The 55,984-nt window shown below is 63.3% G+C and carries 54 protein-coding genes and 1 tRNA gene (2 of these 55 only partly in view); 21 read left to right on the top strand and 34 right to left on the bottom strand.

Going from position 1 to position 55,984, the window contains the following annotated elements; genetic code table 11:
• Nucleotides 1-294 carry the 3' portion of a TspO/MBR family protein gene (locus MchiMG62_RS11260; RefSeq protein ID WP_221057036.1) on the top strand. The gene continues 192 nt to the left of window position 1, outside the view, so only the last 294 of its 486 coding nucleotides appear in the window; its start codon lies off the left edge, out of view; the stop codon is at nt 292-294.
• Nucleotides 295-410: 116 nt separating this feature from the next.
• Here the strand turns inward: MchiMG62_RS11260 and MchiMG62_RS11255 are convergent, their stop codons facing one another.
• From MchiMG62_RS11255 to MchiMG62_RS11225, 7 genes are all read right to left on the bottom strand, one after another.
• Nucleotides 411-1,013 (bottom strand): CDP-alcohol phosphatidyltransferase family protein, encoded by a 603-nt coding sequence (locus tag MchiMG62_RS11255; RefSeq protein WP_221057035.1) that lies wholly within the window; start codon nt 1,011-1,013, stop codon nt 411-413.
• Nucleotides 1,010-1,522, bottom strand: a complete 513-nt coding sequence (locus MchiMG62_RS11250) for an adenylate kinase family protein (RefSeq protein ID WP_221057034.1) — start codon at nt 1,520-1,522, stop codon at nt 1,010-1,012. The genes MchiMG62_RS11255 and MchiMG62_RS11250 overlap by 4 nt, the downstream gene beginning before the upstream one ends.
• Nucleotides 1,519-2,577, bottom strand: coding sequence for a histidinol-phosphate transaminase (hisC, locus tag MchiMG62_RS11245; protein ID WP_221057033.1), 1,059 nt, complete (start codon nt 2,575-2,577; stop codon nt 1,519-1,521). Before hisC ends, MchiMG62_RS11250 begins: the two co-directional genes overlap by 4 nt.
• A complete protein-coding gene (locus MchiMG62_RS11240; protein WP_221057032.1) occupies nt 2,561-3,685 on the bottom strand; it encodes an acetylornithine transaminase in 1,125 nt (374 codons plus the stop codon). The genes hisC and MchiMG62_RS11240 overlap by 17 nt, the downstream gene beginning before the upstream one ends.
• Before the next feature lie 4 nt (nt 3,686-3,689).
• The gene (gene guaA / locus MchiMG62_RS11235) at nt 3,690-4,607 is read right to left on the bottom strand and encodes a glutamine-hydrolyzing GMP synthase (protein ID WP_221057031.1); all 918 of its coding nucleotides are present in this window, start codon (nt 4,605-4,607) and stop codon (nt 3,690-3,692) included.
• A gap of 9 nt (nt 4,608-4,616) precedes the next feature.
• Entirely contained in the window at nt 4,617-6,203 is a 1,587-nt protein-coding gene (gene pyrG, locus MchiMG62_RS11230; RefSeq protein ID WP_221057030.1) for a CTP synthase, read from the bottom strand.
• 136 nt (nt 6,204-6,339) lie between these two features.
• The gene (locus tag MchiMG62_RS11225; protein ID WP_221057029.1) at nt 6,340-6,750 is read right to left on the bottom strand and encodes a PaaI family thioesterase; all 411 of its coding nucleotides are present in this window, start codon (nt 6,748-6,750) and stop codon (nt 6,340-6,342) included.
• Between the two features lie 279 nt (nt 6,751-7,029).
• Here MchiMG62_RS11225 and MchiMG62_RS11220 point away from each other — a divergent pair, with 279 nt between their 5' ends.
• Both MchiMG62_RS11220 and MchiMG62_RS11215 read left to right on the top strand, forming a co-directional pair.
• Nucleotides 7,030-8,205, top strand: coding sequence for a hypothetical protein (locus MchiMG62_RS11220; RefSeq protein ID WP_221057028.1), 1,176 nt, complete (start codon nt 7,030-7,032; stop codon nt 8,203-8,205).
• 239 nt (nt 8,206-8,444) lie between these two features.
• Nucleotides 8,445-9,704, top strand: coding sequence for a PAS domain S-box protein (locus MchiMG62_RS11215; protein WP_221057027.1), 1,260 nt, complete (start codon nt 8,445-8,447; stop codon nt 9,702-9,704).
• A 4-nt stretch (nt 9,705-9,708) separates the two neighbouring features.
• On the opposite strand, the gene MchiMG62_RS11210 is transcribed toward MchiMG62_RS11215, so the two are convergent.
• The 7 genes from MchiMG62_RS11210 to MchiMG62_RS11180 form a co-directional block, all read right to left on the bottom strand.
• Nucleotides 9,709-10,494 carry an MBL fold metallo-hydrolase gene (locus MchiMG62_RS11210; protein ID WP_221057026.1) on the bottom strand — a complete coding sequence of 262 codons (786 nt, stop codon included), beginning with the start codon at nt 10,492-10,494 and terminating at the stop codon, nt 9,709-9,711.
• Nucleotides 10,495-10,829: 335 nt separating this feature from the next.
• A complete protein-coding gene (locus MchiMG62_RS11205; RefSeq protein WP_221057025.1) occupies nt 10,830-14,264 on the bottom strand; it encodes an Eco57I restriction-modification methylase domain-containing protein in 3,435 nt (1,144 codons plus the stop codon).
• 453 nt (nt 14,265-14,717) lie between these two features.
• Nucleotides 14,718-15,791, bottom strand: a complete 1,074-nt coding sequence (locus tag MchiMG62_RS11200; protein ID WP_221057024.1) for an ABC transporter ATP-binding protein — start codon at nt 15,789-15,791, stop codon at nt 14,718-14,720.
• 4 nt (nt 15,792-15,795) lie between these two features.
• Nucleotides 15,796-16,497 (bottom strand): ABC transporter permease, encoded by a 702-nt coding sequence (locus MchiMG62_RS11195; RefSeq protein WP_221057023.1) that lies wholly within the window; start codon nt 16,495-16,497, stop codon nt 15,796-15,798.
• Between the two features lie 55 nt (nt 16,498-16,552).
• The gene (locus MchiMG62_RS11190; RefSeq protein WP_221057022.1) at nt 16,553-17,476 is read right to left on the bottom strand and encodes an ABC transporter substrate-binding protein; all 924 of its coding nucleotides are present in this window, start codon (nt 17,474-17,476) and stop codon (nt 16,553-16,555) included.
• 123 nt (nt 17,477-17,599) lie between these two features.
• Complete coding sequence (locus MchiMG62_RS11185) at nt 17,600-18,298, bottom strand: ABC transporter substrate-binding protein (protein ID WP_221057021.1); 699 nt, start codon at nt 18,296-18,298, stop codon at nt 17,600-17,602.
• Nucleotides 18,299-18,386: 88 nt separating this feature from the next.
• The gene (locus MchiMG62_RS11180; protein WP_221057020.1) at nt 18,387-19,193 is read right to left on the bottom strand and encodes an amino acid kinase family protein; all 807 of its coding nucleotides are present in this window, start codon (nt 19,191-19,193) and stop codon (nt 18,387-18,389) included.
• Nucleotides 19,194-19,286: 93 nt separating this feature from the next.
• Between MchiMG62_RS11180 and MchiMG62_RS11175 the strand changes: the two genes are divergently transcribed.
• Genes MchiMG62_RS11175 through MchiMG62_RS11160 form a run of 4 tightly spaced genes read left to right on the top strand, consistent with a single transcriptional unit; the run spans nt 19,287 to nt 21,792 of the window.
• The gene (locus MchiMG62_RS11175; protein WP_221057019.1) at nt 19,287-19,520 is read left to right on the top strand and encodes a hypothetical protein; all 234 of its coding nucleotides are present in this window, start codon (nt 19,287-19,289) and stop codon (nt 19,518-19,520) included.
• 49 nt (nt 19,521-19,569) lie between these two features.
• Nucleotides 19,570-19,923, top strand: coding sequence for a hypothetical protein (locus MchiMG62_RS11170; protein WP_221057018.1), 354 nt, complete (start codon nt 19,570-19,572; stop codon nt 19,921-19,923).
• 27 nt (nt 19,924-19,950) lie between these two features.
• Nucleotides 19,951-20,835: a mechanosensitive ion channel family protein gene (locus tag MchiMG62_RS11165; protein WP_221057017.1), complete on the top strand. Its 885-nt coding sequence runs from the start codon at nt 19,951-19,953 to the stop codon at nt 20,833-20,835.
• 39 nt (nt 20,836-20,874) lie between these two features.
• Entirely contained in the window at nt 20,875-21,792 is a 918-nt protein-coding gene (locus MchiMG62_RS11160) for a mechanosensitive ion channel family protein (protein WP_221057016.1), read from the top strand.
• Nucleotides 21,793-21,846: 54 nt separating this feature from the next.
• Here MchiMG62_RS11160 and tsaA read toward each other — a convergent pair whose 3' ends face one another.
• Nucleotides 21,847-22,353: a tRNA (N6-threonylcarbamoyladenosine(37)-N6)-methyltransferase TrmO gene (tsaA, locus tag MchiMG62_RS11155; protein ID WP_221057015.1), complete on the bottom strand. Its 507-nt coding sequence runs from the start codon at nt 22,351-22,353 to the stop codon at nt 21,847-21,849.
• A 351-nt stretch (nt 22,354-22,704) separates the two neighbouring features.
• On the opposite strand from tsaA, the gene MchiMG62_RS11150 reads away from it, so the two are divergent.
• Nucleotides 22,705-23,838, top strand: a complete 1,134-nt coding sequence (locus MchiMG62_RS11150) for a putative sulfate/molybdate transporter (protein WP_221057014.1) — start codon at nt 22,705-22,707, stop codon at nt 23,836-23,838.
• Nucleotides 23,839-23,880: 42 nt separating this feature from the next.
• Nucleotides 23,881-24,132 carry an SWEET family sugar transporter gene (locus tag MchiMG62_RS11145; RefSeq protein WP_221057013.1) on the top strand — a complete coding sequence of 84 codons (252 nt, stop codon included), beginning with the start codon at nt 23,881-23,883 and terminating at the stop codon, nt 24,130-24,132.
• Nucleotides 24,133-24,166: 34 nt separating this feature from the next.
• Here MchiMG62_RS11145 and wtpA read toward each other — a convergent pair whose 3' ends face one another.
• The 4 genes from wtpA to MchiMG62_RS11125 form a co-directional block, all read right to left on the bottom strand.
• Nucleotides 24,167-25,234, bottom strand: coding sequence for a tungstate ABC transporter substrate-binding protein WtpA (gene wtpA, locus MchiMG62_RS11140; RefSeq protein WP_221057012.1), 1,068 nt, complete (start codon nt 25,232-25,234; stop codon nt 24,167-24,169).
• 121 nt (nt 25,235-25,355) lie between these two features.
• Nucleotides 25,356-26,441, bottom strand: a complete 1,086-nt coding sequence (locus tag MchiMG62_RS11135; protein WP_221057011.1) for an ABC transporter ATP-binding protein — start codon at nt 26,439-26,441, stop codon at nt 25,356-25,358.
• A 4-nt stretch (nt 26,442-26,445) separates the two neighbouring features.
• On the bottom strand, nt 26,446-27,141 hold the full coding sequence (locus tag MchiMG62_RS11130; protein ID WP_221057010.1) for an ABC transporter permease: 696 nt from the start codon (nt 27,139-27,141) through the stop codon (nt 26,446-26,448).
• A 73-nt stretch (nt 27,142-27,214) separates the two neighbouring features.
• The gene (locus tag MchiMG62_RS11125) at nt 27,215-28,144 is read right to left on the bottom strand and encodes an ABC transporter substrate-binding protein (protein WP_244987702.1); all 930 of its coding nucleotides are present in this window, start codon (nt 28,142-28,144) and stop codon (nt 27,215-27,217) included.
• 188 nt (nt 28,145-28,332) lie between these two features.
• Between MchiMG62_RS11125 and hisD the strand changes: the two genes are divergently transcribed.
• On the top strand, nt 28,333-29,583 hold the full coding sequence (gene hisD, locus MchiMG62_RS11120) for a histidinol dehydrogenase (protein ID WP_221057009.1): 1,251 nt from the start codon (nt 28,333-28,335) through the stop codon (nt 29,581-29,583).
• A gap of 62 nt (nt 29,584-29,645) precedes the next feature.
• Here hisD and MchiMG62_RS11115 read toward each other — a convergent pair whose 3' ends face one another.
• Nucleotides 29,646-30,563, bottom strand: coding sequence for a HEAT repeat domain-containing protein (locus tag MchiMG62_RS11115; RefSeq protein ID WP_244987701.1), 918 nt, complete (start codon nt 30,561-30,563; stop codon nt 29,646-29,648).
• Nucleotides 30,564-31,375: 812 nt separating this feature from the next.
• Nucleotides 31,376-32,227: a HEAT repeat domain-containing protein gene (locus MchiMG62_RS11110; protein ID WP_221057008.1), complete on the bottom strand. Its 852-nt coding sequence runs from the start codon at nt 32,225-32,227 to the stop codon at nt 31,376-31,378.
• Nucleotides 32,228-32,393: 166 nt separating this feature from the next.
• Between MchiMG62_RS11110 and MchiMG62_RS11105 the strand changes: the two genes are divergently transcribed.
• Nucleotides 32,394-34,859 (top strand): heavy metal translocating P-type ATPase, encoded by a 2,466-nt coding sequence (locus MchiMG62_RS11105; RefSeq protein WP_221057007.1) that lies wholly within the window; start codon nt 32,394-32,396, stop codon nt 34,857-34,859.
• Nucleotides 34,849-34,998, top strand: coding sequence for a YHS domain-containing protein (locus MchiMG62_RS11100; RefSeq protein ID WP_221057006.1), 150 nt, complete (start codon nt 34,849-34,851; stop codon nt 34,996-34,998). Before MchiMG62_RS11105 ends, MchiMG62_RS11100 begins: the two co-directional genes overlap by 11 nt.
• A 146-nt stretch (nt 34,999-35,144) precedes the next feature.
• Here the strand turns inward: MchiMG62_RS11100 and MchiMG62_RS11095 are convergent, their stop codons facing one another.
• Together MchiMG62_RS11095 and MchiMG62_RS11090 are read right to left on the bottom strand one after the other, a co-directional pair.
• A complete protein-coding gene (locus MchiMG62_RS11095) occupies nt 35,145-36,098 on the bottom strand; it encodes an HD domain-containing protein (protein ID WP_221057005.1) in 954 nt (317 codons plus the stop codon).
• A gap of 165 nt (nt 36,099-36,263) precedes the next feature.
• Entirely contained in the window at nt 36,264-37,910 is a 1,647-nt protein-coding gene (locus MchiMG62_RS11090; protein WP_221057004.1) for an ATP-dependent DNA ligase, read from the bottom strand.
• An 88-nt stretch (nt 37,911-37,998) separates the two neighbouring features.
• Here MchiMG62_RS11090 and MchiMG62_RS11085 point away from each other — a divergent pair, with 88 nt between their 5' ends.
• Nucleotides 37,999-38,232, top strand: a complete 234-nt coding sequence (locus MchiMG62_RS11085) for a hypothetical protein (protein WP_221057003.1) — start codon at nt 37,999-38,001, stop codon at nt 38,230-38,232.
• A 16-nt stretch (nt 38,233-38,248) separates the two neighbouring features.
• Here MchiMG62_RS11085 and MchiMG62_RS11080 read toward each other — a convergent pair whose 3' ends face one another.
• Nucleotides 38,249-38,740, bottom strand: a complete 492-nt coding sequence (locus MchiMG62_RS11080; RefSeq protein WP_244987700.1) for an SdrD B-like domain-containing protein — start codon at nt 38,738-38,740, stop codon at nt 38,249-38,251.
• Nucleotides 38,741-39,094: 354 nt separating this feature from the next.
• A complete protein-coding gene (locus tag MchiMG62_RS11075) occupies nt 39,095-41,740 on the bottom strand; it encodes an SdrD B-like domain-containing protein (protein ID WP_244987699.1) in 2,646 nt (881 codons plus the stop codon).
• Nucleotides 41,741-41,999: 259 nt separating this feature from the next.
• On the opposite strand from MchiMG62_RS11075, the gene MchiMG62_RS11070 reads away from it, so the two are divergent.
• Both MchiMG62_RS11070 and MchiMG62_RS11065 read left to right on the top strand, forming a co-directional pair.
• Entirely contained in the window at nt 42,000-42,515 is a 516-nt protein-coding gene (locus MchiMG62_RS11070) for a DJ-1/PfpI/YhbO family deglycase/protease (RefSeq protein WP_221057002.1), read from the top strand.
• Entirely contained in the window at nt 42,509-43,222 is a 714-nt protein-coding gene (locus tag MchiMG62_RS11065) for a dolichyl-phosphate beta-glucosyltransferase (protein WP_221057001.1), read from the top strand. Before MchiMG62_RS11070 ends, MchiMG62_RS11065 begins: the two co-directional genes overlap by 7 nt.
• Before the next feature lie 226 nt (nt 43,223-43,448).
• On the opposite strand, the gene MchiMG62_RS11060 is transcribed toward MchiMG62_RS11065, so the two are convergent.
• The 3 genes from MchiMG62_RS11060 to MchiMG62_RS11050 form a co-directional block, all read right to left on the bottom strand.
• Nucleotides 43,449-44,597, bottom strand: coding sequence for an Nre C-terminal domain-containing protein (locus MchiMG62_RS11060; RefSeq protein WP_221057000.1), 1,149 nt, complete (start codon nt 44,595-44,597; stop codon nt 43,449-43,451).
• Between the two features lie 3 nt (nt 44,598-44,600).
• Complete coding sequence (locus MchiMG62_RS11055) at nt 44,601-45,635, bottom strand: DUF2117 domain-containing protein (protein ID WP_221056999.1); 1,035 nt, start codon at nt 45,633-45,635, stop codon at nt 44,601-44,603.
• A 97-nt stretch (nt 45,636-45,732) separates the two neighbouring features.
• Entirely contained in the window at nt 45,733-46,419 is a 687-nt protein-coding gene (locus MchiMG62_RS11050; RefSeq protein ID WP_221056998.1) for a TIGR00266 family protein, read from the bottom strand.
• 180 nt (nt 46,420-46,599) lie between these two features.
• On the opposite strand from MchiMG62_RS11050, the gene MchiMG62_RS11045 reads away from it, so the two are divergent.
• The 3 genes from MchiMG62_RS11045 (at nt 46,600) to MchiMG62_RS11035 (ending at nt 47,600) form a co-directional block, all read left to right on the top strand.
• Nucleotides 46,600-46,899, top strand: coding sequence for a hypothetical protein (locus MchiMG62_RS11045; RefSeq protein WP_221056997.1), 300 nt, complete (start codon nt 46,600-46,602; stop codon nt 46,897-46,899).
• Nucleotides 46,900-47,017: 118 nt separating this feature from the next.
• Nucleotides 47,018-47,302, top strand: coding sequence for an HNH endonuclease (locus MchiMG62_RS11040; RefSeq protein WP_244987698.1), 285 nt, complete (start codon nt 47,018-47,020; stop codon nt 47,300-47,302).
• Between the two features lie 25 nt (nt 47,303-47,327).
• Nucleotides 47,328-47,600, top strand: a complete 273-nt coding sequence (locus tag MchiMG62_RS11035) for a hypothetical protein (protein ID WP_221056996.1) — start codon at nt 47,328-47,330, stop codon at nt 47,598-47,600.
• Between the two features lie 5 nt (nt 47,601-47,605).
• On the opposite strand, the gene MchiMG62_RS11030 is transcribed toward MchiMG62_RS11035, so the two are convergent.
• The gene (locus MchiMG62_RS11030) at nt 47,606-49,405 is read right to left on the bottom strand and encodes a YgiQ family radical SAM protein (protein WP_221056995.1); all 1,800 of its coding nucleotides are present in this window, start codon (nt 49,403-49,405) and stop codon (nt 47,606-47,608) included.
• Nucleotides 49,402-49,851: a PPC domain-containing DNA-binding protein gene (locus MchiMG62_RS11025; protein ID WP_221056994.1), complete on the bottom strand. Its 450-nt coding sequence runs from the start codon at nt 49,849-49,851 to the stop codon at nt 49,402-49,404. The genes MchiMG62_RS11030 and MchiMG62_RS11025 overlap by 4 nt, the downstream gene beginning before the upstream one ends.
• A gap of 122 nt (nt 49,852-49,973) precedes the next feature.
• Here MchiMG62_RS11025 and MchiMG62_RS11020 point away from each other — a divergent pair, with 122 nt between their 5' ends.
• Together MchiMG62_RS11020 and MchiMG62_RS11015 are read left to right on the top strand one after the other, a co-directional pair.
• On the top strand, nt 49,974-51,101 hold the full coding sequence (locus MchiMG62_RS11020; protein WP_244987697.1) for an acyltransferase: 1,128 nt from the start codon (nt 49,974-49,976) through the stop codon (nt 51,099-51,101).
• Between the two features lie 126 nt (nt 51,102-51,227).
• The gene (locus tag MchiMG62_RS11015; protein ID WP_221056993.1) at nt 51,228-51,821 is read left to right on the top strand and encodes an SRPBCC family protein; all 594 of its coding nucleotides are present in this window, start codon (nt 51,228-51,230) and stop codon (nt 51,819-51,821) included.
• A 284-nt stretch (nt 51,822-52,105) separates the two neighbouring features.
• Here MchiMG62_RS11015 and MchiMG62_RS11010 read toward each other — a convergent pair whose 3' ends face one another.
• From MchiMG62_RS11010 to serA, 4 genes are all read right to left on the bottom strand, one after another.
• Nucleotides 52,106-53,182: a Yip1 family protein gene (locus MchiMG62_RS11010; RefSeq protein WP_221056992.1), complete on the bottom strand. Its 1,077-nt coding sequence runs from the start codon at nt 53,180-53,182 to the stop codon at nt 52,106-52,108.
• 79 nt (nt 53,183-53,261) lie between these two features.
• A complete protein-coding gene (locus MchiMG62_RS11005) occupies nt 53,262-53,657 on the bottom strand; it encodes a DUF3795 domain-containing protein (RefSeq protein ID WP_221056991.1) in 396 nt (131 codons plus the stop codon).
• 391 nt (nt 53,658-54,048) lie between these two features.
• A tRNA-Val gene (locus MchiMG62_RS11000) sits at nt 54,049-54,122 on the bottom strand.
• Between the two features lie 134 nt (nt 54,123-54,256).
• A complete protein-coding gene (gene serA, locus MchiMG62_RS10995) occupies nt 54,257-55,840 on the bottom strand; it encodes a phosphoglycerate dehydrogenase (protein ID WP_221056990.1) in 1,584 nt (527 codons plus the stop codon).
• A 94-nt stretch (nt 55,841-55,934) separates the two neighbouring features.
• Here serA and ppsA point away from each other — a divergent pair, with 94 nt between their 5' ends.
• A protein-coding gene (gene ppsA / locus MchiMG62_RS10990) for a phosphoenolpyruvate synthase (protein ID WP_280636154.1) crosses the window boundary here: on the top strand, nt 55,935-55,984 show its beginning. The gene runs 2,239 nt beyond the window's last position; only the first 50 of its 2,289 coding nucleotides appear in the window; the start codon lies at nt 55,935-55,937; the stop codon falls past the right edge of the window.

Here is a 55,984-nt window from a genome sequence, read left to right as displayed (position 1 = left end):
ATCGCGCTCTACCTCGTCTGGAGCAAGGGGTGGGGGCATAAGAACGCGCACGTTGCGACGGCGATCTTCGGCGTGCAACTGGTCTTGAACGTTCTCTGGTCGTTCGTCTTCTTCGGGATGCAGGCGCCCTTCTTCGCGTTCATCGTGATCCTGTTCCTCTGGATTGCGATCCTCATGATGATAGTCGCCTTCGACCGGGTCTCGGTGCCCGCGGCGATTCTGCTCGTCCCGTACTTCCTCTGGGTGAGTTTCGCGGCCTACCTCAACTACGGGATCTACGTCCTCAACCCGTAGGGGACGCTCTCAGCCGGATCACCGGATGCAACGGCAGGCTCCCGTGCAGAGATGCACCCCCCGGAGAGCGACGGCGCGGTCTCGCATGGGGGCGTGAAAATAGGTGAGGCGATCGCTTACTGCTTTTCTATCTGCCGCCAGACGTGGGCAAACCGCTGGAACGCGGTGTAGTGTCCGAGGAAGCCGAATATGACGAGGAGCCACCCGAGGTAGTTCAGGCCGTAGATATCGCCGGGTATCAGCACCGTGAGGGCACCTGCGATGATGATCAGCACGAGGCGATCCGCCCGGCCGAGGATCCCGCCGTAGACCCTGCCCACCCCGACGGCCTGCGCCTGGGTGCCGAGGTAGGATGACATCAGGACACCCGTCAGCGCGAAGACCCCTATCTGCCAGGGCGCGGCCCCGCCCGCAAATATCCCGGTGATGATGAAGATATCGGCGTAGCGGTCGATGACGTGGTCGAGAAAGTCTCCGCGAAGCCCCGCGATCCCCATATCCCGGGCGAGCGCCCCGTCGAGCGCGTCGAAAACGGCGTTGAACGCGACCATGATGGTTCCGAGGACGACTCCCCCGGCATAGAACGCGATACCCGCAAGCGCCGAGACGAGGAACGACGCAATCGTCAACGCGTTCGGGGTGACCCCGATCTTTCGGATGAGGTCCACCGCGGGCTGCATGATCCCCTGCACGTGCGGCCGGAACTGGTCGAGCGTCATCGCCCGACCTCCAGGTAATCCGTCCAGTCGATGGAGCCGTAGGACGGCGGGAGAACGCCCTGGATGAACCGCTCGATCCGGTCGGCGCAGTCGCCGGCGGAGAGATCGGTCGAGTCCACCTCGAGGACGTGCTCGCCCGGGTGCTCATCGAGCGTCTCGATCAGGATGACGTCGAGTGCCTCCGCCTCGACGTTCTCCGCGATCTTCTCCTCCGGGTAGTTCCTCGGGGCGAGGCGCCGGCGCAGGACGTCCGGGCGGCACCGGAGCACCACCACCCGGTCGCAGGGGAGGAGGTGGGCGAGGTGGCCTTCGACGATCCCGTCGACGGGCTCGAACTCCTCCACCCACCGGTCGACGTCCACCACCAGCGTCTGGCGGTCACGGTCCTCTTCGATGACATAGGGGCGCACCGTATCCGTCAGCCGGACGACGGTGTGCCCTCGCCGTTCGAGTTCGGCCGCAACAGACGTCTTCCCGGTTCCCGGCGTGCCGGTGATGCCCGTCATCATATCTCTGTCATCGCCCCGAGGAATCGGATGTTCTCCCAGTCTTCGCCGATGCAGACCCTGATGTAGTGGTCTCCGAGCCCCGGGAAACTGGTGCAGGACCGGACGAGGACGCCCTTCGCCGCGAGGCGTTCCGTTGTATCATCCCCTGTTCGGGGCGCGACGTCGATCATGACGAAGTTCGCGTCCGAGGGGTATACCCTGAACGGCACCTCTTCGATGAACCGCCGCCGCCACTCCCGCACGTGTTCAAGGGTCTCCCTCACCCGGTCGGTGTCGCCGAGCGCCCCTGCGGCCGCGGCCATCGAGACCGAGTTCAGCGCGAACGGGGTTGCGGCCCTCTGGTAGAACGGCTCAAGCCACGCGGGCACGAATGCGTAGCCGACCCGGAGCCCGGCGAGAGCGAATATCTTCGACATCGTCCGCCCGATGACCAGGTTCTCGTAACGGCGCATCAGCGGCCGGTAGTCGATATCCGCAAAATCGACGTAGGCGTTGTCGAGGAAGAGCAGCCCGTCCATTCCTTCGAGGATCGCCTCGACATCCTCCGGCGGAACCGAGTTCCCCGTGGGGTTGTTCGGGGTGCAGAGGAAGGCGAGTTTTGCGCCCCGCGAGGCTTCAATAAACGCTGCAGGGTCGACCGAGAAGTCCACACTCCGGGGGACGTTCACGACCCGTGCGCCCTGCGCCGCGGCCGCGATCCCGTAGAAGGAGAAGGTCGGGGTCGAGACGGCCACTTTCTCGCCGGGCTCGACGACCGTCCGGATCACTGTCTCGATGACGCCGTCCATCCCCGCGCCGGTCACGAACCGGTAGTCGCCGTGGTAGCGGCGGAGGGCTTCGACGAGTGCGGATGCCCGCTCGTCCGGGTAGCGGTTCGTCTCCCGCAGAGCGGCTGCCGCCGCCTCGATCGCGGCGGGCGACGGCGGCCGGGGGTTCTCGTTGCTCGCGAGGCGGGCCACCCGGTCGAAGCCGTGCTCCCGCGCGACGTCCCCGGCCTTCTTCGCGTAGGAGTAGCCGCCCGCACCCGCATAGCACGCTCTAATCAAGCGCTGCATCGATGACACCGACGGCTGCGTCGATCTCCTCGTCCGTGATCACGAGCGGCGGGATCAGCCGGAGGTTCCCGTCGGCAGCGCAGTTGACAAGCACCCCGTTCGCGGCGCAGGTCTGCTGCACCTCCGGGCACCGGTCGCCGACCGATATGCCGACGATCAGGCCGCGGCCCCGGGGGTTGTGGCGGGCAAGGCCCTTCATGAACCGCTCGCCCTTCCGGGTCACATCGGGGAGGATCTCCTCGATGACGCCGATCGTCGCGAGCGCCGCCGCGCAGGCGAGCGGGCCTCCGGCAAACGTACTCCCGTGTTCGCCCTTCTTGAACTCGAGTTCCTCGCGGGCGACGAGCGCACCGATGGGGAACCCGCTCGCGAGCCCCTTTGCGGTCGTGACGATGTCGGGGGTGACGCCCGAGTGCTGGAAGGCGAACCATTTCCCGGTCCGGCCCATCCCGGTCTGCACCTCGTCGACGATCATCAGCGCGCCGGTATCGTCGCAGATCTCCCGGATACCCCGGAGGAACTCGTCGGGCGGGATCAGCACCCCGGCCTCGCCCTGGATCGGCTCGACGAAGACCCCGGCGGTATCCTTATCGACCGCACCCGCAAGGGCGTCGAGGTCGCCGTAGTCGACGAAGGTGCAGGGAACCGAGAGCGGCTCGAACGGTTCCCTGATGGCGGGCTTGTGGGTGACGGCGAGTGATCCGCAGGTCCGGCCGTGGAACCCGTGGTTGAATGCGGCGAACTTCTTCCTCCCCGTCCGGACGCGGGCGAGTTTTATCGCGCCGTCGTTCGCCTCCGCGCCGGAGTTCGAGAAGAACGCCTTCGAGAGCCCCGAGATCCCGACGAGTCTCTCCGCGAGTTCCGCCTGGTTCGGGATGTAGTAGAGGTTCGAGCAGTGGATCAGTTCGTGAGCCTGATTGCAGATCGCCTCGACGACCTTCGGGTGGCAGTGGCCGGTGCTGCAGACCGCAATACCCGCCACGCAGTCGATATACTCCCGTCCCTGGTCGTCCCAGACGCGCGACCCCGCGCCGCGGACGATCTTCATCGCCCGGCTGAACGCGGGCATGTAGTAGCGTGCGTCAAGCACGCGTGAGTCTTCTGCCATGATATCACTCATACTCGATCGTCGCGGGGGGTTTCGGGGTGACGTCGTAGACGACCCGGGAGACCCCGGGGATCTCGGCGGTGATCCGGGTCGCCATCCGCGACAGCGTCTCGTAGGGCAGGAGCAGCGGGTCGGCGGTCATCCCGTCCCGCGACTGAACAGCCCGGACGGCGACGATCCAGCCGTGGAGCCGGACGTCTCCCTTGACCCCGGTCCCGAGCCCGATCAGTGCCGCGAAACATTGCCAGGGCCGGAACTCCTCCACCAGGCACTCCTCGACGATGGCGTTCGCCTCCCGGGCGATCGCGACCTTCTCCTTCGTCACCTCTCCGAGCACCCGGACGGCGAGCCCCGGGCCCGGGAAGGGCATCCGGTGCTGGATCTCCGCCGGGAGCCCGAGCCCGCCGGCGACCTCGCGGACCTCGTCCTTGTAGAGGTCGGCAAGCGGCTCGATGACGCCTTTGAACTCGATATCGAGGGGCATGCCGCCGACGTTGTGGTGGCTCTTGATGCCCCCTTCGCTCTCGATGCGGTCGGGGTAGATCGTCCCCTGCAGGAGCATCGTCGCGCCGGTCCGCTTCGCTTCCCGCTCGAAGATCCGGACGAACTTCTCACCGATGGCCTTGCGCTTCTCCTCGGGATCGACGATGCCCGCGAGAGCCTCGAAGAACTCGTCCGCGGCATCCACGACACGGAGGTTCGCGTCGGCAAAGAGCGACCGGATGCGATCGGTCTCCCCCTTCCGCATGAGGCCGGTATCCACGTATATCGGGACAAGGCGGTCGCCTATCGCGCGGGTCGCGAGCGCCGCGCAGACCGACGAGTCCACGCCGCCGGAGAGCGCCATCACGACCTTATCCTCGCCGGCAGCATCGCATATCTCTCTGACTGCCCGGTCGATAAACTTCTCGACGTTTACCATTCTGCTGTCTCACCTGATCTCTGATGATTTATTCTTCTTGCATGCCTCTACAAAGCCGATGTAGGGCGGGGAGGGTTTTGTCGGGCTCGATCTGAACTCAGGGTGGAACTGCGTCGCGAGATAGAATGGGTGCTCCGGGATCTCGCAGACCTCCATCCGCGGCCCGCAGGAGCCCGAGAAGACGAGCCCGGCGCCTTCGAGGTCGGCGATGAACTCCGGGTTCACCTCGTAGCGGTGGCGGTGCCGCTCCACGATTGCCGTTCTGCCGTAGAGACCGGCCACTCTCGTCCCCTCTTTCAGGACGACGTCGCAGTTCCCGAGACGCATCGTGCCCCCGAGTTCGCTGACGCCCTCCTGCTCGGGCAGGATGGCGATGACGTGCGCCCCCTCACCCATCTCTTCGCTCGTGGCGTCCTCGATGCCGAGGACGTGCCGCGCGTACTCGATCACCGAGAGCTGGAACCCGAGGCAGAGGCCGAGATAGGGCTTTTTGTTCTCGCGGGCGTACCGGATCGCCCGGATCTTCCCCTCAATGCCGCGCTTCCCGAACCCGCCCGGGATCAGGATGCCGTCGACATCGGCGAGATCGCGGATCTCGAACGTCTCCGCGTCCAGCCAGCGGATCTTCACCTCGGTGGAGAGCGCTCTTCCGGCGTGCTTGAGCGACTCCTTGATGGACATGTAGACGTCCTCGATCCCGTACTTGCTGACGATGGCGACCGTCACCCGGTTCGTGTACTCCTGCGAGACGACCCGGTACCACGCGGGATCCGGTTCCCGGTTATTGAGGGAGAGGTAATTGCAGACGACGTCCGCGAGCCCTTCTTTCTCCAGCTCCATCGGGATCTGGTAGATGTCCGGTGCGTCCTTTGCGGAGACGACGGCTTTTACCGGGACGTCGGTGAAGGTGGATATCTTCTTCTTCGTCTGCGGCCCGATCACGTCGCTGCTTCTCGCGACGATGATGTCGGGCTGCAGCCCGAGTTCGCGGAGCGCCTTCACCGAGTGCTGCGTGGGTTTGGTCTTGAAGTCCCCCATCGTGTCCATCGGGACCAGGGTGACGTGAACCAGGATCATCTCTTCCGGCGCGAGTTCGCCGTGCATCTGCCGTACGGCCTCAAGGAACGGCATGCTCTCGATGTCGCCCACCGTGCCGCCGACCTCAACCATGCAGATGTCGGCAACCTTGCCGCCGTTGACCGCTTCCTCGGCCGCGCAGCTGATGCAGTGCTTGATCTCGTCGGTGATGTGGGGGATGATCTGGACAGTCGCCCCGAGGAAGTCCCCGCGCCGCTCTTTCTCGATGACGTTCCGGTAGACCTTGCCCGTCGTGATGTTGTGGATCGACTTGAGGTTGATGTCCAGGAACCGCTCGTAGTTGCCTAAGTCGAGGTCGACTTCCCCGCCGTCGGAGAGGACGAAGACTTCACCGTGCTGGGCGGGGTTCATGGTGCCGGCGTCGATGTTCAGGTACGGGTCGATCTTCACCGCCGTTACCAGGTAGCCGCGGTTTTTCAAGAGGCGGCCGATGGATGCGGTGGTGATGCCTTTCCCGAGCCCGCTCATGACGCCGCCGGTTACAACGATATACTTCAAACTCTCGTTCCCCTCCGGTTGTGCCGAATGCTCTATCTTATGTATGTGATCCCGGGTATTGAGAATGTATTGTTCCGGCAGTCCCGGGGAATCCCCGTCGGCGCAAAGAGGGCTTCCCCGGGGGGGCGTCCCGGCGCTACCCCTCGATGACCGCGAACGATGTCGACGTCCGGGTAAGGAGGGTATCGTCCGCCGCGCTCCTGACCTCCCCGTCTGCAAACGCCACCCGGCGGCCTTTGCGGACGACCCGCCCGGTGGCGACGATCGCCCCCGTGCTGACGCCCTTCATGAAACTGGTATGCTCGTCGATCGTGGCGATCCTCTCATTTTCTGAGAGAAGCGTATACAGCGCAAGCGCAATCGCCTCGTCGGCGAGCGCCACGTAGATCCCGCCCTGGAGCCACCCGGCGCCGTTCAGCATATCCGGCCGGACCTCCATGCTGAGGCGCGCCCGCCCGTCGCCGTATTCGTCTACATCTATCCCCATCAGTTTGAAGAAGGGATTCGCGTCCCTCCCGACCCGTTTTAGTTCGTCAATGTAGCCCACGCGACCACACCTGCCTCCCGGAGGATATGGGGTCTGTCGGGATAAACGTTATGAAGACCGGCGCCGGATACGAAATCCGATTCGTTTACCCTGCTCGTTTGCCGGCAGGAGATCAGGGTCCCGGCGGCGAGACCCGGTGCCGCCTTCCATCCCTGAAAACCTTGTTGCACGAAATCTCCATTTTACGCGCCATATACTGGATTTAACGCTCTCTCCCGGCGGGAGAGACCTGAAGGACATATAACAACAAATATCTCTTCAACTCTCAACCAGTACGGTATGGAAGAAGCGTGGCAGCCCGAGGCGCTCCGGAACCGGCGGCTCGAGCAGCTCCGGGCTACCATGGACGATTACATCGCAAAGAACACCGGACTGGTCGAGGGGAACCTCCCGGTCTTCTTCGGTCACGTTGCCGCCACGCTCGACAAGACGTTTCCCGATCTCGACGACAGGACCTACGACGACTTCATCGATGCGACCGCTTTTACCCTCCTCAACGTCACGCGCGAGGCCCCGACGACGGAGTTTCTCGAGAAATTCCTGCGGCACGCTATGGGAAACAAGCGGCGCCGCAAGGGGCGGGCAACGCTCGACGTGATTGTGGCCCTGAAGTTGATCGACTCCGGCAACTACTACCAGGCGATCGAGTACCTTATGCCCCACAGGAGTTACGACGGTCGCACCAACGCTGCGGTCGCCTACTGCTACTACGCTCTCTCCCTCGCGAAGAACCAGAAGTCGAGACTTCGCCCCGACGACCTGGAACTGCACGCCCGCGAGGAGATGCTGAACGTCTCCCGTGTCCGCGCCCCGCTCAACCGTCTCGCGCTCTTCAGTCGCAGGGATAACCGGCTGAACACGATCTTCTGGTTCATGCTGGATCTGGCGTTCACCTGGTTCCCGAGCGAACCGGAGTTCTACCGCATGGGCATCACCAAAACGAAGGACGATGGCGATATCGAGCGCCGGAACCATCTCCTTGCTCATGCAACGGAGCGGTTCTCGGACGATCGGTTCTTCCTCGCGGAGGCGTTCAACACCCGCGTGGAGTTGCGCAACGGGAGCGGTGCCGCCGCTGTCGTCAAGCAGATGATGCAGCAGTTCCCGAACGACCCCGAACCGCTCTACTACGGGATGAAACTCGCGATTCTCGGAGCCCAGCCGAGATCCTATGCGACGTTCCGGAAACTGGCGATCTTAAAAGAGTTTCCCCGGTTCCCGCTCTTGATGCTCGATACTGCCTTCGAGGTCATGAGGAACCACAAAACGGAGAGTTACGTCTGCTTCGAGGAGGCAAAGAAGGCCTCGCCCGGGCGAGATTACTACATCACGTCGCTGGAGTACATCCTCCGCGACTTCATCGAAGGGGACGATGAACGGGCGAAACGCGCGAGATCTGCGTTCTTTATGTCCGTGGATCAGTACTGCATGCAGATCCTGAAGATCAGGGAGTGACGGAGAATGGTTGTCGCGCTGCAAAGGCCTCCTCCCCGGTGGGGAATCCTGAGATCGCCCGTTGCTTCAAACCGGTGTCGGGATGCCGGTGTTCTTCCGGAAAATGGGTTAAATCGCCCCATTTCGAAAATAACGGGGAGAGACAGAACGATGCATATATCTATCTCGAAAAGCAAAATCTCCTATAAGCGGCGCTTACAGGCCCGAATAACCAGATATATCGTGGAGGACCGGTTACGATGACGGGAAACAAGACAACCCGGGACGGCGCCCGCGAATCGCCGGACCTTGGAGCGGATACCTGCCTCTCGATCCTCCGTGAGACGCCGGACGGCCTCGTTCTGGTGGACGGCGAAGGCAGATGCCGGTACCTGAACCCGGCGTTCACCCGGATTACCGGGTATACTCCGGAGGATGTTCCGACGCTCGCTCAATGGTTCGAGCGTGCCCACCCGAACCCGGCGTACCGCCGGAAGGTGCAGGGACCGGGGGAGGAACTGTTCTCAGGCGCCCGGGACCTCCTGGTTGCCAGCGTGGTCTGCCGGGACGGCAGGGTGCGCGATATCGAGCTCCGGCGGGCGGCGGTCGAGGGCGGCTATGTCCTGCTCGCCGTCCGGGACGTCACCGAGCAGTCCCTGGCCGAGGAGAACCTCAGGCAGGCGACATCCGAGTTGACCGCGGTGATCGAGGCGTTCCCCGATCTCTTCGTCCGGTTGAACGCCGACGGCACGATCCTCGAAGTCAGGGCAGGGAGGCTCGCGGAGACGCCGTTCATCTCCCAGGTGCACCTCGGGCGGCGGGTGCAGGATCTGCTCCCCGCCGGGGTGGGCGAGGCGCTTTCGGGTGCGTTGCAGGAGGTCGTCAGGACGAATACGCCCGCAGCACCCCTCGAGTTCAGTCGCACGAAAGTCGGGGAAGTCCGGCACTACGAGGCCCGCGTCATGCCGCTCCGGGAGCTGCACCTGATGGTCATCATCAGGGAGATCACGGAGCGCAAGTTGGCGGAGGAGGAGCTGCACCGCCACCGCGAGCACCTGGAGGAACTCGTCGCCGAACGGACCGCCGAACTCGAGCGCACGAACAAGCAGCTCGAGCAATTGCTCTACTACATCGAGATGACCGAGCGCAAAGCCGCGGAGAACTGGCTGGACTCACCGGTCGAACTGGATTCCCCCGGGATGGACGAGCCCGGAGAGGCGAGGATCACGACCGACGCCGCCGGGACGGTCGTCATCGTGGATATGGCGGCCGAACGCCTCACCGGCTACGCGGGGGACGAACTGGCCGGGAAGCCGGTCTGGTCGCTCTTTACGGGCGGCGATCTCCGGGAACTTCTCTCCCGGGAGGTGCTGGAGCAGGGCCGGTCGGCGGAGTACGCACTGATCGTGAGTCTCGTGAGAAAAGACGGGTCGAAAGAGGCCGTCCGTGTCTCCGGCGACCCGATCGCCGACGGCTCCGGCACCGTGATCGGGATGGTCTGCACCTTTTACAAGGCGTGAATCCTCAGAGCCGGAAGCCGTAGGACTCCGGGTGCACCGCTCCCGGGTCCTGGGGCGCAACGGCGACCCCGATCTGGTCGGAGTAGAGCCCGAGCCCTTCGAGGGCGGAGAGGAGCACTTTTTCCGGCGTGTTGTTGATCTCGCTCATGTGGGCGAGCATCGCCATGTGGATGCGGTCGGCAAGCCTCTGCAGGCAGCGGGCGGCATCGGGGTTCGAGAGGTGCCCGCGTTTCGACCGTATCCGGCTCTTCAAGTAGGCGGGATACGGGCCGTTCTCAAGCATATCCGGGCAGTGGTTGCTCTCGAGGAGGACGGCGTCGCAGGATGCGAGGCTATCGAACATCGAGGTGGTTACGGTGCCGGTATCGGTGCAGCACCCGATGCGGAGGTCGCCCTCGGTGACCGAGAACCCGCAGGGCTCCCGGGCGTCGTGGGAGGCGGCGAACGGCTCGACCGAGAAGTCGCCGATGGAGAACGTCTCGCCGCACCGGCACCGCCGGATCTCTGCGGACGTTCCCCCGCACTTCGCGGTGAACGCGTCGAGCGTTCCGCCGGTCGCGTAGACCGGCACCCCGAGCCTCCTTGCCAGGACGTCGACGCCCCTGATATGATCGATGTGCTCGTGCGTGACGAGTATCGCCTCGACGAGCGTTGCGTCCCCACCGGCGGCTTCGAGGCGCCGAAGGGTCTCGCGAGCGGAGAGCCCCGCGTCGATGAGCAGCGCACCCTGCTCCCCCCGGAGATAGGTGCAGTTTCCTTTGCTACCGCTGGCGAGGACTGTCAGTTCCATTGTAGAAATGGTGGGCTGTGCGTATATTTAAGATCGGGGATGACGGCGTGCAGAAGGAGCCTTGGGATCCGGGGCACCAATCCCTGGTGAGGGCGGATGAACACGACGGAGGAGTCCCGGCAGGGGGCGGTCGGCCGGTTCGCCCCGGTCTTGCCGGCGGCCGGGCATGCATCGACCGGGAGGGGGTGAGGTCTCTCGTCAGCACCTGCCCCGTCCGGTCGCCCGATACGGCGGCGCTTCCGCCCCGGAGGGCCGGCCGAAGGAGGAAGGCGGGTTCCAGGACCTGGGCGTCGCGGTGGAGGGGAACCTGCGGCATACGTCGCTATCGAACTGCTTCAATACCCGCCGGTGGCAATATCGAGTTTGTTTCTATCGAAAATGCTGTTCGCCTTTTCAATACGGTGTTTGACCATTTCGCACACAGCCCAATACACTTCATTAATTTCCATCTCGTTCAGGCCTAGTTCTTTGAATATAATTTCATCAATACTTCTCTGGGTCTCATCGGGATCCGGGATCTGTTCACGAAGAGGCCCTGTAACAGTTAATCCGGATTCTGAAAAAATTGACATTAATCGTTCTGATTGAACTCTTCTCTCCAGGTTATTCCTATCTTCGGGGAGGTTGATTAATACCGGGATATTACTGAAATCTTCAACTGAAATAAATAATGCGCCTTCGCCCAGGCCAATCTGCCCAAATATATTTAAAAACAATGCAAAAATCGTTGAATTTAGCATTAACCCCAGATTCTCCTTATTCTCAGCCTTCAATGGAGATATCCCATACATCACCTTATCGATGATATTTCGGTGCTTATTGTAAAATATTGAGAAATTTGTGTTAAATGTTGATCGAGTGATATACTCGGGTATTAGTGCCCCTATCGAGTACCATCTCACCCTCGTTCTACAACTCGGTCGTCTGTCATAGCCTCGCGATTCACCCCATTCGATGTATTTTAAAGCGTTTGATCCCGTTAACTCGCTTTTTCCTCTGTCGCACAGAAATATTTTAGTTTTTAGTTCTGACGGATCGATTATAAGGGAATTGAATTCTCGAGGGCTCTTGATGATGGGCTTTATAAATTCCTCTTCAATATTCCATCGGCTCAGTTCTTGTTCTGTAAGGTAAAAGAATTCGTTTGCACCGGTTGTAAAGCCTCTTTGAATCTGAGCGGTTTCGCGTAACTTAACGAATTTACCTTTTCCTTTCTTTAAAATTGTATAAAATATATCAGGAGCTCGTAGGTACTTTCCCCATTTATTGCCGATGTACCTACCCCTCCCGAATCGGCCTTTATCACGGCCGTATTCCTCCGGATATTCCCATCCGTCCTCCAGGAGATCCTCTTGCGTGATCGAAAATATGCGGCATTCATCCGTCTGGACGATATTTTCGATTAAATCGGTCAAATTACCTCCTTTCACGCTCGCTTGAGTCCTGTCGACGGCAATCATCGTCTCCGCCGAAACGACTTCTTCAAAAGGCTTCTTGAACATCACGAACTTTGCTGTGTTTGAAATTCTCGTCCAGGGTGCATCTGCTCCTGTTCGTATTTTCTCTTCAAACGACTCCTCATGAAGTGCCGGAGCACCAAACACCGCAATGATGGTATTCACATCCGCATGCTCGAAACTCCGTTTCGGGTTATCATAGATCGCATGAATTGGAACATATTTAAGAAGGAACTCCTGGAGGTCTTTCCCATATCCTACATCGAGCCAGGAATTCGATGTAATGAAACAGAAAACCCCTTTTTCGTTGAGTAGCGAAAGACCGTGGAAATAGAAGTAAATGTATAAATCACTCTTTCGGTCGATGTTTTGAATGACAGGGAACTGTGTCCGCACCGAACGAATTAATTTCTCTTTATACTCACGCCGATCTTCAAGAGTAACCTCCGCTTTGATGCGGTTCGGCGGTGAGATCATCTCCTGCCGTACGTAAGGGGGATTGCCGATTACAATATCGAATCCGTTCTTCTCGCCGAATATCTCAGCGAAATCCATATCCCAGATAAATGGCTTCTTCTCCGGGTCATCAAGGACGGATTTCATCGATTTAAGGTCTTGGGGAACGCTTTTATCGAGCCCTCCCGATCTGATACTAAACGAGCTCCCTCGCATCTCCTGCACCATCGAGTCGCCAACACGGAGTTTGAGGTTCAGATCTGGGAGAAACGGATCTTTTCTTATATCTTCAATCGATTCATCGGTGTCAACGATCAGGTGAAGCCACAGTCTGAGTCCTGCAGCCCGCACAGCCCACGGCATCACATCGATACCGTACAGGGAACGCTGAATGATACCATATTTGATATCGAAAACAGACTTCCTGGCCGATGCCGTGCGGGCATGCACAATCTGATGCAACTCGGTAAGAACACTGAGCATTCCGACGAGGAATGCCCCCGACCCGCAAGCAGGGTCCACGATAGAGAGATCATTCAGAATGCGCTCTATCCTAAACCAGATCTCAGGATCTCCATTGATGTGACCGGTCTTTTCATCATCCTCAGGAGAGTCGAATACAAAATGGTACAGTGATTCTCCTGGCAGATCGGGCAGTTGATTCATTAACGATCCGACCAGTGCCCGGCGGCACATGAAATCAACTTCAATACAAGATGTATAGAAAATCCCCAGGTCGTTGCGATCATAAATTTCTTCGGCAACATTGGCGAAAGATTCGTACACATACCCAATCATCCGGGGATCGACTGCAACTTCCTCATCGAGAGGATCGGCCTCTCGGATGGTAAAATGATATTTCTCAAAGAAGGTAAGAACTTCTTTAAACATCTCATCAGAGACTGTAGCGCCCATTCTGTCAGTATCTTTCTCGGTAAACAGACCCCCATCGAGATACGGAACTGTAAGGAGGAGACGGCTTACGTCACAGGAAAACCCCGTAATCTCACTGCCCTTGTTATTAAAGGCCTTAAAGAACACCTGTGAGAGCCGATCCCGATAAAATGTATCTGTTCCGAACCTGTTTTCTGACGTATACGATGCCCAGAGCCACCTGACGAAGCATGGTTGCTTAAGCCACCCCTTTTTCGCGATGAAATAAATGAACATTACCCGGTTCAACAATTGGAGGGCAAACTCATGTGATTCCTGTGCGGAAAAGCCCTGATCGGATACACGTTCACGCACGCGGAAAAAGAGGCGCTTATAATCCTCAAAGAACTGCCTGGTTACGGACTCAACAGTGAATGCTTCCCCCCATCGACGCCATACTGCACGCCAGGTTGCATTTTTCTGGTACGAGAGACGAGCCAGCGTCCGGATCTCTGTATAATGAAGATTTTCTTTTTTAAGAATCAGTTTGGTGATCTTGAGTTTTCGCTTTCCTTTCTCATCCTTCACGGTCTTAGGGTAGACAAACAGAATCTCCGAATAATCTATCGTAAAAATTACCATGAACCGAAGATACTGGTGATCGAGCGTATTGGTGGTAGACCGGATGAAGGATGGAGCGAGCGAGGTCGTTTCGAGCAGAAAGACGGGAATATCCTCACCGAAACTCATCGGAGAATATATATTGGAGATCCTTTCCTCATCTTCCTTACGGAGATCAAAAGACTCTTTCTTCCTTCGGAGAGGTCTCTCATGAATATGCTCTGCAGGATACTCTAACAACGAAAATAAAGCGGCAATATCGTCTGCTTTCGTTATTGATGGTATAAACTCCCTTAGTATCGTTTGAATTCTTACTTCTTCGGCATTATTGGTCACAATCTCAACCTCTTTTCGTTCGTACACCAATAACGACACCGATATCCCATAATTAAAAAAATTCCGCCGGGAGATACTATTCAATGGGGCTTATATCCCACCTGAATCTGCTATCAACTATTTGAAATAGGTTGTTATCTTCGATTATTAGAACTCTGTCAGGATCTTCTCAATCCCCTGAGACCGATAATTTAGAATCTGTCAGTGCAGTGTCCCCCTTACGTGACACGATGAAGCGCCTCCCTGAACCGCGAGAATCGGGAGGTTGCAAAGACGGGACATATTCGGGGAATTCCGAAGAGGAGTCGAAATATCAAGCGCCGGGTGAAGTCCGGCGATACCATACCCGGGCATGTCCGTCAGGAGAAAGAGGACGACACCATCCTCCCCCTGCGATAAGCGATCAAGGGCGCTTCGCGGGCTCCCCGGAGCACCTGCGGAGAGACTCGACGTTCGGGGCCGAAGGGCTGGTGGCGCCCCTCACTCGCGCCGGACGACGTGAACCGACTCCGGCGCAAACGAGACCACAACCCGGCTCCCCCCCCGGATGCCGAGGTTGTCCACCGCCTTCCAGGAGAGGATGGACGAGAGCGCGAACCCGCAGTCGACCGTCACCCTGCTGAACGGGCCGCGGGGAACGACGGACGTCACGGTGCCGGGAAGGGCGTTCCTCCCCGGGGCGGCGGCGGCCCCATCCGCCACGGCGATCCGGATATCCTCCGATCGGATGCAGAGGGAGACTGCCTCCCCCGCCCCGAACGGCGACCATGCCCGGATCCGGACACCGCCGGCATCGACGACGGCGGCAGCGTTCTCCCCGACGACGACGCCCTCGACGATGTTCTCGATCCCGACGAACCGGGCGACCTCCCGGCTTGCCGGGAGGGTGAAGACCTCCCGCGGCGTCCCCACCTGCGCGAACATCCCGTTCATCAGCACTCCTATCCGGTGAGCGAGCCGCTGGCCCTGGTACATGTCGTGGGTCGAGAAGACGATCGTCGTCCCGAGGTCGCGGTTGATCCGCACCGCCAGATCCTCGATCGTCGCCACCGAGACCGGGTCGAGGTTCGCGGTCGGTTCGTCGAGGAGGAGGATCTCCGGTTCGATCACCATCGCCCGGGCAAGCGCCACCCGCTGCATTTCCCCGCCCGAGAGCGTCCTTGCCCGGCGCTCCCCGTAACCCGCAAGACCGACCATATCGAGAGCCTCCTCGATACGGGTATGGATCTTGCTCTTGCTCGCGCCCCGGAACCGGAGGCCGACGGCGACGTTCTCCGCGACCGTCGCGTTGAAGACGGCGGGTTTCTGGAAGACCATCCCCATCATCCTGCGGATGGAGAGGTTTCTTTGCTCCGCATGGATATCGGTGCCGTTCACCCGGATCGCCCCTCCCGTCGGGGTATCGAGGAGATCGATGAGGCGTAGCAGGGTCGACTTCCCCGACCCGGAGGGGCCGATGACGGCGAAGATCTCGCCCCGGTTCACCTTTCCGGTGACGCCGTCGAGCACCCGGGTGTCGCCGAAGTACTTTGAGACGTTCTTGAGTTCGATCATGGTATCACCGGTGCTGCACCGTGGTTATGGCGAGATTCACGCCGAGGGCGATCGCGAGCAGGACGAGCCCGAGCGCGATGGACTGGGAGATGTTGCCCATCGAGGTCTCGAGCGATATTGCGGTCGTCAGGACCCGGGTCGAACTCGCAAACGACGACGCCGCGATGTTGCCGCCGACGAGGATCGCCGCCCCGACCTCCGATATCGCCCGCCCGAACCCGACCGCGACGGTCGCAAGGATAGCGAACCGGGCTTCTTTCAAGATGTTCACCAGGAACTGGAGTCGGGTTGCCCCGAGCGAGCGGAGGGTGTCCCTGATCACCGGGTCGACCCCCGAGAGCGCGGAGATCGTGAGGCCGGTCATGATCGGGAGGATGAGCACCGTCTGCGCGATGATCATCGCGGTCGGGGTGAAGAGCAGCCGCATGAACCCGAACGGGCCGACGCGGGAGATAAGCAGGAATATGAGCAGCCCGACGATGACCGTCGGGAGGGAGTAGAGCGTCTGGATCAGGTTGATGAGGCTCTTTCTGCCCGGGAACGTCCCGAAGTTGATCGCGGCCCCGAGCGGAACGGCGATCAGCGAGGCGATGATCGTTGCGGTGAGCGATATAACGATGCTCCGCGCGGCGATGGCCATCACATCGGGGTCGAGCGTGACGATGAGCCTGATTGCCTCCAGGAACCCCTCGACGATCTCGTACATGCTCTCCACCTCTCCGCACGCAGCTGAAGACAAAAAAGGGTGAATTCGGGCCGGATCAGGCGATCGGGTCCTTCACTTCAGCCTCGGTCACGCCGATCTTCTCCCAGTCGTCCTGGGCGGCGTAGAAGAGCGGCTGGCCGTACTGGTCGACACCGAAGGATGCAATCTCCTTCTGGATATCATCGGAGATCAGGAAGTTGACCCAGTCCTTCGCGACGGTGGTGTTGGTGTCGGGGTACTTCTCGGGGTTGATCTCCATCGCGCAGTAGACGTTGAGCAGGATGTCGCCCTCGTCAACGAGCGCTACGAGATCGAGGTCGCCCTTGTAGGCGAGGTAGGTGCCGATGTCGGAGAGGGTGTAGGCCTGCTTCTCATTTGTCAGCGCAAGGGTCGCGCCCATGCCCGTTCCGGCCTCCTGGTACCAGTCGCCGGAGCCCTGCACATCCGTCGAGTAGTTGAACCCGGCGCCCTTCCAGATAGCCTTCTCCTTGGAGTGCGTGCCCGACGCGTCGCCGCGCGAGACGAAGACGACATCCTCGTCGGCCATTCCCTTCTCGCGGATGGCGGTGAACGCCGCTTCGGGCTGCATGCCCTTGATCGCTGCCGGGTCGGACTCGGGCCCGACGAGGACGAAGTAGTTGTAGGCGAAGACGCGCCGGTTGATGCCGTAGCCGTCGGCGATGAAGGCGTCTTCACGCGCACGGTCGTGCACCATCAGGACGTCCACATCGCCCCGCTGGCCGTACTCGATCGCCTTGCCGGTCCCGGCGGAGACGATCAGCACCTCGGCGTTGTACTTCTCCTCGAAGATCGGTGTGAGGTGGTCGAGGAGTTTGGTGTCGTAGAGGCTGGTCGTCGTGGCGATACGGAGTTGCTGTTTCTCTACGGGTGTCGGGTCGGTTGTCGTCCCGATACAGCCGCAGATCAGCATGAGGGCGACCATGACGGCCGCAACAGCAAAAATAATTCGTCTGTGCATGATGATCAGATTGATATATCGTGATACGTGCATTTAAGTAGATGTGTTTTGTGTTAATGTGAACTTGATATACTTAATGGATTTTACATCCTCCATGGTTAAGGTGATATTGTTGATTCGTCTTCATCCCACCACGATATCGCAATACGCTTCGCCGTCCGCCTCGACGTAGAGGATCGCCTTCCCCCCGATGCAGGCGGGTTTCGGGAATTTCCGCAGAGTAACGACACCTTCCTCGACCACCGCGCCGCCGGTGGTCATCACCCGGTCGACGCCGGAGGCTAGGATCGCGGCGACCGTCTGGGTGCCGCGGAGGTCGCGTGTCGTCCCCTTCTGGACGAACCGGCCGTCATTCCCCGATGCCGCAAGCCCGACCCCGGCGAGCGCGCCGATGACGCCGTCTTCGGTGCCGCCGAGCCCTTCGAGGAGGATCCCGGCCTTGCGGGCGAGCCTTCGCGCCTCATCCTGCGTCACGATGCTCGTCTTCGCGGCGAACCCGAAGCGGGAGAGGTCGCCGTTGATCTCGGGGTCGGCGGCGGCGCAGACCCCCGGGTCGCTCCCCTCGACGAAGTCGGCGAGCATCATCTCCCTTGCCGTCGCGAAGACGGCGGCCGCGGTCCCGCGCTCCTCCTCCCGGATGTGGATGACCGCCGAACTGTTGTGGGAGGTGTAGGGCACGGCGGGATGGACGAAGAGCTGGTGACGGGTCACCCCCGTCACCGTATACGACCGGGCGAGTTCTGCTGCAATCGTGCGGGCGAGCCGTCCGGTCCCCCGGGACTCGCGGGTGTCGGTGTCGTCAATGCCGAGATAGATGGTCATGGAATCGCTCGTGTGCTGTAAAGATCTGCGCGCAACGCTAAAGAAGACTTCTCCAGAGTTAATGGAAAATGGTTGACCCGGGAGGCCGTCACGCCCGGATGACGGTGCCGACCCGCTCCCCGTTGACGGCCTTCGCAATATTGCCGGGGACGTGGGCGTTCACCACCTTGATCTCTCTGATGTGGACGGCGTCACGGAGGAGTTCGACCGCCATCGGTTCGAGGACCATATCCTCGAGTTGCATCTCCAGGAGTTCGTCGGCCGTGATCTCCGCGATGAACTCGGCGTCGGGGTTCACGAACGGGTTCTCCGCATAGAGCCCATCCACATTCTTCCCGAGGATGCAGTTCTTTCCGCCGACGACCTCCGCCATCAGGAAGGCGCCGGTATCCGTCCGGTGCGGCGGTATGCTCCCGAGTTTCGGCGGGTGCTCGTAGAGCCCGTAGGGCGGGGTGCCCTGGACGACCGGGAGCATACCGAGGGATATGAGCGAGGGGAGGTCCAGGAGGTCGCCGGTCTGGATCCGGGTGCCGTTGTACTTCGAGAGGAGGAGCGAGATCATGGTCGCGTTCTGCTCGCTGATCTTACCCGCGAGCTCCGCGAGCACCCCCGTAGGCATCCCGAGGTCGATCCCGACGTCGAGGATGTGCCGGACCCGGGCGCCGCCGCCGGTGGCGACCAGGATCTTGTGGTCGCGGGAGAGTTCGCCGATCTCCTCCATCAACGGGTGAACGATCTCCCGCCCGTAATCGATGACGCCGTGGCCGCCGATCTTGACCACGTTTAAGTCCGGCATGATCCGGATCTGCCGGACCTCCCCGGTCTCGCGGAGCAGGCTCCGTCGGACCAGGCTCTCGCCCTTGAGTCTCGATCCCATCTCAAACCGCTCTGCCATGGTTAATCTCCTCATAGCATATGCGAGCGTAAGTATTAAGTATCTTCGTGGTATATCTGCTGGTATACCAGTTGGTTATGAGGTGAAGAAGTAATGAAGATCTACGCACGAGAACGCCAGAAAGTCGGTACCGGCGTGAAGCAGCCCCGGTTCCGCGTTGTTGCCGTCGTCGAAGAGCAGGGCGAAAAAAAGCACCTGAAGGTGGAGGGGACCCACTTCAGGAAGGTCGAACTCGAACAGATTGCACAGGACATCGGCGCCGAGATCGTCTACCTCGAGGGGATGCCCGAGGAAGAGCGCGGCGAAATGAAGGCGGAAGCAGCATAACCGAACCGACCTCTTTTTTTCCGCCGGGCGCGACTACTGGTACGATCGGATGTCCACACACGACGATATCTTTGAGGCGGCTGCGAGGATCCTTCTCCTGGATGACCGGTGCGTAACCCTCAGTTTCTCCCCGGAGGGCGTCTCGTTCCGTTTCCCGACGACCCGGAAACTTGCCGAGCACCTCGGGATCCCGCACTACTACGTCCTCCCCCGGTTCGGGGAGATGGAGCGGGACGGGCTGATCCGCCGGGCCGAGCGGGTCGGGATCTCCACCACGGCCGCGGGGACACAGCGGCTCCTCTCGATCATGGCGGAGCGCTACCCGGAGCGCGCAGAAGAGATCCTCGGCGCTGCGGTCTTCCCGGCGCTCCAGGCGCGGTCCGGCGGGTATGGGAGGGATTAACTCTCCCGCCCGCCCACCTCACTCTATATGCAGACGAGCGATCCGGCCCTCATCGGCGGGGTGCCCCTTGATGCATTCTTTGCGTTCCTCCTCGCCCTTGTCGTCTTTCTCTTCCTCGGTAACCTCATTTACATGCTTCTCCGGCAGGCACTCGACGGGCGCACCTCCCCGGGAACGGCCAAGTGGGCGGCGGCCATCCTGCAGTACGCCGTCATCATCGGCGGGGTCTACGCGAGCGCGCGCTACCTCCTCGACTTCGATCTCACGGCTGTTGCCGCATCGCTCGGGATCCTCGGCATCATCGTGGCCGTCTCGTCGACCCAGATCACCCAGAACGTCCTTGCCGGCATCCTGATCACGATCAACCGCCCGGTCCAGCTCGAAGAGTGGATCGTCGTCGGGGAGATGCCGTCGACGGGGCTGTGCAAGGTGCATGATATCTCGTTCACGACGACGATCCTCCAGGGGCTCGACGGCGGGCTGGTCCTGATGCCGAACTCGAGCATCATCGCCTCGAAGGTCATCAACTACTCCCGGGGCGGGCTGATGGAGATCCACGTCTCGCTCTCCGTCCCCGTCGCTGCAGACCTCGCGCAGGTGCGCGGGATCGCCCTCGCGGCAGCCCACGACGACCCCCGGATCATCCGCAACCCCGACCAGCACGGACGTTCCGCCGTCCAGGACCTCTTCGACCTCCCCTACAACAGGCGCCTCCGCTCCGAGCGCCCGGACCTTGCGTACCTGGAGCCTGCCGTCCACATCGTCTCGGTCAACGACGGCTGGATCAAGCTGACCGTCCGGGCCTGGATCAAGAAGCTCCCGCAGAAGGACGAGGTCACGTCACGCTACCTCAGAGAGGTTCTCGGCCGCCTGCAGGCCGAGGGGATCCCGGTCAAGGCCGAGGCGTCGTGACGGAAGGGATTAATCCTCCCGTCTCTCACCCCTTTCTACATGCAGGAGATTGTCCCGGTCTTCATCGGGGGGGTTGCCCTTGATGCATTCCTCGCGTTCATCTTCACCTTCGTCGTCTTCCTCTTCCTCGGCAACCTCGCCTACCTCCTCCTCCGGCGGGCGCTCGACGGCCGGGTCTCCCGCGGGACGGCCAAATGGGCGGCGGCCATCCTGCAGTACGGGATCATCGTCGGGGGGATCTACGCGAGCGCCCGGCACTTCCTCGCCTTCGACCCGACGGCCTTCGCGGCATCGCTCGGTATCCTCGGTATCGTGTTAGCCTTCTCGTCGCGCCAGATCATCCAGAACGCCATCGCCGGCATCCTGATCACCATCAACCGTCCGGTCCAGCTCGAGGAGTGGGTGATCGTCAGCGGAAGGCCGGAGACCGGGCCCGGCAAGGTGCAGGACATCTCGTTCACGACGACGACCCTCAAAGGGCTCGACGGCGGTCTGATCCTCACCCCGAACTCGAGTATCATCACCTCAAAGGTGATCAACTACTCCCGCGCCGGGCTCCAGGAGATCGCGATCCCGCTCACCGTCCCGGTCACCGCGGATCTTGGGCGGGTGCAGGAGATCGCCCTCGCGGCAGCCCGCGACCATCCCCGGATCCTGCCCCACGTCGAGCCGGCCGAACGCTCAGCGGTCCAGAGCCTCTTCGACCTCCCCTACATCGGGCGCCTCTCCTCCGATCTCCCCCATACCGGCCTTGCGATCTTCGAGCCGAAGGTACAGGTCACGTCGATCAGGGAGGAGTGGGTCCGGCTGACGGTGCGGGTCTGGATCCGGGAGATCCCCGAGAGGGACCGGATCGTCTCCGGGTATCTCGATGCCGTCATCGGGCGGCTGAAGGCCGAAGACCTCCTTGAAGCAAAGAAACCGGAGATGGGGTCCGCGCCGGAGAACCCGGCGTGACGGCCTTCGCCGCTTTAGCGTGGGTAAACGCGGGCCGCCGAAGGCCGCGAGTCCTCACGCAGACTCTTCATACTCCCGGAGATCCTTTGGCGAGAAACTCCGGACCTTCACCTCCGCGATGCGCCGCGCGTCGACCCAGCCGCTCCTGACCTCGTCACGGTGGTCGAACTGGCGGACGTATGGCTTGATGTCGAGGAGCGGCGTGCCGTCCAGTACGTCGATCCCGCGAACCCGGACGGTGCTGCCCTCGACGGCGATGACCTCGACGAGGGAGATCCCGATCGGGTTCGGGCGGTTGCAGTGGCGTATGGCAAAGATCCCGCGCTCCCTGCTGCCGTCGGCGAACGGACGCTGGCGCAGGGAAAACCCGTTTACCCGGTGGAAATGGTAGAGAAGGTAAATGTGGGAGAACCCATCGAGCCCCTCCAGCCCGTCGGCGTACCCGGGAGCGACCTCGATCGTCCCCTCTGCTTCAGAGAAGATGCTCTGGATGGGCGTGGTGTCCCCGTCGGTGAACGGCGATCGGATGGTCCCGATGATCCGGTAGGTGGCGGTCTCCATGGTTTCATGCTCGTTTTGTCCCGTCAGGGTCTCATCCCCGTCGGGGTAATGGAGACGAGCGGTTCGGGTTCCGCAGTTCCGGCAGCTTCCGGCGTGTCGGGGGCGGTTCCGGTGCACGTGTGCGAAGAAGCGATAGTTGCCGTAAAAGGCGGTGGAAGAACGGAAGGGTGGTGCGCTTTCATAGGGATTATTACTCGATAGAGCAAAATAAGCGTTTACATTCACCACAATGATAACTCCTGCAGCTTACCCTGATGCAGCTGCTGAAAAAGTATATCGACAACATTTATGGCGGGGAAGCATCCTTCCAAAAACCCCAAAAAGGAGAGGAGACATAGAAGGAGAGTGCGTATGGCGGAGAACAGCGAAACGGAGGAACGGGGTGTCCGGATCACCCTCGAGGAGATCGCCGGAGCGGTCGGCGACTTCGGCACCATATTCCCCATCCTGCTCGGCGTCGCGATCGTCTGCCCGGACGTGAACGTCAGCCACTTCTTCCTCTTCGTCGCCGCCTGGTTCATCATCACCGGGCTCTACTACCGCCTTCCCATCCCCATCGAGCCGATGAAGGCGATCGGCGCCGTCGTCATCGCGGAAGGCCTCTGTGCCGGCGAGATCGTGGCCTCGGGAATCGTCGTCGGGGTGCTCTTCCTCGCGATCGGCCTCGTCGGCGGGATGGCCTGGCTTGAAGGCCGGATCCCGAGAAGCGTCATCCGCGGCGTCCAGGCAGGCCTCGCGCTCCTCCTCCTCCGGACGTCGCTCGGCTACATCGTCGTCGACACGCTCGTCGCAGTGCTCGCGATCGCGGTCATCGTTGCCTTCTTCATCGCGTCGCAACGCACCCGGATCCCGGACATCTCCGCCCTCCTCGTCCTCATCATCGGGCTTGCCGTCGGGATCTCCGCGCAGGGGATGCCGCCGTTCCGCCTGATGCCCCTCCCCGCCCTCGTCCTCCCGATGCCGTCGGACTTCATCGCCGGCACCTGGGCCCTCGTCCTCCCGCAGATACCGCTCACGATAGCGAACGCCATCCTCGCGACGTCCCTCCTCACCTACGACCTCTTCCCGAAGAAGGGCGTCGACCCCGACCGGCTCTCGCGGACGATCGGGGCGATGAACCTCGTCTCGACGCCGCTCGGCGGGTTTCCGATGTGCCACGGCGCCGGGGGGCTCGCCGCGATGTACCGGTTCGGCGCGAGGACCGGCGGGGCGAACATCGTCGCCGGGATCTTCATCCTCATCTTCGCCGTCGCCTTCGCCCCGCCGGAGGTCCTGACCCTCATCCCCCTGGGGATCTTCGGCGCGCTCCTGGTCTTCGTGGCGCTCGAACTCGGGAAGCATAGCATCAAGACGGAGTCCTACCTGGTCACGGCGGTCATCGCCGTCCTCACCCTCGCGGTCGGCCTCACGGTCGCCTTCATCGTCGGGATGGTCCTGGCCTACGCCGTCGAGCGGCGGAAGAGTGCGGGAACACCCGGTCCCTGACCCGACCAGGGTTTATCTCATCCGGCGTAAGACCGTGGGGAGATGGACACCGTCACCGTACTCGGCCTTCTCGCCGGATCGCTCACGACGCTCTCGTTCGCGCCGCAGGCCGTCCGGGCGTGGCGCACGCGGTCGACCGCCGACCTCTCGCTTTCGATGCTCATCGTCCTCCTCGCGGGCGTCCTGCTCTGGCTCGCCTACGGGGTGGTGAGGGGGGATCCCGCCATCGTGGCGGCGAACGCAGCCACCGCAGTCCTGGTCGGGCTCACCCTCCTGGTCAAGCAGAGCGGATGAAGACCTTCACCGTTATCCTGCAAAAAAAGGGGTTTTATTCCTGCATCTCGACAAGCGATTGGAGGGCGTCGGGGACGCTGCCGTAGCCGCCCGCAGGCACGATCGGGGGCTGGCCGTCGGCGGTGAGGATCTCCTGGCCGGTGGCGTTGATCAGCATCTCGACGAATGCAACGCCAAGGTCGGGGTGCTCCGCGATCTTCGGGACGGTCACGCCGTAGACGATCGGCGAGCCTGCATAAAGCGTCGTGCCGTCGCCCTTCTTCGCCTCGGTCCGGACGGTCGCGTAGTTATCCGCAAATGCGACGGCCGAGAGGTCGATCTCCTCGGGGAGTTCGAGGAACGAGAGGTCGTTCTGGACGGCAACGCTCCGGTACTCCCAGGCGTAGTCAAGGTCGCCCGATTTGACCATCTTGACGAGTTCGTCGGCTTTCGGGCGGATCGTCAGGGTGACGTTGTCGGGCTCCGGGTCGGCGGCGTGGATCGTGTAGGTGCCGTTCTCTTCGGTGACGGTGATGTTGCTGTGCTCGCTGACAAGGGTCTCGAAGATCCGGTCGTTCTTGTAGTAGGTCTCGGCGAGCTGGAGCACCATCGGGGTGCGGTAGCCGCAGGGATCGGAGTTCGGGTCGGAGAATCCCCACCGGACGCCGTCGCGGTCGAGGATCTCATACCAGTTCTCGGCGGTGATCTCGTCGGCGTATTTGCTCTCGTTCGTGTAGGTGAGCACCATCCGGTTCTTCGCGAACGTGAGATACCAGTCGGCGTGATCGGGCAGCATCATCTCCGGGATGAGGGCGTAGTCGGCCGAAGCGAGGACATCGGCGGGCTTGCCGTTTTCGGTCACCTTCTTGATGCAGTCGACACTGCCGGCGGGCTCGAGGAGCACGGTGACGCCGGGATGTTCGGCTTCGAACGCAGCTTTCACCTTCTCAAACGGTCCGGTCAGGCTCCCGGCGTGGAAGACCTTCACCTGGACGTCTTCGGCGACGGTTGCCGTCGGCGTGGGGGTCGTCGTCTGGTCGTCGGTTGTCCCCGTGCAGCCGCAGAACAGGACTGCGGCAGCGACGATGAGGCCGATAAGAGCCAAAAAATGGGTTTTTTTCATGAAATAACTTTTGAGAGTGGCCTGTTTTTAAAACTATCCCTTTTTACAAAAGGTAACCGGAATATGTTTACTCTTCGTCACCGGGCAGGCTGCCTCACCCGGAGAGTGCCCTGATTTCGGTTCAGCGCTCTTCCCGCGGGATGAGGTGGACCGCCTTCGCCTGGAGGGAGACCCAGACCTCCATCCCCTCACGAAGTCCGAGGGCATCCGCCCGTCTCGCCGTCACGAGTGCGACGAGATCGCACCCGCAACGGACCGTCACGTTTACGAACGGCGCCGCAGGTTCGATGCGGGTGACCATGGCCGGGAAGAGGTTCTCCGCCTCCTCGTGCATGGGTTCCCTCCGGTGCAGGGAGACGTCTTCGCCCCGGATGACCATCTCGACTTCGTCGGCGGGCGGCGGGGTCGCCGAGAGGATCTGCCTCCCGCCCACCTCCACCGTGGTGAGCCCCTCGCTCCGGGAGACGACCCGGCCGGGGATGATGTTCTGGACGCCCACGAACCGGGCGATCCTCCGATCCTTCGGTGCGCGGAATACGTCGCTGGAGGGCCCCGTCTGGGCGATCGTCCCCTCGATCATCACCCCGACCCGGTGGGCGAGCCGCTGCCCCTGCGCGAGGTCGTGGGTGCTTATGAGGACGGTCATCCCGGCCTCGCGGTTGAGCCGCACCACGATCTCCTCGATGGTCGCAGTCGATGTCGGATCCAGATTTGCGGTCGGCTCGTCCAGGAAAAGGACCTCCGGGTCGGTCACGAGCACCCTCGATAACGCCACCCGCTGCTGCTCGCCGCCGGAGAGGTCGGTCGCCCGGCTCCTCGTGTAGCGGGAGAGTCCGACGGCTTCGAGGGCCTCCCTCACCCTCCGGTCGATCTCGTCGCCGGAAGCCCGCCGGTACCGGAGCCCCATCGCGACGTTGTCGTAGACCGATGCGTTGAAGACGATCGGCCGCTGAAAGAGCATTCCCATCCGGCGGCGGAGATCGAGCCACCGGCCGCGCTCCTCGACCACATCGATACCGAAAATGGAGAGTTCTCCCTCGGTTGCGGGCTCGATCAGGTCGAGGACGCGGAGAAGCGTGCTCTTCCCGGAGCCGCTCGGGCCGATGAGTGCCAGGATCTCTCCTTCCTCAACCGCGATGTCGACGTCGTGCAGGGCCAGGAGGCTGCCGTAGGACTTCCGTATGCCCTGTGCCTCTATGATCGCCATACCGTCACCGCCTCTGCACCAGGGATAGCGCGAGATTCACCCCGAGCGCCACCGCAAGGAGGATGATCCCGAGTGCGATCGACATGGAGTAGTTTGCCATCGACGTGTTGAGCGCGATCGCCGTGGTGAGGACGCGGGTGGCGCCCCGGATGTTCCCGCCGACGATCATCACCGTCCCAACCTCGGAGATCGCCCGCCCGAACCCCAGGAGGACGCCGGCCATGACCGCGAACCGTGCCTCCGATATGATCGTCATGACCGTCTGGAGCCTGCTCGCGCCGAGGGCGGTGATCGTGTAGCGCTTGTCCCGGTCGATCCCGGAGAGCGCCGAGACCGTCAGCCCCATCAGGAGCGGTATGATGAGAACCGTCTGGGTGGCGATCATGCCGCCGGGAGTATAAAGGAGGCGGAGGAACCCAAAGGGGCCGATGTTCGAGAGCATCAGGAACATGACCAGGCCGACGATGACCGTCGGGAGCGCATACAGCGTCTGCAGCGTGGAGACGACCGCATGCTTCCCCCGGAACTCGTAGAAGTAGATCAGCGCCCCGAGCGGCAGGGCGATCAGCGCGGCAAAGAAGGTGGCGGTGAGGGAGACGTAGAGCGACCGGATGGTGATCTCGACCACCTGGGGGTCGAGGGCGATGATGAGCTCGATGGCCTCGATGAACCCCTCGACGATCGGGTTCCCGTTCACCACATCCCCTCACTCCCCTCACTCCCCCTTCCCATCACGTTATTCACATCTCATTATCTTCTCCCGGCGCGCGGCTTCACGCGGGCGTGGGCACCGGCTCCGCGCAGGTGCAGTTGAACGGCGGCTCCGTGCACTCCGGTGCGTAGAGCGGCACAAAGAGCGGCTGACCGAATTCCTCAACGCCGAAGTTCCCGATGAACTCCTTCGTGTCATTAGAGGTGATCCAGTTGGTGAAGTTGTTAGCCTCATTGATGTTGACGCCCGGCACTTTCTCGGGGTTGACTGCAATTGCGCTGTAGCGGTTCAGGAGCTGGTCGCCCTCGGTGACAAGCGGTATGAGGTTCAACTGCTTCTCGAAGGCAAGGAATGTCCCGATGTCGGAGAGCGTGTAGGCGTTCTTCTGGTTGGCGACGGTCAGGGTCTCTCCCATGCCGCTCCCGGTCTCGAGGTACCAGTTCCCGGAGTCCTGGATCTCCTGGGTGTAATTGTAGCCGGCTGCCGTCCAGATCTCCTTCTCCCGGGTGTGGGTACCGGATTCGTCACCACGGGAGACGAACGCCACGCCCGGCGTGTTGTTCGTGCCGGCGGTGTAGACCGCCTGGAAGGCCTCCACCGGGGTCATGTTCGCGATCCCCGCCGGGTCGGACTCGGGCCCGACGATAAGGAAGTTGTTGTAGGCGAAGCACCGCTCATTGATGCCGTAGCCTTCGTCGATGAACTGCTGCTCAAGCGACGGCGAATGGACGAGCACCATGTCAACATCGCCGCGTCGCGCGGTATCGAGTGACTGGCCTGTGCCCTGGGCGGTGATCTGCACGTCAACACCGGACGTGTTCTCATACATCGTCTCGAGTTGATCAAGAAGGCCTGTATCGTACAGGCTCGTCGTCGTTGCTATCCGGAGCACGCCCGGATCTGCTGCCTCCTGTGCTGTAACGGAGACGGCGCATGCTGCGAGCAGCACTACCATGATGCCCGCCAGGGACATCCATGATCTCGATCTCATACGGGGGCGGAATCGGTCAGGGATTATATTTAATTATTTTTATAGTAATTACTAAATTCAAAATATCAACCTGTTTTACACACCTGCTATCCGGAGGGGAGGCATTCCCGTCGGGGAGTGTGATGAACGCTCGCCACCGCAGGAGGGTGGCGAAACCTTAACGCTCCTGCCCGCCGACCCTGTTCCTCATGTGGCAGGCGCTGGATATCGAGACCTGGATCGCGGGACGGCGGTCGGATCTTGACCGGGTGAAGGGACCGGTCTCCGATATTATCGGGAGGGTGCGGGAGCAGGGCGATGCCGCCCTGCTCGACCTGACGAAGAAGTTCGACGGGATCGATCTCGCGGAGATCGCCGTCAGCGAGGAGGAGCGGGAGGCGGCCTACGACGAGGTGGATGCGCAGCTGGTCGCGAGCCTCGTGGAGGCGGAGGAGCGGATCAGCCGGTTTCATGAACTGCAACGCGGTCGCGATCTCTGGCTGCAGGAAGTGGAGCCCGGGATCACCCTCGGCGTCAAGACGACTCCCTTATCCCGGGTCGGGGCTTACGTCCCCGGCGGGCGGGCGGCATACCCCTCGACGGCGCTGATGTGCACGATCCCGGCGAAGGTCGCGGGGGTCGCGGAGATCTGCTGCTGCACCCCGCCGCCGGTCAATCCGATCACCCTCGTCGCGCTCGACATCGCCGGGGTCGACGAGGTCTATCGGGTCGGGGGAGCCCAGGCAATCGCGGCGATGGCGCTCGGGACCGATACGGTCCCGCGGGTGGAGAAGATCGTCGGCCCGGGGAACGTCTACGTCACCGCGGCGAAGATGCTTCTCCGCGACGCAGCCGAGATCGACTTCCCGGCGGGCCCGAGCGAGATCGCGATCCTCGCCGATGGGACGGCGAACCCGACGTTCGTCGCGGCCGACGTTCTCGCCCAGGCCGAGCACGACCCGAACGCCGCCTGCGTCCTCGTAACCACCGACGCGACCCTCGCCGACCGTGTCGGTGCCGAGGTGAAGCGGATGGCGGCGAGTGCACAGCGCCGCGAGATCGTGGAGAAGGCGCTTGAGCACTCCGGCTACATCGTGGTCCGCGACCTCGACGAGGGGGTGGCGACGGTCGACGGCATCGCCCCTGAGCACCTCTCCGTCCAGGTGGCCGACCCGCTTGCCGTCCTCAACCGGATCCGGAGCGCCGGGTCGATCTTCGTCGGCCCCTACGCGGCGGTGGCCTGCGGCGACTACGCCTCGGGGACGAACCATGTCCTCCCGACGGCAGGCTATGCCAGCCTCTACTCCGGCCTCGACGTGAACCACTTCTGCCGGCGCTCGACGGTGCAGGTGATCACGCGGGAGGGGCTCGAGGCCATCGGCGACGTGGTGGAGATGATCGCCGACGCGGAGGGGCTCCACGCCCACGCGGAGTCGGTGCGGGTAAGGAGAAGGGGATAAAAGAACATTTTTTCGCTACGACCGGGGGAGTCCCAGCCGGGGATCTCCCGAAAAAAGATACGTTATCGGGAGGTCGGCGGCGAAGGCTCCGGCGCGCCCTTCCCACTGACCATCCGGATCGCCTCGATCGCGTCCTGCGCGACGCTCCTCTCCTCCGTATCCCCGTTCCGGGCGAGATCCTGGAGCGCGTCGATTGCCCGCGGGTTGCCGATGTACTTGAGCGCTCCCGCCGCATAGAGCCGGACGTTCCTGTCGGCGTCCTTCGTCGCCGCGATCAGCGGCTCGACCGCGGCATCGCCCATCCGAAAGAGGGCGCCTCCCGCCGCCCCCCGGACATCGACGTTCTCGTCCCGGAGCGCCCCGATGAGGGGCTCGACCGCAGCCGGGTTGCCGGTATCGCCGAGGACGCCGGCCGCGACGATCCGGACGTCCGTGTCGGCATCGGCGAGCATCGCCGTGAGCGGCTCCACCGCCCCGCTCCCGAACTTCGGGAGCGCCCCGGACGCCTGGCACCGGAGGTCGTCGCTTGCATCCTTGAGCGCCCGGACGAGGGGCTCGACCGCGGCAGGGTCGCTGATCTCGCCGAGGATGGCGGCCGCGTAGACCCGGCGGAGGTCCCTCCCGGTCGCGATCTCCCAGGTCCGGCCCCCGGGGCCGGTCACGGTCGTCGGGCCGGCGGCGGCCCCCGGCTTGTCGTACCTCCCCGCCGCCTCCGGGTTATCGAGGAGTTCGACCAGCGGCCCGACCGCCGGGCTCCCGAGCAGCGTGAGCGAGTCCGCCGCCGCCTCCCGCACCGCCGTCAGCGGGTCGCCAAGCGCCCGGATGAGCGGCCCGACCGCTTCGGCACCGCCGAAGTCCCCGAGCGCCAGGGCGGCCCGCTGGCGGGTCAGGCCGTCATCGCTCTCGATCGCCTCGACCAGGCCGTTTACGTCCTCCTCGGCCCGCAGGCGATCGATGTTGAACCGTCTCCCTTGCTCCAATCTTTTCGCCTCCGTGACCGGTGTATGGCGAACGGTCGATATAATAACTTTCGTAAGGCGGTCTCTGGGGGCGTCCGAAGACCCTGATCCGAGAGAGCGTCCACTCCGCCCTCCGGGCGAGACCCCGCAGGGCAATGACGGTCTTCAAACGAGAGGGCGGGGGTAAGGGCCATGCGACCGCCACGATCCCGATCGCACATGGCCTCCCGGGCTCAAGGCGACGCCCGTCACTGCCTCCGCCGATTTCTCGGTTCCGTGCGCCCGATGGTGCTGTAGTTTCGACATATCGGACATTTGACGGGCCCACTGGTAGATTCTCCTCTCCATCGGTGATGGCACCTGCCACAGTAATAGACGGCGTAGTTTCCGGTTGTTTCTGCTGTCATGGTATAACTCTCTTGAACCCGGCAAAGAGATCCCATGTCTCCTCCGGGCTCGCTGTTTTGCATAGGCAACCGCCGCCATCTGGGAAAAACTCGTAAGAGAACGATGGAACGGTCCCCCCGGAGGGTGGTAGAGGCTGCCCGTCCGGGCCGACCTCCTTGCGCGGCATATCGTCACGCCCGGAATCGGTCTACGCCCGGCGGCTGCTTTCTCGTACAGCCAGGAATGTGAAGACCCATGTCAAAGGTACTCCGAAAAGGGGGTATACCTCTCCCGGAGTTCGGGGTCATGGCTGCACCCGGGGTGCCTAAGGTGTCTAACATGTGAGGGCCACCCATATATACCCCCGGCTCTACCGCCCCTACGAGGGCCTTTTGGTCCGAAGATGCTCCCGACACGCCAAAAGAGAAGAGCGGTCCGCTCTGGAATCAACGCGATGCCGGCGGGACGGGCGTAGCCTCACCCCGCCTCTCCCGGAACCGCGCCATCCCGTCCTCGGCCGACCTCCGGACGCCGGGATCGGTGTCGGAGAGCGCCCGGCTGAGCGCCCCTTCCGCCCGCGGATCGGCGATCTCGCCGAGGATGACGGCGGCGTAGGCCCGGCGCAGCGCCGTGCCGGGAGTGACCTCCTCCGGCACGACGCCGGCCCACCTCGCTCCGGGGAAGAGCCGCTCGTGCTCCCTCGCATCCTCCGGGCCGCCAAGGAGATCGTGCTGGGCGAGTTCGCGGTGCCGGAGGCTCTTTCTCGTCCCCACATCCCCCGGCCCGCCGAGGAGATCGTGCTGGGTAATCTCCTGCTCCGTGTCGCGGGACGCTCCTGCTCCCGCCTTCCTGATATCCTCCGGCCCCCCGAGTACGTCGTGCTGGGTGATCCCGCTCCCGTGCCGGAGCCTCCTCTTTTCGGGGGGTATCCCCTCGGGCCCGCCGAGGAGGTCGACCTGGGTGATGCCCTGGTCGGCCGACTCCCGCGGCACCCCGTAGGCCGCCCCGGCCCCGGGACGTTCAAGGAGGTCGATCAGCGGTTCGACCGCCGGTGTTCCGACCATGACGAGCGCGTTCGCCGCTCCCTCCCGGACGTCCTGCACCGGATCGGTGAGCGCCCGGATGAGGGGATCCACTCCCCGCCATTCCCCGAGCGCGCCGAGGCCGAGGGCGGCGCTCCGGCGGGCGGTCGGATCGCCGCTCTGCAACGCCTCGATCAGGCTGTCGACGTCCTGTCTCGATGCCAGATGCTCGACATCATACTGCTTCTCCCCTGCTGGAATATCCCTTCTCTGCACCACAATCACCTCAGGATGGGGCGATATAGTTGGCCAAGAATATAATAATATTGTGTATAAAAATCGCCGTAGGCCGTATTGAGAATCCGGCCTCTCCCGGGATGGGGTGCGCGAAGGCGGGCAGGTGAGAGCAGGTATTTTATCCGCGCAGAGCGAGGAGAGTATCATGCCGGAGCAGAAGAGAAGGGCGGAACTGAAGATCTCCGGGATGCACTGTGCGTCCTGCGCCCTCAACGTGGAACGCGCTCTCCAGGGCCGGGACGACGTCTATGACGCCCGGGTCAACCTCGCAAACGAGACCGCCGTCGTCGAGTACGACCCGGCGAAGGCAACCCTCGCGGATCTTGAACGGACGGTCACGAACGCCGGCTACGAGGTCGTGAGGAACGAGGTCACCGTCAGGATCGGGGGGATGGTCTGCGCGTCCTGTGCCCAGGTGATCGAGGCCTCGCTCGGCGACCTCGACGGGGTCCACGAGGCCCGGGTCAACCTCGCGACCGAGAATGCACACGTCGTCTACAACCCCGCGCTCGTCACGATATCCGACATCCGCGCCGCCGTCGAGGATGCCGGCTACCAGTACCTGGGGCTCGAGGAGGAGGTCACCGAAGACGTCGAAGCCCGGATGCGCGAGGAAGACCTCCGCGACAAGTTCAGGCGGCTGACCGTCGGCTTTGCGGTGAGCATCCCGCTCTTTCTCTACATGCTCCTCGGGATGCCGGGGGCGGCCGCCCTCCCGGTCTCCGTGAACCTCGTCATGCTCGTCATCACCCTGCCGGTCTTCCTCTACGTCAGCGCCCCCATCTTCAGGGCCGCGGCCGCCGCGCTCCGGAACCGGGCGCTGACGATGGACGTCATGTACGCGATGGGGATCGGCGTCGCATACGGCGCAAGCCTTCTCGGCACCTTCGGGATCGTCCTCACCCCGGAGTTTAACTTCTACGAGACCGCCGTGATGCTTGCCTCGTTCCTGACGCTCGGGCGGTACCTCGAAGCCCGGGCGAGGGGGCGGACGTCTGAAGCCATCAAGAACCTGATCGGCCTCCGGCCGAAGACCGCGACGGTGATCCGGGACGGCCGGGAGGTCGAGGTCGGGATCGAGGAGGTCGTCGTCGGTGACGTGCTCCTGGTCCGGCCGGGGGAGAAGGTGCCGGTGGACGGGACGGTCGTCGGCGGCGAGAGTTCGGTGGACGAGTCGATGATCACCGGCGAGCCCATCCCGGCCGACAGGCGGGAGGGCGACGGGGTCGTCGGCGGCACCCTGAACGTGAACGGGGTCCTCCGGGTCCGGGCAGAGAAGATCGGGAAAGATATGGTATTATCGCAGATCATCAGGCTCGTCCGGGACGCCCAGGGTTCACGGCCCCCGGTGGAGCGGATCGCCGACGTCGCGGTCTCCTACTTCATCCCGGTCATTCTCGCGATAGCGATTGCCGCCTTCCTCGTCTGGTACGTGGGGCTCGGTTCGTCGCTCCTCTTTGCGCTCACGGTGCTGATCTCCGTCCTGGTCGTCGCCTGCCCCTGTGCGCTCGGCCTCGCCACCCCGACCGCCGTGACCGTCGGGATCGGGAGGGGCGCCGAACTCGGACTGCTGATCAGGAACGGTGAGGCGCTCGAGGTCTCGGAGAAACTGACCGCGATCGTCTTCGACAAGACGGGGACGCTCACCCGGGGAAAACCCGACGTCACCGACGTCGTCGCGTTCGGGGTTCCGGAAGACCGGCTGTTATCGGTCGCGGCGGCGGTCGAGAAGAACTCCCAGCACCCGCTCGCGGCGGCGGTCGTCCGGCGGGCAGAGAGCGCCGGGGTCGGTATCCCGGCGTCGGAGCGATTCAACACCTTCGGCGGCCTGGGGGTCAGCGCTGTCGTGGAGGGGGAGGAGGTCCTGATCGGGAACCAGCCCTTCCTTGAGGAGCGCGGCATCGCCGTCCCGCCGAAGGCCGGGATGCGGGTGACCGTGTTTCAGGACGTGGGGAAGACCACGGTGCTCGTCGCCATAGGGGGCGAACTCGCGGGCATTCTCGCCATCGCCGATACCCTCAAACCGACGACGCGGACCGCCGTCGCGGAACTGAAACGGATGGGCCTCTCCGTCATGATGATCACCGGCGACAACGAGCGGACGGCGAACGCCATCGCCCGCGAGGTCGGGATCACGGACGTCCACGCCGGGGTGCTGCCGCAGGAGAAGGCCGAAGAGGTCCGGGCCCTCCAGGTGCGGGGCGAGGTCGTGGCCTTCGTCGGCGACGGGATCAACGACGCCCCGGCGCTTGCGCAGGCGGACGTCGGGATCGCCATCGGGAGCGGAACCGACGTCGCCATCGAGAGCGGGGATATCGTCCTCGTCCGGGACGACCTCGTCGATGCCGTCGCGGCCGTCGAACTCTCCCGGAAGGTGATGAGCCGGATCAAACAGAACCTCTTCTGGGCGTTCGCCTACAACTCCGCCCTCATCCCCCTCGCGGCAGGCGTGCTCTATCCCTTCTTCGGCATCACCTTCCGGCCTGAGTACGCGGCGCTCGCGATGGCCCTCTCGTCGGTGACGGTCGTCTCGCTCTCGCTGCTGCTCAAGACATATATACCTCCGGTGAAGAGAGGGATCCTGTCGGAGGTCGATACCTATGGCAGTTGATCCCGTATGCAAGATGGACGTCGACGAGGCGACCGCGAAGTTTACGAGCGAGTATAAGGGGAAGACCTACTACTTCTGCGCCCCGGGCTGCAAGAAGCTCTTCGAGCGCGACCCCGAAGCCTACCTGAAGGGGTCATAATTTTTTTTACCGGCGGAGTGTCCCGGTGCGGATCACAATGCCCTTATACTCAAAGGATAATAGGATATTCTTGAATCCAGCCAAGAATAATTGATTTTTTTGGTATAGCAGCATATGGTTTACGCCGGTGCGTGCCCCGAGATCTCTCAGAACCGGTAGACCGGCTGCCGTGTCCGTGCTCCCTGCCGCTCCTCTCCCGGCTTAAGGGCGCTCGCGTCGTCGCAGACGCTCCGGAGGGTGGCGCTTGCGTTGTCGGCGAAGTGAACCGCCCAGGCCTCGGGCGTCCGGGGCTGGACCTCGCCGTGGGGGCCGTGGTGCGACATCACGATATGGAGGATGTGCGCGAACCGTGCGGGTTCGACGCCGGCGGAGTATTTCATCAGCGCCGCGGCCCCGATCGCCGTGTGCCCGACGAGGGTGTAGTCGGGGAGCGCGACGAACGAGAAACCCCGACGGCAGAAGCAGGACGCTTTGCCGATGTCGTGGAGGAGTGCCCCGGCGAGGAGAACGTCGGTATCCATCTCTGCTCGCGAGACCGTGCCTGCGAGGTTCGCCGCAATCTCCGCGGTCTCGAGGGTGTGCTCCGCAAGGCCCCCCATATAGTCGTGGTGCCGGCGTTTGGCCGCGGGCACCTCGAAGAACCCGGGCGTATCGTTCATCACTCTTGAGACGAGGGAGAATACGCCGGGATCCTCGATCCGGGCGGTCATACGCCCGAGTCCCCGCCGGACTCCATCGTCGTCGGCGGGTGCATGGACGAACCAGGATGGGTCGAGGAGGTCTCCCCGGATAGGGTCTGCGAGGTTCGCGATCCCGTCGTTCACGTTCACCTCGCAGGTGCCGTTGAACTCCTTTGCGTATCCCTGGATGCGGTAGACCTCCCCCGGCCGGATCGCACGGCAGAACGCCTCGATCTGCTCCACGCTGAGATCCGGCGTCCCCCAGACCTTGCAGGTTCCCCGCCCGGTCCTATCGGATATGCCGAGCTGGATATACTTGCCTCCCCGCTTCTCCCGGAGTTCTGCAACGTCCACCACGAAGGGCGCGTCGACCTGCACGCCCCCGTTGATCCCCTCCACGAATAGTGTCTTCTCAAACACCTGATCAGCGCTCCTGCAACTACCCGTTTTCCCGGAAAGGCTTAAAGAGCGGTGGTTTGGTTCCGGCGTTGAATGGCCGGCTCCCGGTTCCGCCCGTGGAGATGTAATGCAGTCCAGGCCGGTATCGCGTGAGATTAAATCGCTTTCCCTGCTGACATGAGGTATCTACAGAGACTCCTGTCCGTTCTTCTGCCGGGCGTAGCGCTCGACGAGCGCTTCAAGGGTCTCGGCCTCGTCCACGCTCTTGTCCTCACGCACCCGGACGAACCGCGGGAACCGGAGCGCGTAGCCGCTCGCGTAGTTCGGGCTTGTCTGGATCTCGGAGTAGCCCACCTCGAAGACCACCTCCGGTTCGAGGGTCACCTCTTTTCCGGAGCGGGCAATCACCCTGTCCTTGAAGAGGGCGTAGAGGTCGGCCAGCACCTCGTCCGTGATCCCGGTAGCCACCTTCCCGACCGGGAGGAGCCGGCCCTGGTCCTGCACCGCGAGCAGGAACGAGCCGAACGTCCCGGCTCTCCGGCCCTCGCCCCACTCCGCCCCGACGACCGCGAGGTCGAGCGTCTCGACGCCGGGTTTCACCTTCACCCAGAGCCGGCCCCGGACGCCGGGGGTGTAGGGCGAGTCGAGGACTTTCACCATCACGCCCTCGTGCCCGAGGTCGAGGGCGTCGGCGTAGACCGCCTCCGCTGCGGTCGCGTCGGCGGCCGGGAACTGCGGAGCGACGTGCGCACGGAGCGCTTCGTCGAGGGCTTTGCGCCGTTCTGCAAGGGGACGGTCCATCAGCGTCTCGCCGTCCAGGTAGAGGATATCGAAGACCTTCGGCACGAGTTCGATCTTCTCCATCATCGAGTCCACCCCATGTTTGCGGCGGAACCGCCGGATCACGTACTGGAACGGCATCGGCCTCCCGTCGCGGACGGCGACCGCCTCCCCGTCCAGGATGACGTCGTGGTCGGTCGCCTCCAGGAGGAGGTTCGCGATGTCGGGGAGGCTTTCCGTGACGTCCTCCAGTTTCCGCGAGTAGATCCGGCAGACGTCGCCCACCTTGTGGAACTGGAACCGGCTCCCGTCGTACTTATACTCGACCGCCACCTCGCCGTGATCCTCGATCTGGGCGGCGATCGTTCCCGCCTGCGCGAGCATCATCTTCACCGGCCGGAACGGCTCGATCGTCACGCGGGAGAGCGCGTCGGGGTCGCGCCGGGCGAGGAGGGCGACCTCCCCGAGATCGTTCAGCGCCTGGTGGGCATGCTCGACCAGGCGGACGTCGACCTCGAACGCCCGGGCGACGGCGTCGCGGACGTTCCCTTCCCCCACGCCGATCCGGAGTTCCTCGAGCATCAGCCGCGCGAGGTAGCGCCCCTCGAGCGGCCGGGCGTTGCCGAAGAGCCTCTGCGCCACGCGGAGTTTCTCCCGCTGCGACCGCTGTCCTTCGACGACCGCCATCCGCTCGAGCTCCCGGTAGACCCCGGTGAGGTCGAGTTCCTCGATAAAGAACGACGTCTGCTCCTTCTTTGCAAGGAGTCCCTCGACGGCGAGGCCCACGTCGCCGGTTGTGTTGATCGCCTCCCGGACGGTCTCCCGCTTCGTCCCGACGACGTAGGCCACGGCGTCGTAGAGGAGGTTCGGACCCACACCGAGTTTTTTGGTGCTCCAGTCGGGAAAGACCCTGCCCATGACGAACCGGACGAAGACGGGGAGCTCCTCGTCGTCGAGCCGGGGGAGGACGGCGGCGATCTGCTCGATCATATCGAGGCGTCCCGGGGTCCCTTCGAGGCGCTCGCAGACTTGGGCGAACTCCAGAAACTGCATACCCATACTCTCTGAAGTATTTCCCGGCGTGGTCAATCAACCCTTCTATTGGGCACGATTGATGAGGGAGCACTGCCTACCTCTATCCATGCACCAGGACGAAGAAACGAAAGAGATGCTCCGCGACCTCCTCTGGCTCAACGCCCTGATAGCAACGGAGCTCATCCAGATCACCGAGAACACTTCCCGGATCCTTCGGAAGGCGGCCCCGCCGGAGTCCTGCATCGTGGAGCACGCGGCTCTCCGGAAGACGGCGCTCGAGATCGCCGACCGATACAGGCCCGGCACGATGCTCCGGCAGCACGTTGCTGAGCACCAGTAAAAATGTGTGATCGCCGTCAGGCGGCGGCCGGCACCAGGCCGGCATCCCTGACGACGAGGTCCGCCGTCTGAACCGTCTCTTCCGTCAGGTCGATGGTGGTGGTCGTGCCGTTCACTGTATCGACGGTGCTCATCGTCTCGCCGGGAGCCCCCATGCCGGGGACGGTGAAGCCGTAGCCCTCCGGCGGGACGACCTCGACGGTGTAGTTCCCCGGGAGGACGCCGCTGAAGATGTAGAGCCCTTCACAGGCGTGGGCGAACGTCTCCGCCGTTGCGATCCGCTCACCTGCGGCGCCGAGGAGGTGGACGGCGACGCCGCTCATGCCCCGCTCGCCGGAGTCCTGGACGCCGTTCGCGTCGGCATCCAGAAATATCGTGCCCCCGATCGTGCCGACGGTTCTCTCGTATACTGCACCCGAGCCGGGCTCCGCCGGGACGGCGGCGCCTGCCATCGAACCGAAGACGAACGCTGATACGATGACTGCTGCAAGAACACTGGTAGATCTCACCCGGTTCACCTCATCTGCCCGGACGCTCCGGGCGTGTAACCCCATGGAAGGCTGCTGTGCCTCTTCGCACCGCCTTCCGGCGGCCTGCAGGATCGAGATTTTTTCCGGTCCGGTACCGGCCCCGGGGTTCGGTTCCTGATAGCCATTAAAATATTTAATATTTTTATTGATCTGGGAGAGATGCTCAGGAACTCCCCGGGTTCGTCCGAGCGATCCGTGTGGCCATCGCCATGAAAACAGAAAACATCCCGGCCTCCATGACCCGAACCGATCGGGAGCAGGGAGCCATGCCGATCAGAAAACCATAGAAGATACGCGCATCGCCGTTGTCGAACGCCGCTTTACTCCTTCCGATCAGTCACCCTCGTCCCTGCCGTCGTCATGCCGGACGCTCTTTTCCATCCCATCCGGCCTTTTCCGGTCATCGTCTTTCGGCTCTTTTCGATCGCCATTGTCCCGGGTCTCTTTCCGGTCGTTATTGTCTCCAATCTCTTTTCGACCGTTGTTGTCCCTAACCTTGTTCTGGTCATCGTTATCCCTAACCTCGTTATCATCGCCGCTCTCCCGCACAGGTTCCCATTCACCGGCGGCATCGCCGTCATCGACGGTCTCGTTCGCCGGAACCTGCGGGACGCCGGTCACGACCGGCTCGCCCTCCTCATCGTCTTCCTCAGCGCGAACGGCCGCATCGTCCGTCCCGCCCGGAGCGGGGGCCCCACCTCCCGGATCGCCTGGGGAGGCGGCCGGAGACAGGGAGAGGATCAGCCCCGCACCCCTGACGACCGCCTCCCCTCCGCCGACCGCAAACCGGCCGGTCGCCCCGGTCGAGGGGTCGACGTGGCTGTCCCGGCCAGGATTCGTGAAGATGTAGCCGTCCGGCGCAGTGAACGCGACGGAGTACTCCCCGGGCGGAAGCGGGCCGAAGAGGTACATGGAGAAGTACCGGTCGTGATACCTGGTCCGGGTCGACGCCGCCACGTTCCCGTCCGCGTCCAGGAGGCGGACCTCGACATCCGTCATGCCGGAGGTCTCATCCCGGATCCCGTCCCGGTTATCGTCGCTCCAGGCCGTCCCGAGCACCCACCCGTAGGCCCCCGCCGGGGTTCCGGGCAGGAGATTCCCGACGAGTCCCGCATTCAGGGTCTGCCGGTCAACCCCGCCTTCGGCGAATATCACGTCCGTGTCGAGCGGCGCAGCGTTGTTGTCCAGGCCCGGGACGGTGCAGGAATACCCGTCCGGGAGAACGAACTCCACACCGGCGTAGCCGACGGAGGGGATGGCCCCGAACCGGTACGACCCGTCCGGGCCGGTGGCGGTATAGTCGAGCATGGTTCGCTTGCCGATCAGCCGCACGCTGATCTCGGGGACACCCGGCTCGCCGGGATCGCGGACGCCGTCACCGTTCAGGTCGAACCAGACCGTCCCCGAGAGTGATTCGTTTGCCGCGCCGCCGGTCTGGTTAGTATCGTCGTCATTGTCGTCGTCATCATCGTCATCGTCGCCGACCGGCGTCATCGTCGGAGACGGGGCGACCGTCATAGTCGGCGTGGCCGTGGGCGTCGTCGTCCCGGTGGGCACGGGCGTCGTGACCGGCGTCGGAACTGCAGTCGGAGACGGCGAGGGGGTTCCCGCCGGCCCCGTCACGACCGGTGACGGGGCGGCAGTCGCCGTTGCGGCCGGTACCGGCGGCTTCTGGGAGATGATCGGTGCTTTCGAGGGCCTGGAAGGTGCCGCTGTGGGTACGGGCGTCGGGGTCGCCGTCGGGGTAGCCGTCGGCGTGGGCTTCGGCCCCAGTTTCACCGCCCAGGCATCTGTGGTTGCCGTCCTTCCGCTCACCGTGGCGTTGAACGTCCCTGCAAAGACGAACTCTCCCGGTGCGGACTCGATAAGCGATGTGGCCTTATCGCCGGGGTTTACGCCGCCGAATGTCCTGCTCCATGCCACCGCTCCGTCGGCGTCGGTCGCGACCAGCCAGGCGTCGGTATCGTCCACCCCGGGGTAGGCCGTCTCCCCGGCGAAGAGGTAGCCGCCGTCAGGGGTTTCGATGACGGCCGCCGCCGTCTCGTTCACGCCGAAGTCGCCGTAGATCCAGTCCCAGAGGATATCCCCGTCAGGCGTGAGTTTGATGAGGAGTGCGTCGGTATCGACCGTCGTGTTGTCCGGCCGCTCCGTGAACGTGCCGGCGACGAGCAGGTTGCCGTCGGAGGTGTTGAGCACCGCCCGGCCGGCATCGTCGTCGGGGCTGCCGAACGTCCTGTTCCAGACCTCACCGCCCGACCCGTTCAGCCTGACCGCCCAGACGTCGGCCATGCCTGCTCCCGAGGACTCGGTGCTGCCGGCAACGACGAAGTCCCCACCGGGAATTCGGGTGACGGCGTTCGCGGTATTCTCCCCCGCTCCGCCGAACGTCCGGTTCCAGACCTCACCACCTGTCTCGTTCACCCTGACCACCCAGGCCGAGGATTCGTTCCCCTCCCGCGGCCTGATAGAACCGACGAAGACGTAGCCCCCGTCTTCCGCCTCGATAGCCGCGGCTGCCGTGGCGTTGACGTCCGGGCCGCCGTAAGTCCGGTTCCAGACCTCGCCGCCGGAGGGGTCTATCTCCACGAGCCAGGCATCGGTGTCGGCCCGCGTCCCGTTCGTGACGAGGGTGAGGTTCCCGGCGAGGAGGAGGTTACCCACATTGGTCCGGATGATGGCGTGCGCAGTGTCGGCCTCCTCCCCGCCGTAGGTCCTGTTCCACTCCTCGCCGCCGTCCGGCGCGAGCCGGATCACCCAGGCGTCCGTCTTCCCCCCTTCGGGAGAAACAGTCTCCCCGGCAAGGAAGAGCCCGGTTCCGCCGGGGTCGGGAACGGCCGCGTATGCCGCGTCGTAAGCATCAGGTCCTCCGTACGTCCGGTTCCAGATAACCGCAGGATCTCCTGCCTGTGCTCCCGCGCCCATAACGAGCGCAAGTGCCGAGAGCAGGACGAACCAGAGACAGGTGCCGCGTCGCATCATCTATCACTCCTCGTCTCCACCCCGGGAACAGGCCTCTACTCCGTGCCGGGGACGGCCCGATCTGGATGAATGACCGGGCCTCCGGCAGAGCCTTCGGATCTCACGCTGCCGCGGGGTCTGCACTTCAATGGCGCAATTATTATAATAATCTTGTTTAAAAACACGGCCCGGATCTTCCCGGGCATTCTCTCCGGGGGGGCACGACCCCGCTCCACAACCATCAATACGCTTATGAACAAATCCCTGATAGAAGACGCGTATGAAACTCTTGCTTGCGATTGCACCGGAACGGTTCAGAGACGAGGAACTGGAGATCCCGAGACGCACCTTCGAGGAGGCGGGGATCGGCGTCGATATCGCCTCGACGGTCGCCGGCACGTGCACGGGGATGCTCGGGGGCGCCGCGGAGGCGACCATGACGTTTGAGGACGCGAATCCCGACGACTACGCCGGGATCGTGATCGTGGGCGGCAGCGGTTCGGAGGAGCACCTCTGGGGAAGCAAACGGCTCCGGGAACTCGTCAGGTCGTTCTTCGAGCAGGGCAAGGTCGTCGCCGCCATCTGCCTTGCGCCGGTCGTGCTGGCACGGGCGGGCATCCTCGCCGGGCGGCAGGCGACGGTATACCCGAGCCCGGCGGCTGTCGCGGAGATGAAGAAGGCGGGAGCGAACTTCCTTGAGATCCCCGTCGTCGCCGACATGCAGGTCGTGACCGCGAACGGCCCCGCCGCCGCCGCACAGTTCGCCGACACCATCATCACGAAACTGGAATGCTAGACGATACCGGTAACGGCGGCGTGAGCCCGGCGGACTGCACCCTGGTGATCCCCGCATACAACGAAGAGCGGCGGATCCGGTCGCTCCTCGAGGACGTCTCGGGCTTCAAGGGCGATCTCGTCTTCGTCTGCGACGGGACCGATGCCACAGCAGAGATCGTCGGTGCGTTTGCGGACGCTCACCCGTCGCTCTCCATCCGGTGCCTGACCTACCCGGCCCGGCTCGGGAAAGGAGGAGGCGTCGTCGCCGGGATGGAGGCGGCCGAAACACCCTTCGTCGGCTACATGGACGCGGACGGCTCGACCGCGCTATCCGAGATGGAGCGGCTCTTCGACCGTCTCGCAACCGCCGACGGCGCCATCGGGTCGCGCTGGGTTCCGGGCTCGGTCCTCCCCGTGCGGCAGGGGTTCCGTCGCCGGGTCGAGAGCCGTCTCTTCAACCTCATGGCCAGGGCGCTCTTCGGGCTCGATTACCGGGACACCCAGTGCGGCGCAAAGGTCTTCCGGAAAGATGCGCTTGAGGAGGTTCTCTCCTCGATCCGGTCGACCGGGTTTGAGTTCGACGTCGAACTCCTCTGGCGGCTGCACCGGAGCGGCTACCGGGTGGAGGAGGTCCCGATCACCTGGGAGAACCGGGACGAGTCGAAGGTGGCGACAACGGACGCGAAGGCGATGCTGCTCGGGATGATCCGGCTCCGGTTCGGGTGAGGGGATCCACAGCCACAGGCGCAGCCCCGCGCGAAAACCGCTCCGCAGTTCTACCTTAGTTACTTCTCGCGCTGCCGCGAGGAGCGTGAAGCTTGGCAGATGGGCGTGTAACTCCCCTTCGCACCTTCGGTGCTCGAACTCCTTTCCCTTCGGGAACATCGTTCTTCACGGCTTCGCGTTCTTCGCGTGAGGCCCCCAAGGCCCCTCAACTCGCACCTTATGATACTCAAAAATCAAACAGCGTCTTCTGCGTCACGAGTTCCGGGATGAGCCTGCTGTGGGGCTGCCAGTGGCTAAACCCGATGAGCCGGGAGGCAACGTCGATCGCCTGCCGAAGATCGGCGCACGGGGTCTTCTCGCCCCGCATGGCGTTCCGCGTCGCCTCCCGCACGACCCAGGTGCCGAGCGGCGCCCAGTACTCGCCGGTGACGTTCCTGAGGACGAGCACCCGTGCCGAGCGCCGGACGCTCTCCAGGTACTCCGCGACCGCGAGGCGCGCCGAGTAGTAGGCCCCTGCGATCGGGGAGTAGCCGGACTTCGTCGCTCCCTCGCCGTCCACGGCGATCGTCTCGTTCCCGCCGCCCCAGAGCGACTGTTTCCCCCAGACCTCGATCATCTCGAACTTCCAGTCCCCCGGGACGAGGAGGCAGACGATGTGGTTGCCGTAGAGCGCGGCGGAGAAGACCCCTATCCCGGAGAGCGGCGGATATCGGGAGATCTTCTTCTTGAGCTGCTTTGAGACCGTGTCGTCGACCGCCGTGATTGCCCAGCGGGTGGGGACGACGTGCCGCTTCTTCTCGCTCCCGAGGAGCCCGGCGGTGAGGAGCTGGGTGATCCGGTAGACGTCGGTGCCCGAGGCGTTGAGGATCTCGCAGGCGTCGGTCGCGCCGAGATCGGTATCGGAGGTCACCCGGTCGACCGCCCGGTCCACCCGGGCGTTCTCGAGGACGTCCATCTTTTTGATGGCGCCGGTGAGCCCGACCGGGGCGATCGTCCCGTCGAACCGGAGGTCGAAGGCGACGGGTTTCGTGAACCGGACTTCCACATCGAGCGGCAGGCTCGAGAGCGCGATCTCCTGGATGCTCCCGGAGAGGTTCTTCGCCTCGCCGGCCCCGCGGATCGTCCGGGCCCGGAGCCCCACGATATCCTCGATCCCGAGACCCTGCGCCACCCAGTCCGGGGGGTGGTCGGCGTCGTCGATCATCAGCGGGCCGCCCGCGACCTTCGGGTAGCCGTAACTCCCCACAAAGACCGACGGCGCTGTCCCCTGGTAGTGGTCGCTCTGCCGGACCGGGAGCCGGGCGTAGAACCGGCTCATGATCGGGCAGCGCTCAAGCCCGCAGAACCCTCTTCCTTTGCACTCGGCGCACTGCATTCCTTACTCCTCACGAAGGTCGATGACGACCCGCACCCTTCCTGCGAGGACACGGAGCGTCTCTTCGACCCAATCCTCCCAGGAGGCGGCCTCAAGATCCCGGACGGCCGCAACCTCCCGCCCGACGTCGTCGTCGCGCCCATCCAGAACCTCGACCACCACCGACCCCGGGGCGTACCCGGGCTTCACGATGCCATCGCCGTCCCCGTCGACCACCCCGAAGACAGGGATGCCGAAGTGCGAGCAGATATGCCCGCAGACGGCGGTGGTGTCGTCGCCGACGGCAAGGACGCCGCATACGTCCTCCCCGATCTCGCCATAGAGGGTGTGGCCGCAATGGTCGATGACCGCGATCCTGCCTCCACGGCGGACGCGCTCGCCCCGGCCGGGCGGAGCCCTCCGCACCGCACCGCTCTTGCACCAGGCTCTCCGGATCTCGGGAAGACCTGCCCGGAGGAGTTTCTCGAACCCGTGCGGTTTCGGATCGAGCCCTGAGACTGCCCGGAGGGCTCCGTTCTCGCTCGCGAGGACGACCGTCTCCGCCGTCGCGGTCCCGATAACGATCCCGTTCACGAAGACCGCTTCCCCGGGCAGGCACCCGCGGATCTCGCGCACCCCATCCCGCCGGGTCTCGTCGCTCTCCGCACGGACAAGGGCGTAACCCGTCAGCCGGGCGATCTCCTCCGCGAGAACGCTGTCCCCACGGTTCCAGCAGTAGACGGTTCCGCTCGATGTCTCGATGTGGACGAGCCCTTCGAGCCTGCCGGCGACGATCTCGCCGAATATCCTCCCGGACTCCGGGGTCTTTCCCCGGTTGACCAGGCACGCGCGCTCCCGGATGCTCCCGAGCACCGTGCTCGGCCGCTCGTCTGTGCAGACGACCGGGAGCCCAGACTCCTCGGCGGCCGTCCGGGCCATCACTCCCGCGACCAGCACCCGCCGGGGCGAGAGCAGATCGATCAGCCGCCCGACGTCGCCGGCATCGAAAGCCTCGGGGCCGTGCACCACCATGACGATATCCGCCGTCGGGGAGATCATACCCTAATCTTGGGTTCCGCGGACTATCAGGTTACCTCTGCGGGGCTTGCGGATGATGGGTGAGAAGGCCCCTTCTGCAAGGGTGGGGTAGTGTTCACTATCCCGACGAGTTCTGGATGGGGAGGTAGGGTATCAGGGAGGAGGCGAGTTTCGCGACATCCATCGACTGCATGACGACCTTGCCCGGCCCGGTCAGCGTGGCCAGGAAGAGTCCTTCGCCGCCGAAGAAGACGGTCTTCACGCCGCCGGCGAGCGCTATGCTGTAGTCGACGGTGCTCTCGAACCCGACGACGAGCCCCGTCTCGACCCTGACCACCTCGCCCGGCGCAAGCGTCATCTCCATAATGTCGCCGCAGCAGTGGAGGAACGCCTTCCCGCTGCCGGAGAGCCGCTGGAGGATGAACCCCTCGCCGCCGAACGCGCCCGACCGGAGGCGTTTCGTGAACGCGATATCGAGGTCTATGCCCGGCTCGGAGCAGAGGAACGCGTCCTTCTGGGCGATGAACTCGTTCCCGTTTATGTCGAGGGTGAAGATCTTCCCCGGGACATTCCCGGCGAACGAGACGAACCCTTCCCCGCCCTGCGGGGTGAACTCCGTCATGAATAGCCCCTCGCCGGTCATCATCCGTTTGAGTCCCTTGAAGAGCCCGCCCTTCATGTTGGTGGTCATCTGCATGTTCCCGCTCATGTTGACCATGGCGCCGGCCTCGGCGCAGGCTTTCTCGCCGGGGGCGAGGCGGAGGGTCACCATCTGGAGGTTGTCTCCGGTGATCTCGTACTGCATACCGGAATATCTTCCGTTTTGGGTACTTGATCTTTTCTCTTTCTTCACCGGATGTCCTCAGCAGTTTTTCGAGAACCACGGAGCGGACGGCTTAATAGCGATCGATGCCGTAACGATCTGTATGCGGAATGGATCGTCTATCCTCCGCTTCGTCGGCGCTCCGGCCGGTGAGGTGGCGGCGTGAGGATGATCGCTCTCGTCCTGCTCCTCGTTGTCGTCGTAGCGGCGGGAAGCGCGGGGACTCCCGTCATCCCGTTGCCCGACTCCGACGCACCAGGAAGCGTCTTCGAGACGGTCGAATCGCTCCGGGAGGTTATCGGGGGGCTCGTGCAGATCGGCGCCGACCTGCTCTCGCTCGCCCGTGACGTGCTCGGGTGGCTTGAAGCAGGAGTCGGGTATCTTGAACGCCTGATGGACCTGGCGGAGTCGGGGATGGGTTTCGTGAACGGGACCGTCGAATGGGTTGCACCTTCCCCCTGAATTCCGGGCCGGGAATACGCCTGCATCTCGCTCACCGATACAGATCTCTCTTTTCGGGTGTTGTAACCCGGTGCAGATCCGTAAAGTATATCATCTGGAAAAATAATTTCTCCGCGTGATGCCCGAGCGCGGGACTCGTGCCGCGATGCACTTCGACGATGTGCCTATCGGAGACGCGTATCTCACGCACGAGGCCGTCCGGGCCATCCTTGAGCGGCAGGACAACCGGTGCGCCGGGTGTAGCGCCCCGCTCGACGCCGGATCGACGTACTTCGACCTCCGGCGACCGGCGATCTGCGGCGGCTCCCATACGCTCGGGAACCTTGCAGCCCTCTGCCCCTCCTGCCATCTGAGCCATATGCGCCGGATCCGGGAGGGGTTCGCCGACCATAGGAATAAGTAACCCCCGGCACCCATCACTGGTTACCATGACCTGCAGAAAGAGTGTATCGCAGACGGGTTCGTGGCGTTCGACGGCCATGCGAACGGCGAGCGGCCTTGCGGAGCGGGTGGCGCTCCCTTCGTCGCCTCATCATGAATGGCGCTCCTCGACGATGCGGATGGCGAGCGACGTCTTCACCCCCGGGACGGCGGCCAACTTCGCGGTCACGCTCGCGGTGACGACCCTGCTGATCCCCCGGATCCCGAGCCGGGCGCTCGCGATGGCCGCAGGGTTCGCCGTCAGTTCGGCCCTGCGCTGATACCCTTACTTCTTCTTCCGTCTCGCCGGGACGAGGCATTTCCATGCGCTCCCGATGAGGTCTTCCCTCCCGGCCGCGCGGAGTCCTTCGCAGACGAGCCCGTAGTTTGCCGGGTCGCGGTAGTGCATGAGGGCCCGCTGGACCCGTTTCTCCCGACCTATCGGGACATAGACCTCTTCGAGGGTGAAGGGATCGAGCCCGGTATGGTAGATGGTCGTTGAGATGCTCATCGGGGTCGGCGTGAAGTCCTGGACCTGCTCGGTGTAGAGACCGGTGTCCCGGACGTACTCGGCGAGTTCGACCATGTCGGCGATCCGGCACCCGGGATGGCCGGACATGAGGTAGGGGACGAGATACTGCCGTTTCTTCTTCCCCTCCTGGAGGACCTCGAACCGTTCGCGGAAGGCGTCGAAAGCCTCGCGGGAAGGCTTTCCCATAGAGGCGAGGACCCGTTCCGATACGTGTTCGGGCGCGACTTTGAGGTGCCCGGAGACGTGGTGAGCGCAGACTTCCGTGAGATACTCCCGGTCCTCCGGACCGATCAGGTCGTAGCGGATGCCCGATGCGATGAAGACCCGTTTCACCCCCGGGATCTTGCGGATGCGCCGGAGCAGGCGAACCTGCTCCTCGTGGCTCCGGTCGAGTGCGGGGCAGTCGATGCAGCGGCGGTCGGGGCAGGTGCCGGCGGTCTCCCACCGGCTGCAGTGGATGCCGTACATGTTCGCCGTCGGCCCGCCGACGTCCTGGACGACCCCGGTGAACTCCGGCATCCTCGCCATCCGCTCCACCTCGCGGACGATCGAGTCCGCGCTCCGGCTCTGGATGATCCGGCCCTGGTGGTGGGTGAGGGCGCAGAACGAGCAGGCGCCGAAACACCCGCGGTGGGTGACGACCGAGAACCTGACGGGTTCGAGGGCGGGTATCGGTTCGGTGTAGGAGGGATGGGCTCTCCGCGTGTAGGGGAGTTCGTAGACCCGATCGAGTTCGTCGCCCGAGAGCGGCATCGCCGGCGGGTTCTGGACGACGACGGTCTTCGGGTGCGGCTGGGCCACGGGCCTGCCCCGGAGAGGATCCTGCTCGGCATAGTGCATCGCAAACGCCTTTGCGTAAGCATACCGGTCGTCTTTCACCTCAGGGTAGCCGGAGAGGACGACGTATCCGGACTGGTCCATGCCCCGCCAGGCCTTCTTCTCGACGCGGTAGGCGGTGCCGGGGATCTCGGTGAGGTCTCTCGCGGTCTCTCCTGCCGCGAGGCGGTCGGCGATCGCGACCACCTGACGTTCGCCCATCCCGAAGACGAGGAGGTCGGCGGGGGCGTCGGCGAGGATGGACTGCCGGACGGAGTCGGACCAGTAGTCGTAGTGGGCGAACCGCCGGAGGCTCGCCTCGATCCCGCCGATGACGATGGGAGTCTTAGGGAAGAGGGCGTGGATGCGGTCGGTGTAGACCAGAGTCGCCCGGTCGGGCCGGAGAAGCCTCCCCCCCGGCGAGTAGACGTCCGAGCTCCGGCGCTTGAGGTTCGGCGTGAAGGCGTTCACCAGTGAGTCGACGTTCCCGGCCGAGACCGAGAAGAAGAGCCGCGGTTCGCCGAGACGCCCCAGATCAGCATCGCTCTTCCAGTCGGGCTGGGCGATGACGCCGACCGAGTAGGCGGCGTTCCACAGGACCCGCCCGATCAGCGCCGTCCCGAAGGAGGGGTGGTCGACGTAGGCGTCGCCGGTGACGAGGATGATGTCGAACCGGTCGATGCCGAGCCGCTCCGCCTCCGCGACCGTCATCGGGAGGTATTCCGGCTGCCCGATCATGGGAGCATCCGGTCGAATACAGGGAGGTTGACGCCGGTCTGCTCGTCGGGGAGCCGTTTTGCGGTGATGCCGACGAACTCCGTGACGATCGCTTCGATCACCAGGTAGACCTCCGCCTTCTCCCGGAGGCACCCGGTGAGCGACCGTATCCCCTTCCCCGCCGCCGTATGAAGGTGGATGGACGGCCCGTCCTCCCCGGGGTAGATGGTCGCGAACCCGAGGAGTTCCCAGCCTCCGAATATCTCTTCGCCCCGCGGGGACGGCGGGATGACCGGCTCTTTCGGCCCCGTCACGATCGTTGCCGACCGGACGGCGCCGAGGAACTGGATCGTGCCGCACCTGATGTTCATCGCCGCGACAAACCGCTGGATCTCTCTTAGAAAGTCCTCTCCGTCGTCGATCCGGACGGTGAAGACCCTGCCGACCTGTCCTTCCGAGTACTGCATGGACTCAACTCTCCTGGATATGATGGTGTCTTCTTGTATTATTAGTGCCCGACCCGCTGCGCGTGCGGGCAGTTATATGCCCGGCCTGCCATGGTACAGTGTCCTGCGGGCGATAGAGAGGTGTGGCTGCGGTGGTCTGGTTCCGGGAGGTCGAATACATGCGGGGGGTTGCCGCCCTCGCCGTGATCGCCGTCCACGTCTCGATGAACTACACGCGGATTCCCGCCGTGAACCTGCTCGCCCTCCTCGACGTGTTCATCTATATCAGCGCCCACTTCGCGGTGCCGGTCTTCATCTTCGTCTCCGGGTGGGTGCTCGCGGCGCGGTATGCGGGCGATTACTCGCCTGGTGAGTTCTACCGCCGCCGGGCGAAGACGATTCTTCCGCCCTACCTCTTCTTCACCGCGCTCTACCTTCTGGTCGCGGTGGAGGGGACGATCGGGTTTTCCGGGGTGCCTTCTCTGGAGAGGGTTGTGGAAGCCCTCCTCCTCGGGAATGCGGCCTACCACCTCTGGTTCTTCGTGCTGATCATCCAGCTCTACCTCCTCTTCCCGCTCATCATCCGGGGCTACGACTTCTTCGACCGGGCCGGTGCGTCGCTCTTCCTCCTCCTCTCGCTCTTCATCATCCAGATCCTCTGGAACGCGGGCGCCCACATCGCGGGGGCGTATCTGGGCCTGGAGTGGTATACCGTCCTGATCCGCCTCTTCCCGTCGCACCTTCTCTACTTCGCCCTCGGCGTCCACGTCGCCCGGCATACCGATGACTGCCGTTCGGCGCTCCGGTCGGTCCCGCCGGGGTTGGTTCTCGTCGCGGCCGGTGCGGGCGCTCTCCTCCTCGGCGGGATCTGGATCGCGAGCGTGATCCGTTACGGGAGCCTCGCGGGCACGACGCTCGCGGTCCTCTGTATCTACCGGATCCTGGAGCCGCTCTACTACGTCCCGGTCATCGCGGTGCTCATCCTCGCGGCCTGGCGGCTGGAGGGGACGGACGGCCTCTCTGCGGCTGCCGCCCGGTCGTTCGGGGAGCATTCCTACGGGATCTACCTCGTCCACCCGCTCGTCATCGCCGCCGCTGCGAGTCTCTGGGCCTCGCTCACGGGGCTCGCGTGGGCGGACTGGCCGACCTACCCGGCGGTCTTTATCGCGGCGGTGCTCGCGAGTTACGCGGCGGTGCGGGTTCTCGCCGGCGTCCCGTACGCGGGGTGGCTGCTCGGGGAGCCGCGGGTGCGGCGAGGGCCGCTGCAGTGAAGGGGCTCTGCCGTTAATCCGACGTCGTTCGGGTTCGGTGTACAATCTCGCCCGGGACGGATTCTCCCGATCGTTCGCGACCGCTCACGGTGATGTTCCGCAGCACGGTCGATAATCTATAAAAAGATGAGGGCCCCGGGGGATGCGAAAGGAGATGGACAGAATGGCACAGGAACTCCAGAAGAGCAAAGAGCCGGCCGCGGCACGATTGAGGGTGGGCAGGCCCTGGCAGAGAAGAACCCCGCCCGGATCGCGGCAGATCCCGGAAAACAGGAGATGTTCGTCGTCCGTGAGTTCGATGCTCCGCGAGAACTGGTCTTTCGGGCCCACACCGATCCTGAACTCTTCAAGCAGTGGATCGGACCGCGGGGTCTTTCTACGAGGATAGAGACGTTCGAGGCGCGGAACGGGGGTCGCTGGCGGTATGTTCAGACGGATGAGGAGGGGAACGAGTACGGGTTCCATGGGGTGAACCACGACCTGACTCCTCCCGAGCGGATCATCCAGACCTTCGAGTACGAGGGGCTCCCGGAGTCCGGGCACGTCATCCTGGAGGTGGCGAAGTTCGAGGAACTGCCCGGCAACCGGACGAAATTTACCGGCCAGTCGGTCTTCCTCTCGGTTGAAGACCGCGACGGGATGATGGAGTCCGATATGGAGGCAGGCATGAAGGACTCCTTCTCACGGCTGGATGAACTCCTGGCGAGACTGCAGGAGTAGGGTTGTCGGGGAGTGCGAGCGAAGCGAGCTTGAGCACCGGAGGTGCGAGGTGCGATGCTCCGAAGGAGCGGAGCTCAAGCACCCGAAGGGTGCGGAGTGCGAGCGAAGCGAGCTTGAGAAACTCGAAGAGTTTCGAGGCGCGAACACAGTGAGCCTGAGCACCGCTAGGTGCGAGGGGGAGAGTTCCCTTCCCTCAGTCGGGAGGCGCGTGTGTCTCCCAGAGACCGAACGTACTGTTCTTAGTGTCCATACGGGTTGCAGACAGCCCGGTGCTGCCTCAAAATTCAGGGGATCTTTGCCGCGGCACGCCCGGCAAGGTCCTTTAAGAGTTCGTAATCCGGGGATGGTCCATAGGTGAAGAGCTTCTCATAGATGTCGCCTTTCGTGAATATGATGCAGTAACTCTCGTATTCGCCGCTTCCTCCCGAACCCGTGCCCGGTATCCTGTAACTGATGCAGCGGTCCCCGATGTCGGGTGCCGGCAGTTCATCGGCATTTCGTGGCGGCACCAGCCCCCGGTAGTATTTCTCGTCGGACTGTACCATCTTTGATGCGTTGCCCGGGGTGAAGATCATGATGAAGTGCCGGATATTCCTCGTGGCCGGAGGAGACGGTTTCTCCGTTGCGTACATCATCGAGTATTCCTTCAAGCAGCCGTAGTCTTTTGCTCCCTTCGCGATGAGTCCGCTCTCGATCTCGTTTGCGGTATAGAGGATGATGTTCCCGGGGAGTTCCGAACGTTCGAGCAGATATGGGCTGTCGGGGAGGACCAGTGTTCCGTTCCCGCTCGTGGGGGCGGTGACCATCGAAGCGGGTGCAGCGAGCAGCAGGACGATAATCCCGAAGACTGCAACGACAGGCAGGAACGCTGCGGCGCAGACGGCACCGGCCGCCCTGCGCGACGACACGTGATGGAGTTCCCTGATCCCGACGTACTGGGGGTAGAGCGTCGAGGCCGCTCCTCCAATGAGACCGAGGATCGGGATCCAGGCGATGATGTAGAACGGGGTGTAGGAGTACATCGCCGCCTTGAGGGTCTGGCCGATCCCTCTCCGCCCCCCGAAGATGTAGACCCATATATGCAGCCATACGCCGACAAGGAGCGGCATCATGACGGTCGCGACGAGCAGAACCACGAAGAAGTCCTGGGGCTGGAGGGCCTGGGCGGTCAGCGACCACCTCCTTGCAATCGGTATGCCCGGGAGGGTGTAGAGCGTGGCGGTCATCAGCAGGGAGAAGAGGGCCGTGAGTTTGAGGAAGTGGAAGAGCGCGGGTACGAAGTGCTCTTCTTCGAGAGCCCGGAATGTATCTGTCGATCTGAAGAATATGCCCGTTACCTTCCGGGTGAACGAGTATGGCATGACGTCTAATTAGATATCGAAACGATAGGTCTGCCGGTTTGTTCTGAGGATGCGTCCGGTCTCCCTGACCGCGCTCCCGTCACTCTCTCCGGCCCGGCTCGTACCCGTATGCCGGGCACCGGTAATGGTAGAAGACGATCGTCTTCCCGCAGACCGGGCGGCGCCGCTTCGCTTTCTCCCCAGGCAGCCACGCATCGGGGGCCTGCTCCTCGATCTCCTGGAGGTTCTCGTAGATCTTGTGGCGGTACCGGAATCGCTCGTTGCCCGGGTAGGAGCCCTGGAGTTCGTCGGTCAGCCTGCAGGGAACGTCCGTGCATTGCGAGCGGAGTGCAATGCCCTTCTCCTCGAAGCAGCACCGGCGGATCGTGCAGTTCCCCTTGCTGGTGTGCCGCTGCTTGCGTTTCTCCGAACAGCATCCCCGGCACCCTTTCCCGAATGAGGGGCAGGCTCCGCAGTACACACCGCACGGAGCCATGCTGTCGGGGCGGCGGCCGGTTTGGGGCAACAATCTCTGATTTTGGGGGTTGGGGGTTAAGGGTTGCTGTGGCTGCGGGACATGGGCGGATCCGCCCCCGTCACTGCGCGAGTAGCGCACCCCGATTTGCCCACCCATCGCCTGAAACCCGGGCTTCCTCTCCTCCAGCCCCGGGCAATGGACACTGCGTGGATGTAGGAAACTACGGAAAAACATGTCTGGACGGTGAACACAAACTGCCTGTTAAGAAAGGATCTATCGTGCGTAGCGCCCCGGGGAAGTATGATTGTCCGTATGGCAGCTGCACGAATTATCGGGATTTAATCGTCCGTACGGGAGATATCTCTCCTCAGCGATAAATTCACAAAACCAATCGTTTCAAAAACGGTGATGGGCTCGCTGAGATTCGAACTCAGGACCTCCGCCATGTCAAGGCGACGTCATAACCAGCTAGACCACGAGCCCGTGTCTGCCCGACGATCAATAAGGTTGGTGCTCCGGGTATAAAATTATTGCCACACGCCAAAACAGGTTCCGTCCCGGCTCCGCCACATCGGGGGCCGGCACGCGCCAAAAATGGGGGGTGACGATCCGACCGATCAGATCTCGGCGTGTTTCGCCGTGTGGATGGCGTCGATCTTCTTGATCTCTTCCATCGCGTCGGCCGGCACCGCAGAATCGACGGTGAGGACCATCAGGGCCTCCTCGCCGGGCTTGTGGCGCCCGACCTGCATCCCCGCGATGTTCACGTTCGCCCGGCCGAGGATCGTCGCGGCCTTGCCGATGACGCCCGGCTTGTCGGTGTGGCGGGAGATGACCACGTGGCCGGTCGGGGTCAGGTCGGTCATGTATCCGCCGATGCTCACGATCCGCGCGCGGTTCGGGCCCGAGACGCTCCCGCTCACCGTCTCCGTCATCCTGTCGGTCTTCGCGGTGATGGTGATGATGTTCTTGAACCCCTGCGCTTCCTCCGTCGTCGTCTCGCTCATCCGGATGCCGCGCTCCTTTGCCACGAACTCCGCGTTCACGATGTTGACCGGCGCCTGGAGGATCGGGTCGAGCATGCCCTTCAGGATAACGCGGGTGACGAACTTCGTGTTCGGGAGCGCTGCGGCCTCGCCGCCGTAGGTGACCTCGATCGACTCCAGCCGCCCTTCGGTGAGCTGGACGAGGAGCCTGCCCATCTTCTGCGCGAGCATCGCGTAGGGCTCGACCAGCGCCTGCTGCTCCGCCGGGATCATCGGCGCGTTCACCACGTACTTCGCCGCGCCGCCGGAGAGGACGCTGATGCACTGGTTCGCGACCGATATCGCGACGTTCTTCTGCGCCTCGACCGTGCTCGCCCCGAGGTGCGGGGTGACGATCACCTTATCGAGCCCGAGAAGCGGGGAGTCCGTCGGCGGCTCGCTCTCGAAGACGTCCAGCGCCGCACCGGCGACCTTGCCGCTCGCGATCCCGTCCGCGAGGGCCTTCTCATCGATGATCCCGCCGCGGGCGCAGTTGATCAGCCGGACACCGTCCTTCATCGTCGCGATCGTCTTCGTGTTGATGACGTGGCGCGTCTCCTTGATCAACGGCGTGTGGACGGTGATCACGTCGGCTCTCCGGAAGAGCTCGTCGAGCGGCACCATCTCCACGCCGAGGCTTGCCGCCTTCTCCTGCGTGATGAACGGGTCGTAGGCGATGCACTTCATCGCCATCGCCTGTGCCCGCTTTGCCACCTCACGCCCGATACGCCCGAATCCCATGATGCCGAGAACCTTGTCGTTCAGTTCAACGCCCATGAACTTCGAGCGTTTCCACTCGCCCTTCTTCAGGGACGCCGTCGCCTGGGGGATATTGCGCGCGAGCGAGAGCATCATCGCCATCGTGTGCTCCGTGGCCGCGAGGGTATTTCCCTCGGGGGCGTTCGCAACGATGATGCCTCTCCTCGTCGCCGCTTCCGTATCGATATTGTCGACCCCGGCGCCTGCCCGGCCGATGAACTTGAGTTTCTCTCCCGCATCGATGACCTGCGCCGTCACCTCGGTTCCCGAGCGCACCAGCAGGGCATCGTAGTCCCCGATAACAGCAATGAGTTGATCTTCGGTTAGCCCGGTATTGACATCCACATCGCAGAATTCCTTCAGGATGTCGATCCCTTCCTCTGCCAGCGGGTCGCTGACCAGCACTCTATATTTCACGGTTCAACCCATACTAGTTCAACATCATATGTATTGATGCTTTTTCCTCCGAAATCTTTTATGTGATGGTGAGAAGTATATGTGTGGTGCGAGCATGAAGGAAATGCCCAACGTTCTGTGGCTCGAAGAAATAAAAAAGGAAGA

The organism is Methanoculleus chikugoensis, from assembly GCF_019669965.1.
Lineage (GTDB): Archaea > Halobacteriota > Methanomicrobia > Methanomicrobiales > Methanoculleaceae > Methanoculleus > Methanoculleus chikugoensis.
This window is presented reverse-complemented; position numbering and strand designations above follow the sequence as displayed.

Bases quoted from the DNA above. Each gene is read 5' to 3' on its own strand.
- MchiMG62_RS11050 (WP_221056998.1), bottom strand. From the start codon at position 46,419: ATGCAGTACGAGATCACCGGAGACAACCTCCAGATGGTGACCCTCCGC.
- MchiMG62_RS11170 (WP_221057018.1), top strand. From the start codon at position 19,570: ATGTCCACACACGACGATATCTTTGAGGCGGCTGCGAGGATCCTTCTC.
- tsaA (WP_221057015.1), bottom strand. From the start codon at position 22,353: ATGGAGACCGCCACCTACCGGATCATCGGGACCATCCGATCGCCGTTC.
- MchiMG62_RS11100 (WP_221057006.1), top strand. From the start codon at position 34,849: ATGGCAGTTGATCCCGTATGCAAGATGGACGTCGACGAGGCGACCGCG.
- wtpA (WP_221057012.1), bottom strand. From the start codon at position 25,234: ATGAAAAAAACCCATTTTTTGGCTCTTATCGGCCTCATCGTCGCTGCC.
- MchiMG62_RS11030 (WP_221056995.1), bottom strand. From the start codon at position 49,405: ATGATCGGGCAGCCGGAATACCTCCCGATGACGGTCGCGGAGGCGGAG.
- MchiMG62_RS11160 (WP_221057016.1), top strand. From the start codon at position 20,875: ATGCAGGAGATTGTCCCGGTCTTCATCGGGGGGGTTGCCCTTGATGCA.
- MchiMG62_RS11145 (WP_221057013.1), top strand. From the start codon at position 23,881: ATGGACACCGTCACCGTACTCGGCCTTCTCGCCGGATCGCTCACGACG.
- MchiMG62_RS11090 (WP_221057004.1), bottom strand. From the start codon at position 37,910: ATGCAGTTTCTGGAGTTCGCCCAAGTCTGCGAGCGCCTCGAAGGGACC.
- guaA (WP_221057031.1), bottom strand. From the start codon at position 4,607: ATGGTAAACGTCGAGAAGTTTATCGACCGGGCAGTCAGAGAGATATGC.
- MchiMG62_RS11200 (WP_221057024.1), bottom strand. From the start codon at position 15,791: ATGATCGAACTCAAGAACGTCTCAAAGTACTTCGGCGACACCCGGGTG.
- MchiMG62_RS11040 (WP_244987698.1), top strand. From the start codon at position 47,018: ATGCCCGAGCGCGGGACTCGTGCCGCGATGCACTTCGACGATGTGCCT.
- MchiMG62_RS11195 (WP_221057023.1), bottom strand. From the start codon at position 16,497: ATGTACGAGATCGTCGAGGGGTTCCTGGAGGCAATCAGGCTCATCGTC.
- MchiMG62_RS11010 (WP_221056992.1), bottom strand. From the start codon at position 53,182: ATGCCATACTCGTTCACCCGGAAGGTAACGGGCATATTCTTCAGATCG.
- MchiMG62_RS11150 (WP_221057014.1), top strand. From the start codon at position 22,705: ATGGCGGAGAACAGCGAAACGGAGGAACGGGGTGTCCGGATCACCCTC.
- MchiMG62_RS11165 (WP_221057017.1), top strand. From the start codon at position 19,951: ATGCAGACGAGCGATCCGGCCCTCATCGGCGGGGTGCCCCTTGATGCA.
- MchiMG62_RS11105 (WP_221057007.1), top strand. From the start codon at position 32,394: ATGCCGGAGCAGAAGAGAAGGGCGGAACTGAAGATCTCCGGGATGCAC.
- MchiMG62_RS11220 (WP_221057028.1), top strand. From the start codon at position 7,030: ATGGAAGAAGCGTGGCAGCCCGAGGCGCTCCGGAACCGGCGGCTCGAG.
- MchiMG62_RS11055 (WP_221056999.1), bottom strand. From the start codon at position 45,635: ATGATCTCCCCGACGGCGGATATCGTCATGGTGGTGCACGGCCCCGAG.
- MchiMG62_RS11215 (WP_221057027.1), top strand. From the start codon at position 8,445: ATGACGGGAAACAAGACAACCCGGGACGGCGCCCGCGAATCGCCGGAC.
- MchiMG62_RS11085 (WP_221057003.1), top strand. From the start codon at position 37,999: ATGCACCAGGACGAAGAAACGAAAGAGATGCTCCGCGACCTCCTCTGG.
- MchiMG62_RS11255 (WP_221057035.1), bottom strand. From the start codon at position 1,013: ATGACGCTCGACCAGTTCCGGCCGCACGTGCAGGGGATCATGCAGCCC.
- MchiMG62_RS11075 (WP_244987699.1), bottom strand. From the start codon at position 41,740: ATGATGCGACGCGGCACCTGTCTCTGGTTCGTCCTGCTCTCGGCACTT.
- MchiMG62_RS11070 (WP_221057002.1), top strand. From the start codon at position 42,000: ATGAAACTCTTGCTTGCGATTGCACCGGAACGGTTCAGAGACGAGGAA.
- MchiMG62_RS11025 (WP_221056994.1), bottom strand. From the start codon at position 49,851: ATGCAGTACTCGGAAGGACAGGTCGGCAGGGTCTTCACCGTCCGGATC.
- hisD (WP_221057009.1), top strand. From the start codon at position 28,333: ATGTGGCAGGCGCTGGATATCGAGACCTGGATCGCGGGACGGCGGTCG.
- MchiMG62_RS11060 (WP_221057000.1), bottom strand. From the start codon at position 44,597: ATGCAGTGCGCCGAGTGCAAAGGAAGAGGGTTCTGCGGGCTTGAGCGC.
- MchiMG62_RS11185 (WP_221057021.1), bottom strand. From the start codon at position 18,298: ATGACCATCTATCTCGGCATTGACGACACCGACACCCGCGAGTCCCGG.
- MchiMG62_RS11015 (WP_221056993.1), top strand. From the start codon at position 51,228: ATGAGGGCCCCGGGGGATGCGAAAGGAGATGGACAGAATGGCACAGGA.
- MchiMG62_RS11210 (WP_221057026.1), bottom strand. From the start codon at position 10,494: ATGGAACTGACAGTCCTCGCCAGCGGTAGCAAAGGAAACTGCACCTAT.
- MchiMG62_RS11180 (WP_221057020.1), bottom strand. From the start codon at position 19,193: ATGGCAGAGCGGTTTGAGATGGGATCGAGACTCAAGGGCGAGAGCCTG.
- MchiMG62_RS11190 (WP_221057022.1), bottom strand. From the start codon at position 17,476: ATGCACAGACGAATTATTTTTGCTGTTGCGGCCGTCATGGTCGCCCTC.
- MchiMG62_RS11065 (WP_221057001.1), top strand. From the start codon at position 42,509: ATGCTAGACGATACCGGTAACGGCGGCGTGAGCCCGGCGGACTGCACC.
- MchiMG62_RS11240 (WP_221057032.1), bottom strand. From the start codon at position 3,685: ATGGCAGAAGACTCACGCGTGCTTGACGCACGCTACTACATGCCCGCG.
- hisC (WP_221057033.1), bottom strand. From the start codon at position 2,577: ATGCAGCGCTTGATTAGAGCGTGCTATGCGGGTGCGGGCGGCTACTCC.
- MchiMG62_RS11125 (WP_244987702.1), bottom strand. From the start codon at position 28,144: ATGAGATCGAGATCATGGATGTCCCTGGCGGGCATCATGGTAGTGCTG.
- MchiMG62_RS11175 (WP_221057019.1), top strand. From the start codon at position 19,287: ATGAAGATCTACGCACGAGAACGCCAGAAAGTCGGTACCGGCGTGAAG.
- MchiMG62_RS11135 (WP_221057011.1), bottom strand. From the start codon at position 26,441: ATGGCGATCATAGAGGCACAGGGCATACGGAAGTCCTACGGCAGCCTC.
- MchiMG62_RS11250 (WP_221057034.1), bottom strand. From the start codon at position 1,522: ATGATGACGGGCATCACCGGCACGCCGGGAACCGGGAAGACGTCTGTT.
- MchiMG62_RS11005 (WP_221056991.1), bottom strand. From the start codon at position 53,657: ATGGCTCCGTGCGGTGTGTACTGCGGAGCCTGCCCCTCATTCGGGAAA.
- MchiMG62_RS11035 (WP_221056996.1), top strand. From the start codon at position 47,328: ATGACCTGCAGAAAGAGTGTATCGCAGACGGGTTCGTGGCGTTCGACG.